The sequence below is a fragment of the Pseudomonas sp. FW300-N1A1 genome (genome assembly GCF_058789115.1).
Genome location: NZ_JBYTBK010000013.1, coordinates 55,249 through 111,007, shown reverse-complemented (window position 1 = coordinate 111,007; position 55,759 = coordinate 55,249). Strand labels below are relative to the sequence as shown.

At 61.0% G+C, this 55,759-nt stretch carries 53 protein-coding genes and 2 pseudogenes; 34 read left to right on the top strand and 21 right to left on the bottom strand.

Going from position 1 to position 55,759, the window contains the following annotated elements:
- Positions 1–63 precede the first annotated feature (63 nt).
- The 4 genes from AC3WQN_RS12080 to gap form a co-directional block, all read right to left on the bottom strand.
- Positions 64–1,035 carry a FecR family protein gene (locus AC3WQN_RS12080; RefSeq protein ID WP_492589400.1) on the bottom strand — a complete coding sequence of 324 codons (972 nt, stop codon included), beginning with the start codon at positions 1,033–1,035 and terminating at the stop codon, positions 64–66.
- 119 nt (positions 1,036–1,154) lie between these two features.
- Positions 1,155–1,673 (bottom strand): RNA polymerase sigma factor, encoded by a 519-nt coding sequence (locus tag AC3WQN_RS12075; RefSeq protein ID WP_103399555.1) that lies wholly within the window; start codon positions 1,671–1,673, stop codon positions 1,155–1,157.
- A 75-nt stretch (positions 1,674–1,748) separates the two neighbouring features.
- On the bottom strand, positions 1,749–2,213 hold the full coding sequence (locus AC3WQN_RS12070; protein WP_103399554.1) for a methylglyoxal synthase: 465 nt from the start codon (positions 2,211–2,213) through the stop codon (positions 1,749–1,751).
- A 23-nt stretch (positions 2,214–2,236) separates the two neighbouring features.
- Entirely contained in the window at positions 2,237–3,238 is a 1,002-nt protein-coding gene (gene gap / locus AC3WQN_RS12065) for a type I glyceraldehyde-3-phosphate dehydrogenase (protein WP_103399553.1), read from the bottom strand.
- Positions 3,239–3,460: 222 nt separating this feature from the next.
- Between gap and edd the strand changes: the two genes are divergently transcribed.
- The 11 genes from edd (at position 3,461) to AC3WQN_RS12010 (ending at position 17,115) form a co-directional block, all read left to right on the top strand.
- Complete coding sequence (gene edd, locus AC3WQN_RS12060; RefSeq protein ID WP_103399552.1) at positions 3,461–5,287, top strand: phosphogluconate dehydratase; 1,827 nt, start codon at positions 3,461–3,463, stop codon at positions 5,285–5,287.
- Positions 5,284–6,234 (top strand): glucokinase, encoded by a 951-nt coding sequence (locus tag AC3WQN_RS12055; RefSeq protein WP_103399551.1) that lies wholly within the window; start codon positions 5,284–5,286, stop codon positions 6,232–6,234. Before edd ends, AC3WQN_RS12055 begins: the two co-directional genes overlap by 4 nt.
- A 205-nt stretch (positions 6,235–6,439) precedes the next feature.
- Positions 6,440–7,171 carry a response regulator gene (locus AC3WQN_RS12050; RefSeq protein ID WP_095078514.1) on the top strand — a complete coding sequence of 244 codons (732 nt, stop codon included), beginning with the start codon at positions 6,440–6,442 and terminating at the stop codon, positions 7,169–7,171.
- Positions 7,172–7,202: 31 nt separating this feature from the next.
- The gene (locus AC3WQN_RS12045; protein WP_178081889.1) at positions 7,203–8,630 is read left to right on the top strand and encodes an ATP-binding protein; all 1,428 of its coding nucleotides are present in this window, start codon (positions 7,203–7,205) and stop codon (positions 8,628–8,630) included.
- 271 nt (positions 8,631–8,901) lie between these two features.
- Positions 8,902–10,161, top strand: a complete 1,260-nt coding sequence (locus tag AC3WQN_RS12040; protein WP_103399549.1) for a D-mannose isomerase — start codon at positions 8,902–8,904, stop codon at positions 10,159–10,161.
- Between the two features lie 116 nt (positions 10,162–10,277).
- Entirely contained in the window at positions 10,278–11,570 is a 1,293-nt protein-coding gene (locus AC3WQN_RS12035) for an ABC transporter substrate-binding protein (protein ID WP_103399548.1), read from the top strand.
- 155 nt (positions 11,571–11,725) lie between these two features.
- Positions 11,726–12,634 (top strand): carbohydrate ABC transporter permease, encoded by a 909-nt coding sequence (locus AC3WQN_RS12030; protein WP_103399547.1) that lies wholly within the window; start codon positions 11,726–11,728, stop codon positions 12,632–12,634.
- Complete coding sequence (locus tag AC3WQN_RS12025; RefSeq protein WP_103399546.1) at positions 12,627–13,472, top strand: carbohydrate ABC transporter permease; 846 nt, start codon at positions 12,627–12,629, stop codon at positions 13,470–13,472. The genes AC3WQN_RS12030 and AC3WQN_RS12025 overlap by 8 nt, the downstream gene beginning before the upstream one ends.
- A 6-nt stretch (positions 13,473–13,478) precedes the next feature.
- Entirely contained in the window at positions 13,479–14,639 is a 1,161-nt protein-coding gene (locus AC3WQN_RS12020) for an ABC transporter ATP-binding protein (protein WP_103399545.1), read from the top strand.
- A 156-nt stretch (positions 14,640–14,795) separates the two neighbouring features.
- Positions 14,796–16,145, top strand: a complete 1,350-nt coding sequence (locus AC3WQN_RS12015; protein ID WP_103399544.1) for a carbohydrate porin — start codon at positions 14,796–14,798, stop codon at positions 16,143–16,145.
- Between the two features lie 115 nt (positions 16,146–16,260).
- Positions 16,261–17,115 carry a D-hexose-6-phosphate mutarotase gene (locus AC3WQN_RS12010; RefSeq protein WP_103399543.1) on the top strand — a complete coding sequence of 285 codons (855 nt, stop codon included), beginning with the start codon at positions 16,261–16,263 and terminating at the stop codon, positions 17,113–17,115.
- Between the two features lie 84 nt (positions 17,116–17,199).
- On the opposite strand, the gene AC3WQN_RS12005 is transcribed toward AC3WQN_RS12010, so the two are convergent.
- Complete coding sequence (locus AC3WQN_RS12005) at positions 17,200–18,060, bottom strand: MurR/RpiR family transcriptional regulator (protein ID WP_176465316.1); 861 nt, start codon at positions 18,058–18,060, stop codon at positions 17,200–17,202.
- A 249-nt stretch (positions 18,061–18,309) separates the two neighbouring features.
- Here AC3WQN_RS12005 and zwf point away from each other — a divergent pair, with 249 nt between their 5' ends.
- The 3 genes from zwf to AC3WQN_RS11990 are packed head-to-tail and all read left to right on the top strand — an operon-like array spanning position 18,310 to position 21,162.
- A complete protein-coding gene (gene zwf, locus AC3WQN_RS12000; RefSeq protein ID WP_103399542.1) occupies positions 18,310–19,779 on the top strand; it encodes a glucose-6-phosphate dehydrogenase in 1,470 nt (489 codons plus the stop codon).
- Entirely contained in the window at positions 19,766–20,479 is a 714-nt protein-coding gene (pgl, locus tag AC3WQN_RS11995; RefSeq protein ID WP_103399541.1) for a 6-phosphogluconolactonase, read from the top strand. Before zwf ends, pgl begins: the two co-directional genes overlap by 14 nt.
- A 17-nt stretch (positions 20,480–20,496) precedes the next feature.
- Positions 20,497–21,162 (top strand): bifunctional 4-hydroxy-2-oxoglutarate aldolase/2-dehydro-3-deoxy-phosphogluconate aldolase, encoded by a 666-nt coding sequence (locus AC3WQN_RS11990; RefSeq protein WP_095078502.1) that lies wholly within the window; start codon positions 20,497–20,499, stop codon positions 21,160–21,162.
- A gap of 132 nt (positions 21,163–21,294) precedes the next feature.
- On the opposite strand, the gene AC3WQN_RS11985 is transcribed toward AC3WQN_RS11990, so the two are convergent.
- The 4 genes from AC3WQN_RS11985 to AC3WQN_RS11970 form a co-directional block, all read right to left on the bottom strand.
- Positions 21,295–22,476 carry an aminotransferase class V-fold PLP-dependent enzyme gene (locus AC3WQN_RS11985; protein WP_103399540.1) on the bottom strand — a complete coding sequence of 394 codons (1,182 nt, stop codon included), beginning with the start codon at positions 22,474–22,476 and terminating at the stop codon, positions 21,295–21,297.
- A gap of 28 nt (positions 22,477–22,504) precedes the next feature.
- On the bottom strand, positions 22,505–22,741 hold the full coding sequence (locus AC3WQN_RS11980; protein ID WP_040070258.1) for a DUF3820 family protein: 237 nt from the start codon (positions 22,739–22,741) through the stop codon (positions 22,505–22,507).
- Positions 22,742–22,999: 258 nt separating this feature from the next.
- Positions 23,000–23,470, bottom strand: a complete 471-nt coding sequence (locus AC3WQN_RS11975) for a MaoC family dehydratase (protein WP_095078500.1) — start codon at positions 23,468–23,470, stop codon at positions 23,000–23,002.
- Between the two features lie 42 nt (positions 23,471–23,512).
- Complete coding sequence (locus tag AC3WQN_RS11970; RefSeq protein ID WP_103399539.1) at positions 23,513–24,457, bottom strand: alpha/beta hydrolase; 945 nt, start codon at positions 24,455–24,457, stop codon at positions 23,513–23,515.
- 212 nt (positions 24,458–24,669) lie between these two features.
- Between AC3WQN_RS11970 and fadD2 the strand changes: the two genes are divergently transcribed.
- Together fadD2 and fadD1 are read left to right on the top strand one after the other, a co-directional pair.
- Positions 24,670–26,358: a long-chain-fatty-acid--CoA ligase FadD2 gene (gene fadD2 / locus AC3WQN_RS11965; RefSeq protein ID WP_103399538.1), complete on the top strand. Its 1,689-nt coding sequence runs from the start codon at positions 24,670–24,672 to the stop codon at positions 26,356–26,358.
- Between the two features lie 331 nt (positions 26,359–26,689).
- Positions 26,690–28,381, top strand: a complete 1,692-nt coding sequence (fadD1, locus tag AC3WQN_RS11960; protein ID WP_103399537.1) for a long-chain-fatty-acid--CoA ligase FadD1 — start codon at positions 26,690–26,692, stop codon at positions 28,379–28,381.
- A 258-nt stretch (positions 28,382–28,639) separates the two neighbouring features.
- On the opposite strand, the gene AC3WQN_RS11955 is transcribed toward fadD1, so the two are convergent.
- Positions 28,640–29,017 carry a hypothetical protein gene (locus tag AC3WQN_RS11955; RefSeq protein ID WP_103399536.1) on the bottom strand — a complete coding sequence of 126 codons (378 nt, stop codon included), beginning with the start codon at positions 29,015–29,017 and terminating at the stop codon, positions 28,640–28,642.
- 364 nt (positions 29,018–29,381) lie between these two features.
- Here AC3WQN_RS11955 and AC3WQN_RS11950 point away from each other — a divergent pair, with 364 nt between their 5' ends.
- Complete coding sequence (locus AC3WQN_RS11950) at positions 29,382–30,329, top strand: YihY/virulence factor BrkB family protein (protein WP_095078495.1); 948 nt, start codon at positions 29,382–29,384, stop codon at positions 30,327–30,329.
- Positions 30,330–30,331: 2 nt separating this feature from the next.
- Positions 30,332–30,871, top strand: a complete 540-nt coding sequence (def, locus tag AC3WQN_RS11945; RefSeq protein ID WP_095145297.1) for a peptide deformylase — start codon at positions 30,332–30,334, stop codon at positions 30,869–30,871.
- On the opposite strand, the gene AC3WQN_RS11940 is transcribed toward def, so the two are convergent.
- On the bottom strand, positions 30,868–31,293 hold the full coding sequence (locus tag AC3WQN_RS11940) for a GNAT family N-acetyltransferase (RefSeq protein ID WP_103399535.1): 426 nt from the start codon (positions 31,291–31,293) through the stop codon (positions 30,868–30,870). The genes def and AC3WQN_RS11940 overlap by 4 nt on opposite strands.
- Positions 31,294–32,171: 878 nt before the next feature.
- On the opposite strand from AC3WQN_RS11940, the pseudogene AC3WQN_RS11935 reads away from it, so the two are divergent.
- A pseudogene (locus AC3WQN_RS11935) lies at positions 32,172–32,942 on the top strand (PAS domain-containing protein); the annotation flags it as partial.
- Positions 32,919–33,491 carry a methyl-accepting chemotaxis protein gene (locus AC3WQN_RS11930; protein ID WP_371918481.1) on the top strand — a complete coding sequence of 191 codons (573 nt, stop codon included), beginning with the start codon at positions 32,919–32,921 and terminating at the stop codon, positions 33,489–33,491. The pseudogene AC3WQN_RS11935 and the gene AC3WQN_RS11930, both read left to right, overlap by 24 nt.
- A gap of 74 nt (positions 33,492–33,565) precedes the next feature.
- Here the strand turns inward: AC3WQN_RS11930 and AC3WQN_RS11925 are convergent, their stop codons facing one another.
- On the bottom strand, positions 33,566–33,997 hold the full coding sequence (locus AC3WQN_RS11925; RefSeq protein WP_103399558.1) for a PACE efflux transporter: 432 nt from the start codon (positions 33,995–33,997) through the stop codon (positions 33,566–33,568).
- Positions 33,998–34,129: 132 nt separating this feature from the next.
- Between AC3WQN_RS11925 and AC3WQN_RS11920 the strand changes: the two genes are divergently transcribed.
- Positions 34,130–35,023, top strand: a complete 894-nt coding sequence (locus AC3WQN_RS11920) for a LysR family transcriptional regulator (RefSeq protein WP_103399532.1) — start codon at positions 34,130–34,132, stop codon at positions 35,021–35,023.
- Positions 35,024–35,674: 651 nt separating this feature from the next.
- On the opposite strand, the gene gntR is transcribed toward AC3WQN_RS11920, so the two are convergent.
- The gene (gene gntR / locus AC3WQN_RS11915; protein ID WP_103399531.1) at positions 35,675–36,706 is read right to left on the bottom strand and encodes an HTH-type transcriptional regulator GntR; all 1,032 of its coding nucleotides are present in this window, start codon (positions 36,704–36,706) and stop codon (positions 35,675–35,677) included.
- A gap of 215 nt (positions 36,707–36,921) precedes the next feature.
- On the opposite strand from gntR, the gene AC3WQN_RS11910 reads away from it, so the two are divergent.
- Together AC3WQN_RS11910 and AC3WQN_RS11905 are read left to right on the top strand one after the other, a co-directional pair.
- Positions 36,922–37,455: a gluconokinase gene (locus AC3WQN_RS11910; protein ID WP_103399530.1), complete on the top strand. Its 534-nt coding sequence runs from the start codon at positions 36,922–36,924 to the stop codon at positions 37,453–37,455.
- An 82-nt stretch (positions 37,456–37,537) separates the two neighbouring features.
- Positions 37,538–38,890: a GntP family permease gene (locus tag AC3WQN_RS11905; protein WP_103399529.1), complete on the top strand. Its 1,353-nt coding sequence runs from the start codon at positions 37,538–37,540 to the stop codon at positions 38,888–38,890.
- Positions 38,891–39,135: 245 nt separating this feature from the next.
- On the opposite strand, the gene alaC is transcribed toward AC3WQN_RS11905, so the two are convergent.
- The gene (gene alaC / locus AC3WQN_RS11900; RefSeq protein WP_103399528.1) at positions 39,136–40,353 is read right to left on the bottom strand and encodes an alanine transaminase; all 1,218 of its coding nucleotides are present in this window, start codon (positions 40,351–40,353) and stop codon (positions 39,136–39,138) included.
- 230 nt (positions 40,354–40,583) lie between these two features.
- Here alaC and AC3WQN_RS11895 point away from each other — a divergent pair, with 230 nt between their 5' ends.
- The 3 genes from AC3WQN_RS11895 (at position 40,584) to AC3WQN_RS11885 (ending at position 42,637) form a co-directional block, all read left to right on the top strand.
- A complete protein-coding gene (locus tag AC3WQN_RS11895; protein WP_103399527.1) occupies positions 40,584–41,246 on the top strand; it encodes a LysE family translocator in 663 nt (220 codons plus the stop codon).
- A gap of 69 nt (positions 41,247–41,315) precedes the next feature.
- Complete coding sequence (locus AC3WQN_RS11890; RefSeq protein WP_103399526.1) at positions 41,316–41,804, top strand: GyrI-like domain-containing protein; 489 nt, start codon at positions 41,316–41,318, stop codon at positions 41,802–41,804.
- Between the two features lie 335 nt (positions 41,805–42,139).
- Complete coding sequence (locus AC3WQN_RS11885; RefSeq protein ID WP_103399525.1) at positions 42,140–42,637, top strand: GNAT family N-acetyltransferase; 498 nt, start codon at positions 42,140–42,142, stop codon at positions 42,635–42,637.
- A gap of 24 nt (positions 42,638–42,661) precedes the next feature.
- On the opposite strand, the gene AC3WQN_RS11880 is transcribed toward AC3WQN_RS11885, so the two are convergent.
- Both AC3WQN_RS11880 and AC3WQN_RS11875 read right to left on the bottom strand, forming a co-directional pair.
- Positions 42,662–43,267, bottom strand: a complete 606-nt coding sequence (locus AC3WQN_RS11880) for a pyridoxamine 5'-phosphate oxidase family protein (protein ID WP_103399524.1) — start codon at positions 43,265–43,267, stop codon at positions 42,662–42,664.
- Between the two features lie 32 nt (positions 43,268–43,299).
- Positions 43,300–43,785 carry a GNAT family N-acetyltransferase gene (locus tag AC3WQN_RS11875; RefSeq protein ID WP_103399523.1) on the bottom strand — a complete coding sequence of 162 codons (486 nt, stop codon included), beginning with the start codon at positions 43,783–43,785 and terminating at the stop codon, positions 43,300–43,302.
- Positions 43,786–43,926: 141 nt separating this feature from the next.
- On the opposite strand from AC3WQN_RS11875, the gene AC3WQN_RS11870 reads away from it, so the two are divergent.
- From AC3WQN_RS11870 to AC3WQN_RS11855, 4 genes are all read left to right on the top strand, one after another.
- On the top strand, positions 43,927–44,361 hold the full coding sequence (locus AC3WQN_RS11870) for a YybH family protein (protein WP_103399522.1): 435 nt from the start codon (positions 43,927–43,929) through the stop codon (positions 44,359–44,361).
- Between the two features lie 67 nt (positions 44,362–44,428).
- Entirely contained in the window at positions 44,429–44,773 is a 345-nt protein-coding gene (locus AC3WQN_RS11865; protein WP_095078482.1) for a YciI family protein, read from the top strand.
- Between the two features lie 39 nt (positions 44,774–44,812).
- Positions 44,813–45,304, top strand: a complete 492-nt coding sequence (locus AC3WQN_RS11860; protein ID WP_103399521.1) for an SRPBCC family protein — start codon at positions 44,813–44,815, stop codon at positions 45,302–45,304.
- Positions 45,304–46,539: an RNA polymerase sigma factor gene (locus AC3WQN_RS11855; protein ID WP_103399520.1), complete on the top strand. Its 1,236-nt coding sequence runs from the start codon at positions 45,304–45,306 to the stop codon at positions 46,537–46,539. Before AC3WQN_RS11860 ends, AC3WQN_RS11855 begins: the two co-directional genes overlap by 1 nt.
- Positions 46,540–46,569: 30 nt before the next feature.
- On the opposite strand, the gene AC3WQN_RS11850 is transcribed toward AC3WQN_RS11855, so the two are convergent.
- Positions 46,570–47,295 carry an SDR family oxidoreductase gene (locus tag AC3WQN_RS11850; protein WP_103399519.1) on the bottom strand — a complete coding sequence of 242 codons (726 nt, stop codon included), beginning with the start codon at positions 47,293–47,295 and terminating at the stop codon, positions 46,570–46,572.
- A 111-nt stretch (positions 47,296–47,406) separates the two neighbouring features.
- Between AC3WQN_RS11850 and AC3WQN_RS11845 the strand changes: the two genes are divergently transcribed.
- The gene (locus AC3WQN_RS11845) at positions 47,407–48,249 is read left to right on the top strand and encodes a LysR family transcriptional regulator (RefSeq protein ID WP_103399518.1); all 843 of its coding nucleotides are present in this window, start codon (positions 47,407–47,409) and stop codon (positions 48,247–48,249) included.
- A 5-nt stretch (positions 48,250–48,254) separates the two neighbouring features.
- Here AC3WQN_RS11845 and AC3WQN_RS11840 read toward each other — a convergent pair whose 3' ends face one another.
- Positions 48,255–49,109: a LysR family transcriptional regulator gene (locus tag AC3WQN_RS11840; protein ID WP_103399517.1), complete on the bottom strand. Its 855-nt coding sequence runs from the start codon at positions 49,107–49,109 to the stop codon at positions 48,255–48,257.
- Between the two features lie 88 nt (positions 49,110–49,197).
- Here AC3WQN_RS11840 and AC3WQN_RS11835 point away from each other — a divergent pair, with 88 nt between their 5' ends.
- Entirely contained in the window at positions 49,198–49,626 is a 429-nt protein-coding gene (locus AC3WQN_RS11835; protein ID WP_095145314.1) for a multidrug/biocide efflux PACE transporter, read from the top strand.
- Positions 49,627–49,720: 94 nt separating this feature from the next.
- Here AC3WQN_RS11835 and AC3WQN_RS11830 read toward each other — a convergent pair whose 3' ends face one another.
- Positions 49,721–51,337: an inorganic phosphate transporter gene (locus AC3WQN_RS11830; protein WP_103399516.1), complete on the bottom strand. Its 1,617-nt coding sequence runs from the start codon at positions 51,335–51,337 to the stop codon at positions 49,721–49,723.
- 999 nt (positions 51,338–52,336) lie between these two features.
- On the opposite strand from AC3WQN_RS11830, the pseudogene AC3WQN_RS11825 reads away from it, so the two are divergent.
- Positions 52,337–53,029, top strand: a pseudogene (locus AC3WQN_RS11825) (methyl-accepting chemotaxis protein); the annotation flags it as partial.
- 165 nt (positions 53,030–53,194) lie between these two features.
- A complete protein-coding gene (locus AC3WQN_RS11820; protein WP_492589506.1) occupies positions 53,195–53,962 on the top strand; it encodes a methyl-accepting chemotaxis protein in 768 nt (255 codons plus the stop codon).
- A 53-nt stretch (positions 53,963–54,015) separates the two neighbouring features.
- Here AC3WQN_RS11820 and AC3WQN_RS11815 read toward each other — a convergent pair whose 3' ends face one another.
- Both AC3WQN_RS11815 and AC3WQN_RS11810 read right to left on the bottom strand, forming a co-directional pair.
- Positions 54,016–54,333: a PepSY domain-containing protein gene (locus AC3WQN_RS11815; RefSeq protein WP_095078473.1), complete on the bottom strand. Its 318-nt coding sequence runs from the start codon at positions 54,331–54,333 to the stop codon at positions 54,016–54,018.
- Positions 54,334–54,480: 147 nt separating this feature from the next.
- Positions 54,481–55,608: a glycerophosphodiester phosphodiesterase gene (locus AC3WQN_RS11810; protein WP_103399514.1), complete on the bottom strand. Its 1,128-nt coding sequence runs from the start codon at positions 55,606–55,608 to the stop codon at positions 54,481–54,483.
- Between the last annotated feature and the right edge of the window lie 151 nt (positions 55,609–55,759).

Below are 55,759 nucleotides of genomic sequence, written 5' to 3'. Positions count from 1 at the left end.
TAAGACGAGACGTACAGGGCAACGCTATCGAGTAAAAATAATTCTCATTCAGTGCGTGGCGGGTTAATTCAGGATCACCAGCGCCGGAAACTCCTGGAGCCTGGCAGAGGTGATGTGGGCCAGCGAGCGGACCACGTCCAGCGGCTGGTCCAGCCGGTAATTGCCGGTCACCGCGACGTTGGCCAGTTGTTCGTTGGTGTTGATGATCCAGCCCGGGTAGTAGCGACGCAGTTCGGCCAGCACCTGGTTCAACGGGCAGTTTTCAAACACCAGTCGCCCCTGAACCCAGGCCAGGTCGGTCGCCGGGTCGAGCCTGGCCGGCTGGTCGAAGCCATTGGGGCCGATCCGGATGCTTTCGCCCGCGCTCAGGCGGACACGGGCGTCGCTGTGGGTACTGCGCAAGTCGACATCGCCCCGTTGCACGCGGACCTGGGCGATACCGTCCAGGTAACGCACGGCAAACGTCGTGTCGCGCACGCTGGCGGTGACAGGCCCGGCATCGATCTCCAGCGGCAGGCCGGGATTGGCGGCGACCTCGAAGTAGGCTTCGCCCTGATACAGGCGGGCAACACGTCGCTGATCGTCGATGGTGCTGGAGAACGCCGAGTTGGTGTTGAGCAGCACTTTTGAGCCGTCCTCGAGCTGCAAGCGCTGACGCTCGCCGATCACGGTCAGGTGATCGGCCTGCAGGCGCATGGGCAGGTTGCTGAAGCTGAACAAGCCGAGGATCAGCACCGCCGCCGTGGCCAGTGGTTTCCAGTGCGGGCGCAGGCGCCCGAGCACGCTGACTTTGCGCGTTGCGGTATTAAGGGTTTGGGCGCACTGCGCGACCTGCGGGCCTTCCCAGATGGCCTGGGCCCTGGCGAACGCCTCGGCGTTGCACGGGGCGGCGGCGAGCCACGCCTGGAACTCACGGGTTTGCGCTTCGCTCGGACTGTCCAGCACGATCAGCCAGTCCAGCGCCTGATCCATCGCGCGGGTACTGGCAGCGTCCCGCGTCGAGGCTGGCGGGTGGGAGGGCGGGGTGTCCGTCACGGGTGTTCCTCGACCGTGTCTGCGCACGGCTGGTTTTTAATTGGGGTGATGCAAACGTCGGCCAAGGGTAACAAAGCCTGCGTCCTGACGCAGTCGTGCAAAACCATTGTCCGACAGAATCAATGGCGGTTATGGCGATCGGCCACGCCGACACAGATTGCCATGATCAGCTTCAGGTCTTTCTGCACGGTACTCAGAGAGACGCCGAGCTTCTCGGCAATCTCCAGATAGCTGTGCCCGTGCAAGCGGCTGAGGATGAAAATCTGCTGTTGGCGCGGGGTCAATTGGTTGAGGCTGACGTTCAGGCGTTCGAGCATCTGTTCGGCGTGGGCGGCGTCCTCGGCACTGCTCAGCGGCGCGGCGACGTTTTGCACGACCTCCAGCGGAACGTCTTCAACCATGGTTCGCGACTGGATGCGCCGTGCGCGCAAATGGTCCAGCGCCAGGTTGCGGGCGGTTTGAAACACGAACGGTTCCAGGTGATCGATGGCCCGCTCACTCAGTGCCCGGGTCACGCGCAGGTAGGTTTCCTGCAAGAGGTCCTCGGCGGTGCTGTGGTTGTTGACCATCCGCTCCAGGGTGCGCAGCAGCGAGACGCGCTGAGCGAGGAAGACATGATTGAAGCGCGACTGACTCACAGTAGGACCTGATCCATTTCAAGCGAATGATAATGCTTATCATCTATGTGAAAGGTCAAGCTCTACTTGTAGGAATTATCGGCGCCCCTGCAGGTACGCTGGGTAATCGGGGATCCGGTACTCGTGGGGCTGATCCATCAAGGGGCTGCTGAGCAGGTAGTCGGCGCTGCATTCATTGCAGGCCACCGGAATGTTCCACACCGCCGCCACGCGCAACAGCGCCTTGATGTCCGGATCGTGAGGTTGTGGTTCGAATGGGTCCCAGAAAAACACCAGCATGTCCACCCGCTGCTCGGCGATTCGCGCACCGAGCTGTTGATCGCCGCCCAGTGGGCCGCTGATCATGCTTTCAACCGGTAGGTCCAGGCGTTTGCTCAACAACAAGCCGGTGGTGCCGGTGGCGACCAGCTCATGTTGCGCGAGCCTGGGCTTCTGGCGTTCGGCCCAGTCGAGCAAGAACACCTTGCAGTGGTCATGGGCGACCAGGGCGATGCGTTTGCGCGCCGCCATGGTGGTTTGGGTAAAACTGATACCAATCATTGGCGGCTCCGCGGCAACGGGGTTCATTCGGCGTTGCACAGCGCCAGGCAGTTATCGAGCATGCGGTTGGAGAAGCCCCATTCGTTGTCGTACCAGGCCAGGACCTTGAGCAGCCGGCCGCTGCACTTGGTGTGGTTGGCGTCGAAAATCGACGACAGCGGGTTGTGGTTGAAATCGCTGGAGACCAGCGGCAGGGTGTTGTAGCCGAGGACTTTGGAGTGCTGGCTGGCTTCCCTGAGCAGTTCGTTGACCTCATGGGCCGTGACGTCGTGCTTGAGCTGCACGGTCAGGTCCACCAGTGACACGTTGATCACCGGTACGCGCACGGCCATGCCGGTCAGCTTGCCCGCCAGTTCCGGCAGCACCAGGCCCACCGCTTCAGCGGCACCGGTCTTGCTCGGGATCATGTTCTGGGTGGCGGAACGGGCGCGGTACGGGTCGCTGTGATAGACGTCCGTCAGGTTCTGGTCGTTGGTGTAGGCGTGGATGGTGGTCATCAAGCCGCTCTCGATGCCCAGCTCGCGGTGCAGCACCTGGGCCACCGGGGCCAGGCAGTTGGTGGTGCACGACGCATTGGAGATGATCTGGTGTGACTGGCGCAGAATGTCGTGGTTGACCCCGTACACCACCGTGGCATCGGCGCCCTTGGCCGGTGCCGAGATAATCACTTTGCGCGCACCGGCGGTAAGATGCGCGGCGGCTTTGGCACGGTCGGTGAACAGGCCGGTGCATTCGAACACCACGTCGACTTTCTCCGCGGCCCAGGGCAAATCGGCCGGGTTGCGAATGGCGCTGACGGCGATCCGGTCGCCATTGACGGTCAGGCTTTCAAGGTCATGCTGTACATCGGCATCGAAGGTACCGTGTACGGTGTCGTACTTGAGCAGGTGGGCGTTCATTGCACTGTCGCCCAGATCGTTGATGGCAACGATCTGCAAATCCTGGCGATAACCTTGGGAATACAGGGCGCGCAGGACATTGCGGCCGATACGGCCAAAACCATTGATTGCGATTCGAAGAGTCATATTTAACAGCGCCGCCGTCGTTTTGTTGTTGGAATTACAAGATTATTCGCAAAAAAATAGAAAACAAGCCTTTTTAGTGGCAATATTTTGTCTTATCTACAACGAGTGACCTGAATCAACTGGTCCGAGTGGTCAAGAAAACCGTCTGTCATCCCAATCACAACGGCCTTTGATCAGCATAGACAATCAGGTCGCCACATCCGTTAGCCTGGAGTTCTACACATGCATCCCCGCGTCCTTGAGGTCACCGAACGGCTTATCGCCCGCAGCCGCGCCACGCGTGAGGCATACCTTGCACTGATTCGCGGTGCGGCCAGCGACGGTCCCGTGCGCGGCAAGCTGCAGTGCGCCAACTTCGCCCATGGCGTGGCCGGTTGTGGCAGTGAAGACAAGAACAGCCTGCGGATGATGAACGCCGCCAACATTGCGATTGTTTCGTCGTATAACGACATGCTCTCGGCGCATCAGCCTTACGAAGTCTTTCCCGAGCTGATCAAGAAAGCCCTGCGCGAGATCGGCTCGGTCGGCCAGTTTGCCGGCGGCACACCGGCCATGTGCGATGGCGTGACCCAGGGTGAGCCGGGTATGGAGTTGAGCCTGCCGAGCCGCGAAGTGATCGCGCTGTCCACCGCCGTGGCGCTGTCCCACAACATGTTCGATGGCGCGCTGATGCTCGGCATCTGCGACAAGATCGTGCCCGGCCTGATGATGGGCGCGTTGCGCTTCGGTCATCTGCCGACGATCTTCGTCCCGGGCGGGCCGATGGTTTCGGGGATCTCCAACAAACAGAAAGCCGACGTTCGCCAGCAATACGCCGAAGGCAAGGCCAGCCGTGAAGAGCTGCTGGAATCGGAAATGAAGTCCTACCACAGCCCTGGCACGTGCACCTTCTACGGCACCGCCAACACCAACCAGCTGTTGATGGAAGTGATGGGCCTGCACTTGCCGGGTTCCTCCTTCGTCAACCCGAACACCCCCCTGCGCGATGCCCTGACGCGTGAGGCGGCGCACCAGGTGACCCGACTGACCAAGCAGAACGGCAACTTCATGCCGATCGGCGAAATCGTCGACGAGCGCGCGCTGGTCAACTCCATCGTGGCCCTGCACGCCACCGGCGGCTCGACCAACCACACGTTGCACATGCCGGCCATCGCCATGGCCGCGGGCATTCAACTGACCTGGCAGGACATGGCCGACCTCTCCGAGGTGGTGCCGACCCTGAGCCACGTCTACCCGAACGGCAAAGCCGACATCAACCACTTCCAGGCCGCTGGCGGCATGTCGTTCCTGATCCGCGAGTTGCTGGAAGCCGGGCTGCTGCACGAAAACGTCAACACTGTGCTGGGTCACGGCCTGAGCCGTTACACCCAGGAGCCGTTCCTCGATAACGGTGAGCTGGTGTGGCGCGAAGGCGTGACCGAAAGCCTCGATGAAACCATCCTGCGCCCGGTCGCTCGTGCGTTCTCGGCCGAAGGTGGCCTGCGGGTGATGGAAGGCAACCTCGGTCGCGGTGTGATGAAGGTCTCGGCAGTGGCGCTGGAAAACCAGATCGTCGAAGCGCCGGCCATGGTGTTCCAGGATCAACAGGACCTGGCCGATGCGTTCAAGGCCGGTCTGCTGGAGAAGGATTTTGTCGCGGTGATGCGCTTCCAGGGCCCGCGCTCCAACGGTATGCCGGAGCTGCACAAGATGACGCCATTCCTCGGTGTGCTGCAGGATCGCGGTTTCAAGGTCGCGTTGGTGACGGACGGGCGCATGTCCGGCGCCTCGGGGAAAATCCCGGCAGCCATTCACGTCAGCCCCGAGGCCTATGTGGGCGGCGCTTTGGCGCGGGTGCAAGAGGGCGATATCATCCGCGTCGACGGCGTCAAAGGCACCCTGGAACTGAAGGTGGACGCCGACGAATTCGCCGCGCGCGAGCCGGCCAAGTGCCTGTTGGCGGACAACGTCGGCAGCGGTCGCGAACTGTTTGGTTTCATGCGCATGGCTTTCAGCTCGGCAGAGCAGGGCGCCAGCGCCTTTACCTCTGCTCTGGAGAGCCTTAAGTGAAGCTAGCGCTGGTCGGTGACATCGGAGGGACCAACGCGCGATTTGCGTTGTGGAAGAACCGGCAACTGGAATCGATCCAGGTGCTGGCCACCGCCGACTATGAGTGCCCGGAAGACGCCATTGGCGTTTACCTGGCCGGTCTGGGCCTGGCACCGGGCGCGATTGGCTCGGTGTGCCTGTCGGTGGCCGGCCCCGTCAGTGGTGACGAGTTTCGGTTTACCAACAACCATTGGCGACTGAGTCGCCGGGGATTTTGCCAGACCTTGCAGGTCGACCGGCTGTTGTTGGTCAATGACTTCTCGGCCATGGCCCTGGGCATGACGCGCCTGCAACCGGGCGAGTTCCGGGTGGTCTGCGAAGGCACTCCCGAGCCGTTGCGCCCGGCGGTGGTGATCGGCCCCGGCACCGGCCTGGGGGTTGGCACCTTGCTGGATCAGGGTAACGGTCGCTGGAGCGCATTGCCGGGGGAGGGCGGGCATGTCGACCTGCCACTGAGCAGCTCGCGTGAAGTCCAGTTGTGGCAGCACCTCTTCAACGAGATTGGCCATGTCAGTGCGGAAGCGGCCCTCAGCGGTGGTGGCTTGCCGCGTGTCTATCGGGCGATTTGCGCGGTAGACGGGCATGCGCCAGTGCTCGATACACCCGAGGCGATCACCGCGGCCGCTCTGGCGGGCGACCCGATTGCCCTGCAAGTGCTGGAGCAGTTCTGCTGCTGGCTGGGGCGCGTGGCCGGCAACAACGTGCTGACCAGCGGAGCGCGCGGCGGGGTGTACATCGTCGGTGGGGTGATTCCGCGGTTCGCCGAGGTCTTCCTCCAAAGCGGTTTCGCCCGTTGCTTCGCCGACAAAGGTTGCATGAGCGATTACTTCAAGGGCATTCCGGTGTGGCTGGTGACGGCACCGTATTCCGGTTTGACGGGTGCGGGCGTGGCGCTGGAACAATCTTGAAACCTGTGGCGAGCGAGCTTGCTCGCGCTGGAGTGCGAAGCACTCCTGAACCCAGCGAGCGCGGATTATCCAAGAACCGCGATTTCAGGTTTGCGACTGCTTCGCAGCCGAGCGCGAGCAAGCTCGCTCGCCACAAAGGCTCGTTCGCGATGCATTTTTGATCAGGCATAATCCGCCTCATCCATAACAACAAGGACGCCACCCCGTGAGCTCAGTCAACAAGTCGATTTTGTTGGTCGATGACGATCAAGAGATACGTGAGTTGCTGGACACCTACCTCAGCCGAGCCGGCTTTCAGGTGCGTACCACGCCCGATGGCGCGGGTTTTCGCCAGGCGCTGAACGAGGCGCCGAGCGACCTGGTGATCCTTGATGTGATGCTGCCGGACGAAGACGGCTTCAGCCTGTGTCGCTGGGTGCGTCAACACCCGCGCCAGCCCCATGTACCGATCATCATGCTCACCGCCAGTTCCGACGAAGCCGACCGAGTCATTGGCCTGGAGCTGGGGGCCGATGACTACCTGGGCAAACCCTTCAGCCCCCGTGAACTGCAGGCGCGGATCAAGGCCCTGTTGCGCCGGGCGCAGTTTGGCCAGGACCGCCCTGGCGGTGAGGTGCTGGCCTTCGATGAGTGGCGCCTGGACATGGTCAGTCACCGCCTGTTTCACACCGACGGCGAAGAGGTGATTCTCTCCGGCGCCGATTTCGCCTTGCTCAAGCTCTTCCTCGATCATCCGCAGGCAATCCTTGATCGCGACACCATCGGCAATGCCACCCGGGGTCGTGACCTGATGCCCCTGGACCGCATTGTCGACATGGCGGTCAGCCGCTTGCGCCAGCGTCTGCGCGATACCGAGAAACCGCCACGCCTGATTCGCACCGTGCGCGGCAGCGGCTATCAACTGGCCGCCAGTGTGGTCGCCAGCAATGGTCACTGAAGCCTTCACCCGGCTGATCCGCAAGGTGCCGGTGCCGCGCTCGCTGCTTGGGCGCATGCTGTTGCTGACCTTGCTGGCGGTGTTGTTTGCCCAAGCGCTGTCGAGCGTGATCTGGGTGTCGCAATTGCGCGCCACGCAGCTGGAAGGCCTGGTGACGGCCGCCCGCAGCCTGGCCCATTCGATGACCGCCAGTGTCAGCTACTTTCGTTCGTTGCCGGTGGCCTATCGGCCGTTGGTGCTCGATCAACTGCGCAGCATGGGCGGTACCCGGTTCGTGGTGACCCTCAACGACAAGCCGCTGGACATGCAATTGCTGCCGGCGACCCCGCGCAAGCAAGCGGTGCTGGCGGCGGTGGATGAGGTGCTGCGCAAGTCGTTGGGGGCCGATACCGATCTCTCGGTGCAATTCGTCAGCCCGGACGACCTGCGGATTTTCAACGGCGGCTTGAAGCTCGATGAACTGCCGCGCTCCTGGGCCCATTACGCGCTGACCCTGGAACCGGTCAACCCGCCGGTGCTGGTCACCCAGATCAAGCTGGCCGAGGGAGAGTGGCTGTACATCGCCTCCCTGTTGCCAGAGCCCTATACCAGCCTTGAAGAGCAGGGCCTGCCCTCGCAACAGGTCTGGTTCATTGTGCTCACCAGCGGCTTCTTGCTGTTGTTCATCGGCCTGTTGGTGCACTGGCAAAGCCGTCCGCTCAAGCGCCTGGCGCGGGCGGCGCGGGACATGTCGCTGGGGGCCGAGGTGGAGCCGGTGGCCGAGGGCGGCGGCAGTGAAGTGGTCGAGGTGGGGCGCGCGTTCAATGCGATGCGCGAGCGCATCAGCCGCTACCTGACCGAACGCAGCCAGTTGTTCAGTGCGATTTCCCATGACTTGCGCACGCCCATCACCCGTCTGCGCCTGCGCGTCGAATTGCTGGAGGACGAACAGCTGCAAGCCAAGTTCGGGCGAGACCTGGATGAGCTGGAGCTGTTGGTCAAAGGCGCGCTGCAATGCGTCAAGGACACCGACATCCACGAGAACATCGAGCCGGTGGATCTCAATCATGTGCTCGATTGCCTGGTGGAACCTTACCTGGCACCCAACGGCAACGGCCGCGTGACCCAGCAGGGGCGGGCGCTGGCGCCGTATCCCGGCAAACCGTTGGCGCTCAAGCGTTGCATCGGCAATCTGATCGACAACGCCCTCAAGTACGGGCAGAACGCTCACCTGCACATCGATGACGATGACAGTGCGTTTATCCTGCACGTCGATGATGAAGGGCCGGGCGTACCTGAACAGCGCCTGGAGCAGGTGTTCGAACCGCACTTTCGCCTGGCCGGGCAACAGCAGGGGTATGGCCTGGGACTGGGCATCGCCCGCAACATCGCCCATAGCCATGGCGGTGAAGTCAGCTTGCAGAACCTGCGTGAGGGCGGGTTGCGGGTGACCTTGCAGCTGCCGCGTTCTCTTGACTGACTGGCACCGATCCTGTGGCGAGGGAGCTTGCTCCCGTCGGCCGGTCCGCGTTCGGGCGCAGCCGTCGTAAAATCTGCACCTCAGTACGTCAGATAAACTCCGGTGGCAGGTTTTGGGAGCGCTTCGCGCTCCAGCGGGAGCAAGCTCCCTCGCCACAACAGTGTTGAGTCATTGTCACCATCATGTGACACACACCGCCCGCTTTGTTACCTGCGCCGCCTTTACCGTTGTTTAGACTCACCGCAGTCATAACAACAAAAACAGGTCTCCCATGAACACCTTCCAACCTGCATTCAGCAGTTGGCTGAACGCACCTGCCCATCAACAATGGCTGGCCGATGAAGGCCTGCGCCTGCTCGCGTTCGCCAAGGCCTCGAAGCTGCCCGAGGGCTTCGGCAACCTGGACGCGCACGGTCAATTGCCGGCCGGTGCCCAGGCCCACACCCTGAACACCGCCCGCATGACCCACTGTTTTTCCATGGCTCATATCCAGGGACTACCAGGGTTTGCCGAGCAAGTGGATCATGGGCTCGATGCCCTCATGGGACCCTTGCGTGACGCCAGGTTCGGTGGCTGGTTCGCTGCGCCCGGGCACCCTGATGGCCACACGGACAAGGCGGCGTACCTGCACGCATTCGTCGCGCTGGCGGCCAGCTCCGCGGTGGTCGCTCGGCGACCGGGCGCCGAGGCTTTACTCATGGAGGCGGTCAATGTCATCGACCGGCATTTCTGGAGCGAGGAGGAGGGCGCCCTGCGCGAATCCTTCAGCCGCGACTGGAGCGTCGAGGAGGCCTATCGCGGTGCCAACAGCAACATGCACGCCACCGAAGCCTTCCTCGCCCTGGCCGATGTCACCCAGGACAGCCGCTGGCTGCGCCGCGCGTTGCGGATTGTCGAGCGGGTGATCCGCGGTCACGCGGCGGCTAACGACTATCGGGTCGTCGAGCATTTTGACCGACAGTGGCAGCCGTTGCGCGAGTACAACCAGGCTTGTCCGGCCGATGGTTTCCGACCCTACGGCACCACGCCAGGCCATGGCTTTGAATGGTCACGGTTGTTGTTGCACCTTGAGGCGGCGCTGGTTCTGGCGGGCATTCCGGCCCCTGGCTGGCTGGTGGTCGACGCGCAAAGATTGTTTGCCAGCAACTGTCTTCACGCCTGGCATGTCGATGGCGCGCCAGGCCTGGTCTACACCCTCGACTGGGGCAACCAGCCGGTGGTGCGCCAGCGCTTGCATTGGGTTCACTGCGAGGCCAGCGCGGCGGCCAGTGCCTTGCTCAAGCGCACGGGCGAGGTGCAGTACGAAACCTGGTATCGGTGTTTCTGGGAATACAGCGAACGCTACCTGATCGACCGAACCCATGGCAGCTGGCACCACGAACTCGACCCCTTCAATTGCCCGAGCGCCGAGATCTGGGGAGGCAAGCCGGACCTGTATCACGCCTGGCAGGCGGTGTTGATTCCACGCCTGCCGCTGGCGCCGAGCCTGGCCAGTGCATTGGCCCGGGCGTCTATCCCGGCGGCTATGTAACCATGTGGTGACATTTTGCCGTCGCTTCGTTACCTGCCGGGCGCGCGACGCTGTTTAAACTCGTTTGCAGCGCAAGCACCAGACTTGCATGCATAACAACAAGAAAGGTACTTCAGATGAATGGGATTTCCCGCCTCGCCACGGTCATTACTCTCGCCTCGTTGTTTCCTCTGAACGCCCATGCCGCCGATTCCAAAGGTGCTGTGGAAGTCGTGCACTGGTGGACGTCCGGTGGTGAAAAAGCCGCCGTCGATGTCCTCAAGGCGCAAGTCGAAAAAGACGGCTTTACCTGGAAAGACGGTGCGGTCGCCGGTGGCGGTGGCGCTACCGCTATGACCGTCCTCAAGAGCCGCGCGGTCGCGGGTAATCCACCGGGTGTTGCCCAGATCAAAGGCCCGGATATCCAGGAGTGGGGCAGTACCGGCCTGCTCAGCACCGACGCCCTGAAGGACGTTTCCAAAGCGGAAAACTGGGACGGCCTGCTGTCGAAGAAAGTCTCCGACACCGTCAAGTATGAAGGCGACTATGTGGCCGTCCCGGTGAACATTCACCGCGTCAACTGGCTGTGGATCAACCCGCAAGTCTTCAAGCAAGCCGGTATCGACAAGGCCCCGACCACCCTCGAGGAGTTCTACGCCGCTGGCGACAAGCTCAAGGCCGCCGGCTTCATCGCCCTGGCCCACGGCGGTCAGCCATGGCAGGACAGCACCGTGTTTGAAGACGTGGTGCTGTCGGTCATGGGCACGGACGGCTACAAGAAAGCCCTGGTGGACCTAGACCAGAAAACCCTCTCCGGCCCCGAGATGGTCAAGTCTTTCGCCGAACTCAAGAAGCTCACCGGTTACATGGACCCTAACCGTGCGGGCCGTGACTGGAACATCGCCGCCGCTGAAGTGATCAATGGCAAGGCCGGCATGCAGATGATGGGGGACTGGGCCAAGAGCGAATGGACCGCCGCCAACAAGATCGCCGGCAAGGACTATCTGTGCGTACCGTTCCCGGGGACAGAAAAAGCCTTCGCCTACAACATCGACTCCCTGGCGGTGTTCAAGCTCAAGGCCGATCGCAAGGGAGACATCGCGGCTCAGCAGGACCTGGCCCGGGTTGCGCTGGGCAAGGACTTCCAGAAGGTCTTCAGCATCAACAAAGGCTCGATCCCGGTTCGCACCGACATGCTCGGCGACATGAGTGGCCTGGGCTTCGACGCCTGTGCCCAGGCCTCGGCCAAGGACTTCCTGGCGAGCGACAAGTCCGGCGGCCTGCAGCCGAGCATGGCCCACAACATGGCCACGTCCCTGGCCGTGCAAGGTGCGATCTTCGACGTCGTGACCAACTTCATGAACGACAAGGACGCTGACCCGGCCAAGGCCAGCGCCCAACTGGCATCGGCCGTCAAAGCCGCCCAGTAATCCCGAACACTGCCTGATCCTGTGGGACCGGGCTTGCTTGCGAAGACGGTGAATCCGTCGACATCTGTGTTGGATGTCAGTCCGCTTTCGCGAGCAAGCCCGCTCCCACAAGGGGTCACTGTGCGCATTCACTTCTCTTCACCTGGATAATCCCGATGAGCTCTGTGGCGGTTTTCAGCAAAGCCTCACCGTTCGACGCACTGCAGCGCTGGCTCCCCAAACTGGTTTTGGCGCCGAGCATGCTGATCGTCCTGGTTGGCTTCTACGGTTACATCCTCTGGACATTCGTCCTGTCCTTTACCAACTCCAGCTTCATGCCGAGCTACAAGTGGGTCGGCCTGCAGCAATACGTGCGCTTGCTGGACAACGACCGTTGGTGGGTCGCCAGCAAGAACCTCGCGGTCTTTGGCGGCATGTTCATTGCCATCAGCCTGGTGCTGGGGGTGTTTCTGGCGGTGCTGCTGGATCAGCGCATCCGCCGGGAAGGCTTTATCCGCACGGTCTACCTGTACCCGATGGCGCTGTCGATGATCGTCACCGGTACCGCCTGGAAGTGGCTGCTCAACCCGGGCCTGGGCCTGGACAAAATGCTCCGTGACTGGGGCTGGGAAGGCTTTCGCCTGGACTGGCTGGTGGATCAGGACCGGGTGATTTACTGCCTGGTGATCGCAGCCGTGTGGCAAGCCTCCGGGTTTGTCATGGCGATGTTCCTGGCGGGGCTGCGCGGTGTCGATCAGTCGATCATCCGTGCCGCCCAGGTCGACGGTGCCAGCCTGCCGACCATCTACCTGAAGATCGTGCTGCCGAGCCTGCGCCCGGTGTTTTTCAGTGCCTTCATGATCCTGGCGCATATCGCGATCAAGAGCTTCGACCTGGTGGCGGCGATGACGGCGGGGGGGCCGGGCTACGCCTCCGACCTGCCGGCGATGTTCATGTATTCCTTCACCTTCAGCCGTGGCCAGATGGGCATCGGTTCGGCCAGCGCGATGATGATGCTCGGTGCGATCCTGGCGATTCTGGTGCCGTACCTGTACTCCGAATTGCGGGGCAAACGCCATGAGTAATCAACTCGCCAGACCCACCCTGAGCCTCAGTCGTATTGCCATCTACGCAACGCTGCTGCTGGCGGCGGCCGTGTACCTGATCCCGCTGGTGGTGATGCTGCTGACCAGCTTCAAGTCCCCGGAAGACATTCGCACCGGCAACCTGTTGAGCTGGCCGCAGGTGATCGACGGCATTGGCTGGATCAAGGCCTGGGACACCGTGGGCGGCTACTTCTGGAACTCGGTGAAAATCACTGTGCCGGCGGTGCTGATCTCCACCTTCGTCGGTGCAATGAACGGCTATGTGCTGTCGATGTGGCGCTTCCGCGGTTCGCAGCTGTTTTTCGGCCTGCTGCTGTTTGGTTGCTTCCTGCCGTTCCAGACCGTGCTGCTGCCGGCTTCGTTCACCATCGGCAAGCTGGGCCTGGCCAACACCACGACCGGGCTGGTGCTGGTGCACATCGTCTACGGGCTGGCATTCACCACGCTGTTCTTTCGCAACTACTACGTGAGCATTCCCGATGCACTGGTCAAGGCGGCACGCCTGGATGGCGCGGGCTTCTTCACCATCTTCGGCAAGATCCTGCTGCCGATGTCGATCCCGATCGTGATGGTCTGCCTGATCTGGCAGTTCACCCAGATCTGGAATGACTTCCTGTTCGGTGTGGTCTTCGCCAGCGGCGATGCGCAGCCCATCACCGTGGCCTTGAACAACCTGGTCAACACCAGCACCGGGTCCAAGGAATACAACGTTGATATGGCGGCGGCGATGATCGCCGGGTTGCCGACACTGCTGGTCTACATATTCGCTGGCAAGTATTTCCTGCGCGGGCTGACGTCCGGCGCGGTCAAGGGGTAGAACAACATGGCAACGCTCGAATTACGCAACGTCAACAAAACCTACGGCGCCGGCTTGCCGGACACCTTGAAGAACATCGAACTGAAGATCGATGACGGTGAATTCCTGATCCTGGTCGGGCCGTCCGGTTGCGGCAAATCGACCTTGATGAACTGCATCGCCGGCCTTGAGAACATCAGCGGCGGGGCGATCCTGGTGGATGACGCCGACATCAGCGGCATGAGCCCCAAGGATCGCGACATCGCCATGGTGTTCCAGTCCTATGCGCTGTACCCGACCATGAGCGTGCGCGACAACATCGCCTTCGGTTTGAAGATTCGCAAAATGCCCGCCGCCGACATCGACGAAGAAGTGGCACGGGTGTCCAGGCTGCTGCAAATCGAACACCTGCTCAGCCGCAAGCCGGGTCAGCTCTCGGGGGGGCAGCAACAGCGCGTGGCCATGGGCCGGGCATTGGCGCGGCGACCGAAGATTTATCTGTTCGATGAACCGTTGTCCAACCTCGACGCCAAGCTGCGGGTCGAGATGCGCACCGAAATGAAACTGATGCACCAGCGCCTGAAAACCACCACGGTCTACGTGACCCACGACCAGATCGAAGCCATGACCCTGGGCGACAAGGTGGCGGTGATGAAGGACGGGATCATTCAACAGTTCGGCACCCCGAAGCAGATCTACAACGACCCGGCGAACCTGTTCGTGGCCAGTTTCATTGGCTCGCCGCCGATGAACTTCATTCCCCTGCGCCTGCAGCGCAAGGACGGCCGCCTGCTGGCGTTGCTCGACAGTGGCCAGGCACGCTGCGAGCTGCCGCTGGGCATGCAGGACGCGGGGCTTGAGGATCGAGAAGTGATCCTGGGCATGCGTCCGGAGCAAATCGTGCTGGCGAACGGCGAGGCCAATGGCCTGCCGACCATTCGGGCCGAAGTACAGGTCATCGAGCCCACCGGGCCCGACACCCTGGTGTTCGTCAACCTGAACGAAACCAAGGTCTGCTGCCGCCTGGCGCCGGACGTCGCGCCGGCCGTGGGCGAGACCCTGACGCTGCAATTCGACCCATCGAAAGTGCTGCTGTTCGATGCCAAGACGGGTGAGCGTTTGGGGGCTGCCGGTCAAGCGCTAGGCGAAAACCGGGCGGCGAACGTAGCTCAATTCAAAGGCAGATGAAGATCAAGTGTGGGAGCGGGCTTGCCTGCGAATGGGCCAGAACATCCAACGGCAATGTTGACGGTGCCGACACCTTCGCGGGCAAGCCCGCTCCCACAGGTTGTAAACCGCGTTAGATAAAAACAGCTAATAACAATAAAGAACGAGGATGTAGGGATGAAGAAGAACAACACCAGTGCCCGGTTTTTCTGCCAGTTGTCAGCGATTGCGGCGATGAGCCTGGCTGGTAGCGTGCATGCCGCCGAGGCGTTCAGTGCCGATTCCAAGTGGATGACGGGTGACTGGGGCGGCGAGCGGACCAGGCTGATCGATCAAGGCATCGACATCAAAATGGACTACGTCGGTGAAGTGGGCGGTAACCTCCACGGCGGCTACGACGACGACAAGACTGCGCGTTACGCCGACCAGTTTGGCCTGGGCGCGGCGCTGGACCTGCAAAAATTGCTCGGCTGGGATAACACCCAGGCCAAGATCCAGCTCACCAACCGTAACGGCGAGAACATCTCCAATGACCGTATCGGCGACCCGCGTGCCGGCACCTTGAGCTCCTCCCAGGAAGTCTACGGCCGTGGTCACATGGTTCGTTTGACCCAACTGTGGATCCAGCATCAGTTCCTCGACAACAAACTGGACGTCAAGGCCGGTTACTTCGGTGAAGGCGAGGACTTCAACACCTTCCCGTGCGAATTCCAGAACCTGGCGTTCTGCGGCTCCCAGGTGGGTAACTGGGCCACCAACATCTGGTACAACTGGCCGGTCAGCCAGGCGGCGATCCGCGTGAAGTACAACATCTCGCCCGAGTGGTATGCGCAGATCGGCGCGTACAACCAGAACCCGTCGCAACTGGAACACGGCAACGGCTTCAAACTCAGCGGCAGCGGTACCGAAGGCACCGTCCTGCCGGTCGAACTGGTCTGGTTGCCCAAGCCTGGCAACCTGCCGGGCGAATACCGTGTCGGTTACTACAAAAGTACGGCCAAGGCCGATGACGTCCGTGAGGATGACAACGGTAACGATGCGGCCACCAGCGGCAACGCCTATCGCAGCCACAGCAGCAAGCACGGCTACTGGTTCGTTGCACAGCAGCAACTCACCAGCCATGGCGGTGACGCCAGCCGCGGCCTGAACATCGCGGCCAACGCCACGTTCCACGACAAGGACACCAACATTGTCGACAACTACCAGTCGCTGATGTTTGTGTACAAGGGCCCGTTCGATGCACGTCCAAAAGATGACGTCGGTATCGGTTTCGCCCGTATCCATGTCAACGATGACGTGAAGAAAAACGCCGAGCTGACCAACGCCGCCAACGGTGTCGCCAACTACGAGGATCCGCTGTTCTCGCCGCTGCGTGACACCGAGTACAACTACGAACTCAACTATGGTTTCCACGTCACCAACTGGTTGACCGTGCGTCCTAACCTGCAATACGTCACTCACCCAGGTGGCGTGGATGAAGTCGACAACGCTTTGGTCGCCGGCCTGAAAATTCAGTCGGTGTTCTAACGCTGGTGCGATAAGCTCCTTCCCATGTGCGCATTTTTGCGGGCGGCCCAGGCTGTCCGCTTTTTTTTGGGGTGGCGCGCCCCTTGGTGATCGCTGATTTTCAGGACCGTGGCACATGCCAGAGCATCCGCTACAACGTTTCTTCAAGTCCTTGCGCGAGCGTCCGGTGTTCGCGTGGGAGCGCTATCAGAAGCGCGACGTGTTGGTGATCGATCATCCGCTGTGCCAGGCGGTGTTCAGTCGCCAGGGCGCGCAGTTGTTGCACTTTCAGCCTGCGGGTCAGAAACCCTGGTTGTGGTGTGCGGCGAAGTGGCCGCAGGTCGGCGCCATTCGTGGCGGAGTCCCGGTGTGCTGGCCGTGGTATGGCCGGCATCCGAGTGAAAACGCCTGGCCATCCCATGGCTGGGCACGGCTGCTGGACTGGAAGCTGATCGACAGCCGCAGCGATGACGACGGCGTGCACCTGCACTGGCAGTTACAGCTGTGCGATTGGCAAGTCGAGCTGCATGCACACTTGGGCGAGCGTATGGAGCTGCGCCTGAGCACCGAGCACCAGGACAGCCTGCCGTGCCAGTTGAGTCATGCTTTGCACGCGTATTGGCGTATTGGTGACGTCGGTGAGGTAGCGCTGTCTGGGCTGGATGGCGCGCAGGGTTATGACCAGCTCAAGCGTGAGGCGTGCGAGCAAAAAGGTGAGTTGCGGGTTGAGGGTGGCTGCCAGCGCGTGTTTCAGCACGAGGGCGAGCTACAGCTCAAGGACCGTGCCTGGCAGCGCCAGTTGTGCATCGATACCGGTGACAGTGCGGACACCGTGGTCTGGCACCCCGGATCGCGCCCGCTGCTGGGGGTGAGCTGGAATGAGGTGAGCGAGTTTGTCTGCGTGGAAGCGGCCAGCGGTGGCACCGACAGCCTGAGCCTGGCCCCGGGGGAGCGGGCGCATTTGAGTTTGCAGGCGTGGGCGGCGGCGTGATGCCTCAAGGGACGCTCCGCGTCCAGTGACGCGGAGCGTCACGGACTGCATTCCCACGCAGAGCGTGGGAACGATCATTGTGGGTTAATTAAACTCATCCCCCACCGGATACCGGCTGGCGTTGAGGCTTTCCTTGATTTTGCGCAGGTGCGGCTGGAAGTCGACGCCGCGGCGCAGGGTCATGCCGGTGGCGAGTACGTCGAGTACGGTCAACTGAATGATCCGCGAGGTCATCGGCATGTAGATGTCGGTGTCTTCCGGCAACGGGATGTTCAGGCTCAGGGTGCTGGCCTTGGCCAGCGGCGAACCCTCGGCCGTCAGGCCGAGCACCGAGGCGCCGTTCTCGCGGGCAATGCGTGCCACTTCCACCAGTTCGCGGGTGCGACCGGTGTAGGAAATGATCACGAACAGCTCACCGGTATGGGCCACGGAGGCAATCATGCGCTGCATCAGCACATCGGCGTGGGCGGTAACGGCCAGGTTGAAGCGGAAGAACTTGTGCTGGGCATCCAGCGCGACCGGTGCTGATGCACCGAGGCCGAAGAAGTGGATCTGCCGGGCCTGGATCAGCAAGTCCACTGCGCGGCTGACCAGGTTCGGGTCCAAGGCCTGGCAGGCACTGTCCAGCGAGGCGATGGCGCTGCCAAAGATCTTCTGGGTGTAGGCTTCCGGGTTGTCGTCGGCTTCCACCGCGCGGCTGACATAGGCGGCACCACTGGCCAGGCTTTGTGCCAGCTGCAGCTTGAGCTCCGGGTAACCGCTGACGCCGAACGAGCGGCAGAAACGGTTGACCGTCGGTTCGCTGACCGAGGCGGCTTGGGCGAGGGCGGCGATGCTGAAGCGAGTCGCCTGCTGCGGGTTGAGCAGGATGACTTCGGCGACTTTGCGCTCAGCCTTGTTCAGGTCGGCAAGGCGATTCTGGATCTGTTCCAGTAAATTTCGCACGCGGTCCATAAATGTTTCCTTAGAGCGGCTGCTATGCCAGCAGACTCGCTGCTTGCAAGTAAAGGCTCGGCTATGAAAATCGGGCCTTTGGTAAGGCCCTTTGCGGTGGCCTATCCTACTGGTGGCCCTGACTGACCACCACCGGGAATCTGTATTTTGGAATAATGTTGTGGTTATTACTACATTTTCCCTTGAGTGATGCCTTGAAAAAAGGTATTTGTAGCTTAACTTGATAAAAGAACAAACATCATGCCTTCGATTACGGTTGAACCGTGCACCTTTGCCTTGTTCGGCGCCTTGGGCGATCTGGCCCTGCGCAAGCTGTTTCCTGCCTTGTACCAACTCGATGGTGCAGGCCTGCTGCATGAGGACTCGCGCATTATCGCACTGGCCCGTGAGCCGGGCAGCGCGCAGGAACACCTGGCCTTCATTGCCCGGGAGCTGCGCCACTATGTGGCTGCCAAGGAACTGGACGAAGCCGTGGTCGATCGCTTCCTGGCGAGACTGACATACCTGCATGTCGATTTTCTCAAGACCGATGACTACGTGGCCCTGGCTGAGCTGGCCGGCACGACGCAGCGGATGATTGCCTATTTCGCCACGCCGGCGGCGGTCTACGGGGCAATCTGCGAGAATCTGGCGCAGGTTGGCCTGGCTGAAAACACCCGCGTGGTGCTGGAAAAACCCATCGGTTCGGACTTGGAATCGTCGCGCAAGGTCAACGACGCCGTGGCCCGGTTTTTCCCGGAAAACCGTACCTACCGTATCGACCACTACCTGGGCAAGGAAACGGTTCAGAACCTGATCGCCCTGCGTTTCGCCAACAGCCTGTTCGAAACCCAGTGGAACCAGAACTACATTTCCCACGTGGAAATTACCGTTGCCGAGAAGGTCGGGATCGAAGGCCGTTGGGGCTATTTCGACAAGGCCGGGCAGTTGCGGGACATGATCCAGAATCACCTGCTGCAGCTGCTGTGCCTGATCGCCATGGACCCTCCGGCGGACCTGTCGGCCGACAGCATCCGCGACGAGAAAGTCAAAGTGCTCAAGGCGCTGGCACCGATCAGTCCGGAAGGCCTGAGCACTCAGGTGGTGCGTGGCCAGTACATCGCCGGGCACAGCGAAGGCAAGGCGGTGCCGGGTTACCTGGAGGAAGAAAACTCCAATACCCAGAGCGACACCGAGACCTTCGTCGCCCTGCGCGCCGACATCCGCAACTGGCGTTGGGCCGGTGTGCCGTTTTACCTGCGTACCGGCAAGCGCATGCCGGAAAAGCTGTCGCAGATCGTCATCCACTTCAAGGAACCGTCGCACTACATCTTCGCCCCCGAGCAGCGCTTGCAGATCAGCAACAAGCTGATCATCCGCCTGCAGCCGGACGAAGGCATTTCCTTGCGGGTGATGACCAAGGAGCAAGGCCTGGACAAGGGCATGCAGTTGCGCAGCGGGCCGTTGCAGCTGAACTTTTCCGATACCTGGCGCAGTGCGCGGATCCCCGACGCCTACGAGCGGTTGTTGCTGGAAGTGATGCGCGGCAATCAGAACCTGTTTGTCCGCAAAGATGAAATCGAAGCCGCGTGGAAATGGTGCGACCAGTTGATCGCCGGATGGAAGAAATCCGGTGATGCGCCCAAGCCGTACGCGGCCGGGTCCTGGGGGCCAATGAGCTCCATTGCACTGATCACGCGGGACGGGAGGTCGTGGTATGGCGATATCTAAATTGAAGCTGCCCCGGGGCGTCAGCGCCCATGAGTTCAAAAGCCCGGTGCTGCTGGCCGAAGGCCTGGCACTGAAGGTGGCCAAACAACTGAGCGATGCGCTTGACGCCACGGGCACGGCAACGCTGGTGGTGTCCGGTGGGCGTAGCCCGGTGGCGTTTTTCCAGCACCTGGCCAAGCAGAAGCTGGACTGGTCGAAGGTGGTGGTCAGCCTGGCTGACGAGCGCTGGGTGCCCGTCGAACACGCCGACAGCAATGCCGGTCTGCTCAAGCGTTACCTGCTGCAAGGCCCGGCGGCCCAGGCGCAGTTTCTGAGCCTGTACAACGCCAGCGCCAACCTGGAACTGGCCGCGGAGCAGGCGGATCGTTTGCTCGCCGAGCTACCAGGGATTGACGTGCTGGTGCTGGGGATGGGCGATGACGGTCACACCGCCTCGCTGTTCCCGGACAGTCCGAATCTTGCGCAAGCGTTGCAGGCCGACGGTACACGCCGTTGCTGGCCAATGCTGGCGCCCACCGTGCCGCATCAGCGCCTGACCATGAGTCGTGCATTGCTGGCGTCGGCGACGCACACCGTTCTATCGATTTCCGGTCAGTCCAAGCTGACCACCCTGAGCGCCGCACTGGCCGGTGACGATGTCGCCGCAATGCCGATTCGCGCGTTTCTGCAACCCACGTTAGAGATTTACTGGTGCCCATGAGCCAAGGATCATCCGCTATGACAACCCCATCCCTTGCCGTTTCCATGGCGGATAAAGTTGCCCTGATCGACAGCCTCTGCGCCAAGGCGCGGATTCTGCCGGTCATCACCATCGCTCGTGAACAGGACGTACTGCCGTTGGCCGATGCCCTGGCAGCGGGTGGCCTGACGGCCCTGGAAGTGACCCTGCGCTCGCAGTTCGGCCTCAAGGCCATCCAGATTCTGCGTGAGCAGCGTCCGGAGCTGCTCACCGGTGCCGGCACCGTACTGGATCGCACCATGCTGGCCGCCGCTGAAGCGGCAGGCTCGCAGTTCATTGTCACGCCAGGCATCACCCGTGACTTGCTCGAAGCCAGCGTGGACAGCCCGATTCCGCTGTTACCCGGCATCAGCAACGCCTCCGGCATCATGGAAGGCTATGCCCTGGGATACCGCCGCTTCAAGCTGTTCCCGGCGGAGGTCAGTGGTGGCGTGGCGGCGATCAAGGCCCTTGGCGGCCCGTTCGGCGAAGTGAAATTCTGCCCCACCGGTGGCGTGAGCCCGGCCAACATCAAGAGCTACATGGCGTTGAAAAACGTGATGTGCGTGGGTGGCAGCTGGATGCTGGATCCGGAGTGGATCAAGAACGGCGACTGGGCACGCATTCAGGAGTGCACCGCCGAGGCGCTGGCGCTGCTGGACTGACGGGGTTGCCCGCAGGGTTTTACGAAGAATTGTAGTAGTTGCGTTCTACGGCTTTTCGGCGCACTTGGTCGGTGCGCCATTTTTTTGCCTGGCGAAAAGTGCCGCTCCATTGCATTCAAGGGGCGGCGGGCCTCAACTCAGTTCGATCAACGCCTTCGCCATCAGGTGCATGTCCGCTGCCGTGCTGATCAGGCCGGGGGTGATGCGAATGCACGACCCACAGGCCGAGCCGCTGCGGGCCACGGTGAACAGGTTGTAGTCGCTGAGCAGGCGGTCGACCATCGCTTGCTGGTCGGCCTGGCGAGTGAAGCGCATCGAGGTGATGCCGCAATACAGGCGCGGGTCATTCGGGGTCACGACCTCAATGCCGGGCGCGTCTTGAACGGCGTCGACCCACAGATTGCGCAGGTAGTTGAGCCGGGCACCCTTGGCGGCCGCGCCGCCGATGGCGCGATGTTCTTCGAACACCAGCGGCAAGGTCAGCAAGGCGGGAATGTTCGGCGTGCTGTACGGCGTGCGCGAGCGGATGTCGGTGGCCGGAAAATGAAACTCGTCCATGTCTGGATCGATGTCGGCCAGGCGATGCGGGGCGATGTAGAGGAAGCCCAGGGTCAGCGGTGCACCGATCCATTTGTGCAGGTTGTAGCCGGCAAAGCTGATGCCCAGTTCCTCGAGGTCGAATTCGATCTGGCCCAGGGCATGGGCGCCGTCGAGGATCACGTCGATCCCGTGCTCGCGGGCACAGGCGGCAATCGCCTTGACCGGCATCACCAGACCGGTGCGGTGGGTGACGTGGGTCAGGGCCATGAGTTTGATTCGCGGGTGCTGCTCGAATGCCGCGCGATAGCTCGCCACCAGGCTTTCGAAGCTGGCGGGGTGGGAGTGCTCGATTTCGATCACCTCGACCCCACGATAGCGTGCCAGCCAGCGCATCGCACTTTTGACCGTGTCGTATTCCAGGTCGCAGATCAGTACCTGATCACCCGGCTGCAGGCGGTTGTAGTTGCGAATCAGCGATTGCAGCGCGTCCGAGGCATTGCGGGTGAGGGCCACGGCTTGCGCGGGTACTCGCAGCAAGTCCGCCAGTTGCTTGCGAATCTCCACGCTTTCGAGTTTTTCGAAGCGCTGACGCACGTGTACCGAGTTGCTGCTGTTGATCATTTCGATGTTGCGTTGGTATTCCTCGATGACCGTGCGCGACATGCGGCCGAAGTAACCGTTTTCCAGGTTGATGGGACCAGGCTGGACATCGTAGCGATCGGCAAAGGTCCGCCAGAAGGCTTCATCATGGGCGCGGAAGGTGTTATCGGGCATGGGGAGAACTCGGTCTGGATTCGGTGGTTCAGTGGCGAGGCTTGGGTTTGCCGTGCTTGGCGCGCAGCGGGTCGAGCAGGTCGGACAAACCGTTGTGGTCGATTTCCTGCATCAGGGCCAGCAGGCCCCCCAGTTCACCGTGGGGGAAGCCCTGGCGGGCGAACCAGTTCAGGTACGGGCCGGGCAGGTCGGCAATGATGCGCCCTTTGTATTTGCCGAAGGGCATTTCTCGGGTGACCAGCAGTTCAAGCGTTTCGGGGTTCATCGGTCAGTCGTCTTGATTCATACAGTCCGGAAAATACAGGCATTGCGCAGGCACGCCAATCGACAGATCCTGCCAATAACCAGCATACAGATGCTTGCGGGTGATGTAGCGGACAGATCCATGGCGATTGTGCGCTGTTCACGGCGACGTGCGGGCGGCGCAGCCAGGAGCGCGCCGGTTCGCAAGCGTTGAACAATGGTAAAGGGGCTCGGCCTTGTGGCGAGCGAGCGTGCTCCCTCGCCACCGGTGAGCGGTCAATCAGCCGATGCTGATGGTCGGCAAAGTAGGCAGGGTCACGGTCTGTTGCTTGCGGGGCGCGAGGATCTCGGCTTCGCCATCGACCACCAGCTCATCACGCTGGTTGAACACGCGGGTGGCGATGCGCACGCGGAATTTCGGCAGTTTCTCGAGGATTTCCAGGCGCACGGTCAGGGTGTCGCCGATCTTCACCGGCTTCTGGAAACTCATCTGCTGGCCGAGGTAGATGGTCCCGGGCCCAGGCAGCTCGCAGGCGACCGCGGCACTGATCAGTGCGCCACTGAACATGCCATGGGCGATACGCTCCTTGAACATGCTCGCCGCTGCGAATTCGGCATCCAGGTGCACCGGGTTATGGTCGCCGGACATGGCGGCAAACAGCTGAATGTCGCGCTCTTCGACGGATTTGCTGTAGCTGGCGGTCTGGCCGACTTCGAGGGCTTCGTACGGCGTGTTGGTAACCTGGGTCATGTGTCTTGAATCCTGTGACGAGTTAAGTGTAATAACCAAACGTTATTCGGTTCTGGGTGGCCGGCGGTGGCTCAATGCCTGGGCCAGCCAGGTGAGCAGGTCCGCGGTCACTTCATCGCGGTTGCTTTCGTTGAACAGTTCGTGCCGTGCCTGCGGGTAGATCGTCAGTTGCAGGCACTGGTTGCCGGCCTGGCGCAGTGCATTGGCCAACGCCTTGAGACGCTTGCCTTCACTCACCGGATCACATTCTCCGCCAATGACCAGCAACGGCAGGCCCGGATCGATCTGCGCGAGATTGGACGCTTTGCTGATCTGCTGCAAGCCGCCGAGCATATCGATCCACAACTGGTTGGTGCAGCGGTAGCCGCAGAGTGGATCGTTGACGTACTTGTCGACTTCCGCCGGGTCGCGGCTGAGCCAGTCGAACGGGGTGCGGTTGGGTTTGAACGCCTTGTTGAACGAGCCGAACGACAGCCACTCGATCAGCGCACTGCGACCGGTCGGGCCCTGGCGCCAGCGTTCGAAGCGGGCAATCAGGCGCGCCATGCGATACAGCGCCACGGGCTGGAAATTCGAGCCGCTGAGTATGGCGCCATACAGGCTGGCGCTGTGGTGCAGCAGGTAAGCCTGGGCAATGTAGCTGCCCATGCTGTGGCCCAGCAACACAATCGGCGTGCCCGGATGCTGCTGGCCGATGTGCTGGTTCAGGCTGGCCAGGTCGCCGACCACTTTGCGCCAGCCATCCTTGTCCGCGTAGTGCCCGAGCACCCCGTTTTCAGCGGTCTTGCCATGGCCGCGCTGGTCCAGGGCATAGACGCCGTACCCTTGGTTACACAATACCTGCGCCAGGCGCTCGTACCTTGCGCTATGTTCCGCCATCCCGTGGGACAGCAGGATCACCGCGTTGAGCGGGCCTTCGGGTAACCACTGGTTGACGAAAAGCTGGCTGTGGTCATTCGCGGCCAACCAGAACGTGTCGTGGATCATGGCGATTCCTTTGCGCTGAGTCGTTGCATTGTATAGCTGATCAAGCGTTTGGCGTCCGATGCGGGCCTCCCAAGGCGGCAAGATTCACACTATCAATGACACTCGTGCTTATATTTGCCTGAATCGCCATAACTGCTAGTGTCCCAGAAGCCCCGCTTCTCAACATTGCAGAGAGGCGGCACGGACTCGCTCAGGTAAAGAGGACAAGAATAATGCAACCTGATTTCTGGAATGATAAACGCCCGGCCGGCGTACCCATCGATATCGATCTGGGTGGCTACAAGTCGGTGATCGAGGTGTTCGAGCGTTCCTGCAAGAAGTTCGCCGACCGTCCAGCGTTCAGTAACATGGGGGTGACCCTGACCTACGCTGACCTGGAGCGCTACAGCGCAGCTTTCGCCGGTTATCTGCAAAGCCAGACCGATCTGGTGCCGGGCGATCGTATCGCGGTACAGATGCCCAACGTCCTGCATTACCCGATTGCCGTGTTCGGTGCGCTGCGTGCCGGGCTGATTGTGGTCAACACCAACCCGTTGTACACCGCGCGGGAGATGCGTCACCAGTTCAAGGATTCCGGTGCCCGGGCGCTGGTGTACCTGAACATGTTCGGGCAGAAGGTCCAGGAAGTGCTGCCCGACACCGATATCCAGTACCTGATCGAAGCGAAGATGGGCGACCTGATGCCCACCGCCAAGGGCTGGCTGATCAATACCGTGGTCGACAAGGTCAAGAAGATGGTCCCGGCCTACGACCTGCCGCAGGCCGTTTCCTTCAAGAGCGCGTTGCGCATGGGGCGTGGCCAGGGCATCAAGCCCTTGCAGGCCGGCCTCGACGACGTCGCCGTGCTGCAATACACCGGCGGCACCACCGGCCTGGCCAAGGGGGCGATGCTGACCCACGGCAACCTGGTGGCCAACATGCAACAGGCCCGCGCCTGCCTCGGCCAGCACGGCAAGGATGGCCAGCCACTGCTGCGCGAAGGCCAGGAAGTGATGATCGCGCCGCTGCCGCTGTACCATATTTATGCATTCACGGCGAACTGCATGTGCATGATGGTGACCGGCAACCACAACGTGTTGATCACCAACCCACGGGACATTGCCGGCTTCATCAAGGAGCTGAAGAACTGGCGGTTCTCGGCATTGCTGGGGCTCAACACGCTGTTTGTCGCGCTGATGGATCACCCGGACTTCAAGACCCTGGACTTCTCCAGCCTCAAGCTGACCAACTCCGGCGGTACCGCCCTGGTGAAGGCCACGGCCGAGCGCTGGGAAGCAATGACCGGTTGCCGGATCACCGAAGGCTACGGCCTGACCGAAACCTCGCCGGTGGCCTGCACCAACCCCTATGGCGATCAGTCGCGCATTGGCACCGTGGGCTTGCCGGTACCCGGTACCACGTTGAAGGTGATCAACGACGACGGTGTCGAACAGCCGCTGGGCGAGCGCGGCGAGCTCTGCATCAAGGGGCCGCAGATCATGAAGGGCTACTGGAACAAACCCGAAGCCACGGCCGAAGTGCTGGATGCCGAGGGCTGGTTCAAGTCCGGCGACATCGCGGTGATTGACCCGGACGGTTTTGTGCGCATCGTTGACCGCAAGAAAGACATGATTATCGTCTCGGGCTTCAACGTGTACCCCAACGAGATCGAAGATGTGGTCATGGCGCACCCGAAAGTGGCCAACTGCGCGGTCATCGGCGTGCCCGACGACCGCTCCGGAGAGGCGGTGAAACTGTTCGTGGTGGCGCGCGAAGCGGGGATCAGCCTCGAAGAACTGAAGGCGTACTGCAAGGAGAACTTCACCGCCTACAAAGTACCCAAGCACATCGTGCTGCGTGAGTCGCTGCCGATGACGCCGGTGGGCAAGATCCTGCGCAGGGAGTTGCGCGACATCGCGTAATGTTTTGTTAGCAGCGCGGAACCAAAAAGGGGCGCCCGAAACCGTGCGCCTCTTTTTTTGTCCCTTGAATCTGGCGCGGTGGCCCGAATTAGAGGGTTCAAAGGCCGTATAGAATCTTTGCTCTAAAATTGACTATTAAATTGTCTTGAGTCAGCAATGTGACTGTAGGGGCTTTCTTTGGCCCTAGTAGGGCTTTTGCAAAGCTGCTACTCTCGGCGCGCTTTGTGACTTCTCGGCCTTAAAGTTGTAAGCCAGATTCACCAAAAACACACACCAATAATAATCGCATCAAATGCGGTGAAGAATTCGCGTTGCTGAGGAGTGGGCTTCCATGATCGAAGACTTTTGGAAGGATAAGTACCCAGCTGGGATTGCTGCCGACATCAATCCAGACGAGTATCCGAATATTCAGGCAGTGTTGAAGCAGTCCTGCCAACGCTTCGCCAACAAGCCGGCCTTTAGTAACCTCGGCAAGACACTCACCTACGGTGAGCTGTACGAACTGTCAGGTGCATTTGCCGCTTATCTGCAACAGCATACCGATTTGCAACCCGGTGATCGAATCGCCGTGCAACTGCCGAACCTGTTGCAATACCCGGTCGCCGTGTTTGGCGCCATCCGCGCCGGCCTGATCGTGGTCAACACCAACCCGCTGTACACCGCGCGGGAAATGGAACATCAATTCAACGATTCCGGTGCCAAGGCGCTGGTGTGCCTGGCGAACATGGCGCACCTGGCCGAGGCCGTGGTGCCCAAGACGGGCGTCAAGCATGTCATCGTCACGGAAGTGGCCGACCTGCTGCCGCCGCTCAAGCGCCTGCTGATCAACAGCGTCATCAAGTACGTGAAGAAGATGGTGCCGGCGTTCAACCTGCCCAAGGCCATCAAATTCAACGACGTGCTGAGCAAAGGACACGGCCAGCCCGTGACCGAAGCCAGCCCGGCCAGCAGTGACGTGGCCGTGTTGCAGTACACCGGCGGCACCACTGGCGTGGCCAAGGGCGCGATGCTCACCCACCGCAACCTGATAGCGAACATGTTGCAGTGCAAGGCGCTGATGGGGTCCAACCTCAATGAGGGTTGCGAGATCCTGATCACGCCGCTGCCGCTGTACCACATCTATGCCTTTACCTTCCATTGCATGGCCATGATGCTGATCGGCAACCACAACATCCTGATCAGTAACCCGCGCGATTTGCCGGCGATGGTCAAGGAACTGTCGAAGTGGAAGTTCAGCGGTTTTGTCGGGTTGAACACGCTGTTCGTGGCGCTGTGCAACAACGAAGGCTTCCGCAAGCTGGACTTCTCGGCCATGAAAGTGACCCTGTCCGGTGGCATGGCCTTGCAACTGGCGGCGGCCGAGCGCTGGAAAGAAGTGACCGGCTGCCCGATCTGCGAAGGTTACGGTATGACCGAAACCAGCCCGGTGGCGACCGTCAATCCGATCCAGAACATCCAGATCGGCACCATCGGCATTCCGGTGCCTTCCACCCTGTGCAAGGTCATCGATGACGCCGGCGTTGAACAACCGCTGGGCGCAATCGGCGAACTGTGCGTGAAGGGGCCACAGGTGATGAAGGGCTACTGGCAGCGTCAGGAAGCCACCGATGAAATGCTCGACAGCGAAGGCTGGCTGAAGACCGGTGACATCGCGTTGATCCAGGAGGACGGCTACCTGCGAATCGTCGATCGCAAGAAGGACATGATTCTGGTCTCCGGTTTCAACGTGTACCCGAACGAACTCGAGGACGTGCTGGCAGCAGTACCGGGTGTGCTGCAGTGCGCGGCCATTGGCGTGCCGGACGATAAGTCGGGCGAAGCGATCAAGATGTTCATCGTTGCCAAGCCTGGTGTAACACTGACCAAGGAGCAGGTGATGACGCACATGCGCGCCAATGTCACCGGCTACAAGGTGCCCAAGGCCGTCGAGTTCCGCGAGGCGCTGCCGACTACCAACGTGGGCAAGATCCTGCGTCGTGAACTGCGCGACGAAGAGTTGAAGAAGCTGGGCGTGAAGAAGTAAGGCGCCGATCACCAAAAAGCCCCGCGGATGCGGGGCTTTTTGCTACCTGCGATACCCGCAGCGCTTCTGTGGCGAGGGAGCTTGCTCGCGCTGGGGTGCGAAGCGCCCCCAACACAGCTCGTGCAGTCCTTCAGAATGAGCCCGGCGATAGTTTTTGGGGCTGCTGTGCAGCCCAGCGCGAGCAAGCTCGCTCGCCACGGGGGGATGTACCCCTATTCTTGACTGAACAGCGCAAGCTTGCCGCAATCGTCCTCAGCGTTATTGCTGGAACTGCGTGAAGTTCACGTTGGTGCCTGCCGGGCGCATGTCCTGCAGGTAGGAGTCCTTGTCGGCGCTCAGCTCCAGGCTCAGGGCCGCCTTGCGCTTGCCTTCGTTGCGCACCACCAGGCCTTCCAGCTTCTCGCGTAGAAACACGGTCGGCACTTTCAGGTGCAGCAGTTCGTCGGTATCGGGTGTGTGCATCAGCAGGTGGATCCACTCGTACTGACCAATGGCCAGACGCGACACCGGGATATCAAACCACCAGATGTTGCGGTTGCGGTTCAATTCGGTGAAGTGACAGTTGTTCACACCCAGCACTGCACCGCCCAGTTCCTGGTTCCTGCGGGCAATGGCCTGCTTTTTATCGAGTTTCATAACGTTCCTACGGGATTGGTTCTTCAGTGCCATGGCCTGAATACGTGATGCATTCTCCCGGCAAAGCCTGCAAACATAAAGCCCAACCTGCATGGACGGATGAAATGACCCGGCGCAAACAAATGAAACTCACCCCGGGGTTCGACGGTCAATCGCTGCGCACGGGGTTGACCCTGGATGTTCATCGCACACCACGGTGAGCCGTCCGGGTCATGGACGGATGGCGGTTTTGACGTCGGCTATTGTCTGGTGGTTGCTAGCCTCGAAACTGTTTCAAGGTCGCCAAGTAGGTTACTTTGATGCAACGAACGGCCCTTGAGTCGCCCCCCCTGACTTCAACCCTGTTGCGGCGAAAGGAGACGCTATGTTTTTCCCGGATTTGAAAGGCTTGCCGTTGCACCGTGTGATGATCCGCACCGTCACGGAGTTCATCGCTGACGAGATGTCGACCTATGCCTCGGCGCTGGCCTATCAGATGCTGTTCTCGCTGTTCCCGTTCATCCTGTTCCTGATCGCCCTGATCGGTTTCCTGCACTTGCCGGACTTCTTTTCCTGGCTGCGCCTGCAGTCGGAGCTGGTATTGCCGCCCCAGGCACTGGAGCAGGTCAACCCGGTCATTGATCAGCTCCAGCAATCGAAGGGTGGATTGCTCTCGGTCGGTATCGTCATCGCCTTGTGGACGGCTTCGGCGGGTGTGCGGCTGATGATGAGTGCCATGAATGCGGCGTATGACGTGGTTGAGCGCCGCCCGATCTGGAAGCGTTTCCCGCTGTCGATCATCTACACCGTTGGCATCGCCGGCATGTTGCTGGTGGCGGCGGCCCTGATGGTGCTCGGTCCGCAGGTGATGGAGTGGATCGCCTCGCAGATCGGCATGCAGGAGGTCATTGTCACGATCTGGACGATTTTGCGCTGGCCGGTGATCGTGATCCTGTTGATGGTGGCCGTGGCGCTGACGTACTACGTGATGCCGGATGTGAAGCAGGAATTTCGCTTCATTACCCCCGGTTCCGTGCTGGCGGTGGTGGTGTGGATCATTGCGTCGCTGGGCTTTGGTTTCTACGTGAAAACCTTCGCCAACTACAACGCCATGTATGGCAGTATCGGTGCGATCATCGTGCTGTTGCTGTACTTCTACATTTCCGCGGCGGTCCTGTTGCTGGGCGCGGAGATGAACGCGGTGATCGATCACATGTCGACCGAGGGCAAGGGGCCTGGCCAAACGCCCTTCGGTGAACACGACATCCCCAAACAACACGTATCGGGATTGGGTCGGGATCACTCGCTCAAACCGACCTCTGACGAAGCCTGACGATGATCCGTGAAATTCTCAAAATGGGCGATGAGCGCCTGCTGCGTATTGCCCCGCCAGTACCGGACGAGATGTTCGACAGCCCCGAGCTGTGGCAGTTGATCGACGACATGTTCCAGACGATGGAAAGCGTCGGCGGTGTCGGCCTGGCCGCCCCGCAGATTGGCGTCGATCTGCAACTGGTGATCTTCGGCTTCGAGCGCAGCGAACGTTACCCGGATGCTGAAGCCGTACCGCAGACGATCCTGATCAATCCGCTGATCACGCCCCTGCAGCCCACGCTGGAGGAAGGCTTCGAAGGTTGCCTGTCGGTGCCCGGATTGCGCGGTGCGGTGGAGCGTTACCAGCACATTCGCTATGAAGGTGTCGATCCCAAGGGGCAACCGATCGTGCGTTTCGCATCCGGTTTCCATGCCCGTGTCGTGCAGCACGAGTGCGATCACCTTATCGGCCGGTTGTACCCGTCGCGAATCAGCGACTTTCGCAAGTTCGGCTTTACCGAGGTGATGTTCCCCGACCTGGACCCCGCGGCAGACGGCTAAGCCGCGTCAGCGGCCAGGCCCCGGCCCATTGCAATCATCGGCTTGCTGCGGCTGTAGCGCAGCAGGCGCTCGGCCAGCGCATAAGGCAGCTGCGGGCCGGCGGTGAAGCCGTTGTGTTCATAGAAATCGCGCAAGTCCGGGTGGCAGAACAGCCACACCGGGGCGCTGATCGGCTGCAGCGCCTCGGCCATCAAGGCGCCCGCAATGCCTTGCCTACGACAGCCCGGGTCGACAAACAAGCCGGTCAGCCAGAACCCGTCCGCAATCGGCCGTAGACAGAGTCCGGCGATGATCTCGTCGCGTTTGCCAACCCACAATTGCGCATCGCGCACGGCCTTCATCGAAGACTGGTGCGTGCGGTAGAACTTGTTCATCAAGGGCCACAGCGGCTCGTCGAGCCGGGTGTATCGGGTGTCGGGCATAAAAGGGATCGCCAGTGCGCAAAGCCGGCGATTATAAAAGAACGCGCGCACCAGGATAGGTGTATACCTTATTTCACATCCCGTATGAGTGGAGTACGTATCATGGCCAAAGGCATGGATTCAAAGAAAGCTGCGAAAAAAAAACCGGCGAAAAGCGCCGATGAAAAACGCGCTGACAAGAAGGCTAAAAAGGTCGGGGTGTTCGGTCATTGAGCCTGCTTTGACGGAGCCCGGCAATCGGGCTCCGTTATCACATCCAAGCCAATAAGCATTCGATCTGCAAGATTTCCCTGCGCCGTTGCCCGGAAGGAGACAGGGCCAACTTTGTCTGTTGGCCTGCCCTTGTTCCGAGCCGAGCCATGTCCCGTTACCGTGCTCCACACCGGCGTGAATCAATCGAAACCCTTCCCGCACCGGCACCTCTGTGTTGGCAATCTATTCCCGGCTGAACCGTTTCTTGTCCGGAAGGCCCTCGGTACTGGCTGGGTAATGGCCTTGCGCCATCCAGTATGCTGGCTATGCTCACATATAACTGACTATGTTGGTCGTCATGTCAGTGCATGCCAACCGTACAGGGATGGCCTGTCGAGACAGGCTGCCAGAGTGCGCAACTGAAGGCACCGATACGGAACCCGCAAGGAGCGATTGTTAAATGGACGTTCTTCGACGCGTTAGGGCTGGCCCGATCGCGGGCTATCAAGAGAAGGATGTCTGGATAAGAGCGTCGCAACAGGGACCCTCCGATTGAACATCATTTATCACCTGACTAGACCTTCCTTTTTGGAGGGGGCGTGTACCTGTTCTGTGGAACGTAGTGGTGGATTTGAAAGACCAGCGACTTTCAACAATCAAAACAACGCGCTAACGGTGATACGACCATGTTCAACCTACATCACAAGGCTGACCTGCTGGAAATCGAACGATGCAGCGGTGCCCTGACCGAAGCCAATGCCAAGTTGGCCGCGATCAGCCGTTCGATGGCGATGATTGAGTTCACCCCGGATGGCATCGTGATCGATGCCAACGAGCATTTTTGCAGTGCCATGGGCTACAGCATTGAAGAGGTGCGCGGTAAACATCACCGGGTTTTCTGTGAAGAAGCGTTCTATCGCAGTGAGGACTATGCCAGGTTGTGGCGTGACCTGGCACGCGGCGAGCCGATCAGCGGGACCTTCTTGCGCTTGAACAAGAGTGGCAAGGAGATCTGGCTCGAGGCCAGCTACATGCCGGTATTCGGCCCCGATCGTCAGGTCAGGAGTGTGATCAAGGTCGCCGCGGACATTTCCGCGCGCATCTACAAAGAGCACGAAAGTGACAGCCTGCTCGCGGCCATCGGTCGCTCCATGGCCGTGATTGAATTTAGCCCTGACGGCCGGGTGATCAGCGCCAACGAAAACTTTCTGAAAACCATGCACTACTCGCTCAACGAAGTCGTGGGACAACACCACAGCCTGTTCTGTCACCGCGCCGAAGCCGAATCGCCGTCCTATAAGGCGTTCTGGGCCTCGCTCAATCGCGGCGAGTTTCATTCCCGTCGTTTCGAGCGTAGGAACAAGCAAGGCCAGACGGTATTTCTCGAAGCGTCCTACAACCCGCTGTTCGACGCCAAGGGGCGGCTGTACAAGGTGGTCAAGTTCGCCAGCGATATCACTCATCAGGTCAGTACCCTGCAAACCGCCGCGGAATCGGCCCACAGCACCTCGGTGCAAAACGACGCCTGTGCCCAGAAAGGTTCCCAGGTGGTGCAGCAAACGGTGCAGATCATCCAGGACATTTCCAGGGACCTGAACGAAGCGGCACTGAGCATCGATGCGGTCAGCAAACAGTCCGACATCATCGGCACCATTGTTCAGACCATTCGCGGTATTGCCGATCAAACCAACCTGTTGGCGCTCAATGCCGCCATCGAGGCTGCGCGGGCAGGGGAGCATGGGCGAGGCTTCGCGGTGGTGGCCGACGAGGTTCGCAGTCTGGCGGCCCGCACCAGCCAGGCAACTGTGGAAATTGTCGAGGTGGTGCGCAAGAACCACGATCTGTCCTTGAGTGCCGTGTCGAGCATGCAGTCGAGTTTGAGTCGCACCGGGCTAGGCGTGGAGTTGGCCAATGAGGCGGGGGAAGTGATCCTGGAAATCCAGCTGGGCTCACGGCATGTGGTGGATGCCATCAGCCAGTTCAATTCGACGTTGCAACTCAATTAACCCGGCCTGTCGCTGGAAGGCTTCTCGATACGGCGCTGGCGTCGGGTCGAGAAGCCTTTTTTTGTGCCTGGCCCTCAGGCCGGGTCAGGCAGTGCCGACGCGGGCAAGCCGAAGGTGCGATCGAACAGCCAGTTGAAGGCAAAGGTATAGCAGGGGATGAAGATGATCAGAGCCAGGTCCAGCAGGAAGGCTTGCACCAGGCTGATGTCCATCCACCAGGCGATCAGGGGAATCAGAAACACGATCAACGTCAGCTGAAAACCCACGGCGTGGGCGATGCGTCGCTGGACGGTGCGGGTTCGAGACGGCTGGCGGCTTTCCCAGTGCTCGAACAGCGAGGTGTAGATGAAGTTCCAGCTCACCGCGATGCTGGTGATGATCACGGCCAGCGGCCCGGTGCTGCTGGGGGCGGTGCCGGACAGCAGCGCCAGGCCCAGTGCGGAAAACGTCATGCCGATGACTTCGTACAGCGATACATAAACCAGTTTGCGTTTCACGCCTTGCATGGTCATTGCCCCTTCGTGCAGTGGGTGGTGCCAGCCTTTTGTGGAGCAGGGCTGGCGAAGGCGGCGAAAGATAGCTTCAATAGACCTGACAGAAAAAGTTGGTAGCTTTCAGGTTTGTTGATAGGTGGTGCGATGAGTTTTTCCAGCGACAGTATCGAGTTGTTCCTGGCCGTGATCGAACGCGGCTCCTTTTCGGCGGCCGCCCGCGCGCTTGGCAAGGTGCCATCGGCGGTCAGCATGGGCATCGCCAATCTGGAGGCAGACCTCGGTTATCCGCTGTTTGACCGCAGCCATCGCGAACCGGTGCCTACGGCCATGGCCATGGCGCTGGTGCCCCATGCGCGGCTGGCGGCCGAGCAGCTCAAACAGCTTCGCGTGCATGCCATCGAATTGTCCCTGGGGCTGGAAAGCAAGCTGTCGATCGGGGTGGTGGCGGACATCGACAAGACCCGTTTACTGGCGGCGATCAAGCACATCGCCGAGCGTTATCCGCTACTCGATATCGAGCTGCTCAGCGCCCCGCAGGATGATGTGTTGCAGCTGCTGCACAGCGGCCGGGTCAACGTCTGCCTGGCGTTCGCCGGGCTGAGTGTGAATGTGCTGGAGCGGTTCCAGTTCGTCGGAACCGAGCAGATGATCGCCACCATTTCTCCGGTCAATACGGCCTTCCAGACCTTGGGGGAGGCCCCCTATCTGGAAGACCTGGTGCAGGTGCGGCAGATTATCGTCGCCAGCCGCGACTTGCCGATCAGCGAAACCCGACCACTGCTCGGCGAATCCCATTGGCGCACCGATACCCTGGAAATGGCCCTGGAAATGGTCGAGGCGGGGATTGGCTGGGGCAACTTTCCGTTGTCGGTGGTCGAGCCGCTGCTGGCGTCCGGGAGGCTCAAGCGTTTGAGCTTCAGGAACATCGAAAATGGACTGGTGCTGCCGGTGCATGCGGTGTGGCTCAAAAGCCAGCCGCTGCAAAAGGGCGCGCTGGCGTTTGTCGAGTTGCTGGCTCGTAAGGAGACTGGTCTCTGAATTCCGTCGGAGGATCTTCATTCGGCCAATAGCTCGCTCCACTTTGGGCTGGAGCAAGGACTAGGGATATCGAGGGCAAGCACTGGTTGCCTGAGAATCCAGCCTTGCAACTGGTGATTGAGCACGACAGGGGTCGATTCAATGCATACGCCTTTGGGGGCAACCGCGGTATGTGCGACAGACACGAATAGCGGGCCGGGAAGGTCAAACAGTGTCTCTGAACGGGTTACTACGCCGCTGTCCTTACTGGCAGTGCAGGAGTTTCGGCGGCCGCTGAGGTCAGTGGTCGTGACCCACAACTCATTGAGGTTGGCGTGCCCTGCATCCATCACAAGGGCGGGCCCTTCACCCGTGGGGTGGGCTGCGAGACAACTGATGACGGCCGGCATTAATTCGGGGTCGTTCAGGAGTTGGGTCCAGCTTGCCGGCTCGGATGCGAGCGTCGGCATTGAAACGCAGGCGCTTAGAACAGCAGCCAAGGCCATTGCTGATTTCAGGGCGTCCATAGCGTTGTCCGATGTTGAAAATTACGGATTCTGCTACAGCAATGGCTGGGGCGCCCGGTTAGTCTGTTTCAGCTTATGGCCTGTTCACCCTTGATTCAGCAAGGGTGAAGGCAGCGCCCACGACTGCCGTGTAAAACAGCTGGACTCAGGTACTTTCGCGAACCTTGAGTTCGAAGCCCAGGTCGACGATTGGCCGGGCGATCGTGTTGCCGGCCATCAAGGTGAGCATATGCTCGGCCGCGCGGCGGCCAATGGCCTCGCGCGGGGTGCTGATGCTGCTAAGGCGCGGCACCATGTGCGCCGAGGCCGGCAGGTCGTTGAAGCCCAGTACGGCCACTTGTTCGGGGACCTTGATCCCGTGGCGCATGGCTTCGAGCAGGGCGCCGTGGGCCAGGTCGTCGTTGCCGAAGAAGATGGCGTCGACCTGCGGGTGGGTCGCCATCATTTGCAGGAACAACTCGCCGCCCAGGCCTACCGAGGACGGACGCGGAGTCAACAACTCGAGGGCTGGGTCGTAGAGGTTGGCTTGTTGCAGGGCACGGCGGAAACCCTCGCCGCGCAGCAAGGTTCGCTGGTCGAGTTGTGCGCCGATGTAGGCCAGGCGCTTGCGGCCTCGCGAAATCAGGTGCCGGGCAGCCGTTTCACCGGCACTGAGCTGCGAGAAACCGACGCAGTTCAGACCGGCGCCGGGGTCCAGGTCCATCATGTAGACGCAAGGGATGTTGCTGGTCTCGACCATGCGTCGAGCACTTTCCGTGCGATCAAAACCGGTCAACAACAGGCCGCGCGGCTGATAGGCCATGTAGTTGCGCAGCAGGTTTTCTTCTTCGTCGCGCGAGTAGTGGTAGTTGCCGATCAACACTTCGAAGCCTTTGGGGCGAAGTACTTGATGAATGGCTTCCAGGGTTTCGATGAACAGCAGGTTCGACAACGACGGCACCAGCACCACGACCGATTGGCTCTGGGCCGAGGCCAGGGCGCGGGCGGCGGGGTTGACCACGTAGTTCAGTTCCTGCGCGGCCTGCTGGACCTTTTCCACCAGTTCGGTGGCAACCGTACTGATGCCGCGCAAGGCCCTGGACGCGGTAATCGGACTGACCCCGGCCAGGCGGGCGACTTCGTTCAGGGTAGGGCGGCCAGTGGTGCGGGTATTTTTATCGTTTTTAGAGGAGGTCATCGGACGGCTTGCCAAACAAAATACAAGGCACTAAGGTAGCGCTGTCTCGATGCGGCTGCAAATGCTTGAGCAGGGGTTGCCTGATCCCTGCTTTTTGGCGTTGGGAAAGAACCTGCTGCAACCCATAAAAATGACAAGAAGGCGTCGGCAATGCCTGCTTTTGCACGAGAGTTTTCATTGGCAAAGGTAGCGCTGTCTGCGCGCTGAGGTGTTAGATGAGTCAACCAATCACCGCCCTGGTCATCATGGGCGTGGCCGGCTGCGGCAAGTCCAGCGTCAGCGAGGCCCTGTGCCAGCTCAGCGATGCGACCGGCATTGAAGGCGATAGCTTTCATCCTGCGGCCAATATCGAAAAGATGAGCGCTGGCATTCCCCTGAACGACGACGACCGTGCCGGCTGGCTCGACAGCCTGTGCGAAGAGTTGCGTCGTGTCGATGCCACGGGCGGGCACCCGGTGCTGACCTGTTCGGCGCTCAAGCATATTTACCGCGAACGCCTGCGCAGCGCCTTGCCCGGGCTGGGGTTCGTGTTCCTGGAACTGACCCCGGAAGTCGCCGCCGACCGAGTGTCCCATCGTCCCGGCCACTTCATGCCGTCGACCTTGATCGCCAGCCAGTTCGCAACCCTTGAATCGCCCGTCGGGGAGCCGTTGACCCTGGCGCTGGATGCATCGACCCACAGTGTCGATGAATTGGCCGTGCAAGCGCACCACTGGTGGCTGGGTCATGGCTTGAAGCTCGCCGTATGAATTTTGCTTTGAAAGGTAGCGCTGTCCTGATGGCTTACGAATTCCCTGCTTTCATAACAACAACAACCAGGAGACACCCCTAATGTTTGGCATGTCCCACGAGACGTTTCTGCTGCTCGATGCAGTGGTCACGGTGATCGGCTTGATTGTCCTGATCACCAAGTTCAAGCTTCACCCCTTTATTGCCCTGATCATCGCCGCCGCTTTCCTTGGGCTGACCTCGGGCATGCCGATCGGCACCATCATCAAGGCATTCCAGGACGGCTTCGGTGGCGTGCTGGGTTTTGTCGGCATCATCCTCGCGCTGGGCACCATGCTCGGCAAAATGATGGCCGAGTCGGGCGGGGCGGATCAGATTGCCCAGACCCTGATCCGCGCTTTCGGCAAGGACAAGGTGCAATGGGCGATGATGTTCGCCGCGTTCCTGGTGGGCATTCCGCTGTTCTTCGAAATCGGCTTCGTGCTGCTGATTCCGCTGGTGTTCATCGTTGCCCGCCGTACCGGCGTGTCGATCATCAAGATCGGTATCCCGCTGCTCGCCGGTCTGTCCGCGGTCCACGGCCTGGTCCCGCCACACCCGGGCCCGCTGCTGGCCATCGGCGTGTTCGGTGCCGACATCGGTAAAACCATTCTCTACGGCCTGATCGTGGCGTTGCCGACGGCCATCATTGCCGGCCCGATCTTCGGTACGTTCATCGCCAAGCACATTCCCGGTCATCCGAACCAGGAACTGGTGGATCAACTGGTCCGTGAGTCGGATTCAAGCGAACTGCCGAGCTTCGGTATCACCCTGGTCACCGTGCTGATGCCGGTGTTCCTGATGCTGCTCAAGACCTTTGCTGATGTGGCGCTGCCGGACGGCAACTTCTTCCGCACCTGGATGGACATGATCGGCCACCCGATCTCGGCGCTGCTGCTGGCATTGCTGTTGTCGCTGTACACCTTCGGCTACAAGCAGGGCATCGGTTCGAGCCAGATGCTCAAATGGCTGGACGCGAGCCTCGCCCCGACCGCTGCGATCATTCTGATCATCGGTGCCGGTGGTGGCTTCAAGCAGATGCTGGTGACCAGCGGTGTGGGTGATGTGATCGGTCACATGGCCGTGAACGCACAGATCTCGCCGATCCTGCTGGCCTGGCTGGTGGCCGCGGTGATTCGTATCGCCACCGGTTCGGCGACCGTGGCGACCATTACTGGCGCGGGCATCGTGGTGCCGGTGGTGGGGATGATTCCCGGGGTCAACCGTGAGTTGCTGGTGCTGGCTACCGGTGCCGGCTCGTTGATTCTGTCCCACGTGAACGACGCGGGCTTCTGGCTGGTCAAGCAGTACTTCAACATGACCGTGGCGGAAACCTTCAAGACCTGGACCGCGATGGAAACCATCCTGTCCGTGGTGGCGCTAGGCTTTATCCTGCTGCTGTCGATGTTCGTTTAAGCAGTTTGGAGCAGACACAAAAAAACCGCAGCGATGCGGTTTTTTTGTGGGTGAGATTTAACCCAATGTCGAGCAAGCTTTTTGTGGCGAGGGAGCTTGCTCCCGCTCGGCTGCGCAGCAGTCGTAAATCCGTCCACCGTGTTCTATCTGAAAAAACACGGTGATTGGTTTTGGGGCCGCTTCGCGACCCAGCGGGAGCAAGCTCCCTCGCCACAGATGTTTGTTCTCCACAGGTTTTTTGTATGTCAGGCGTTGGTTTTGGTAACCAACCCATCAGCCCGGAACATCCCGCGAATCCCGCGGACAGCCTGGCGAATCCGGTCCTGGTTCTCGATCAGCGCGAAGCGCACGTGATCATCCCCATACTCGCCAAAACCAACCCCCGGCGAGACGCAGACCTTGGCTTCGGCCAGCAATTTCTTGGCGAACTCCAGCGAGCCCAGGTCGGCATAGGCCTCGGGAATCTTGGCCCAGACGTACATCGAGGCTTTCGGGTTTTCGACCATCCAGCCCAGTTCATGCAAGCCCTTGACCAGCACGTTGCGACGTTGCCGATACTGCTCGGCGATATCCTTGACGCACTGCTGATCACCTTCCAGTGCCGCGATGGCGGCCACTTGCAGCGGGGTGAATGTGCCGTAGTCGTGGTAGCTCTTGATCCGTGCCAGTGCGTTGACCAGCTCCGGGTTGCCGACCATGAAACCGATGCGCCAGCCCGCCATGTTGTAACTCTTGGACAGGGTGAAGAACTCCACGGCAATGTCCTTGGCGCCCGGTACCTGCATGATCGACGGGGCTTTCCAGCCGTCATAGACGATGTCGGCGTAGGCCAGGTCGTGGACCACCAGCACGTCGTACTGCTTGGCCAGGGCGATGACGCGTTCGAAGAAGTCCAGTTCCACGCACTGCGCGGTCGGGTTCGACGGGAAGCCGAGGATCATCATTTTCGGCTTGGGGATCGAGCCGCGAATGGCGCGCTCCAGTTCGGCGAAAAAGTCCACGCCAGGAATCAGTGGCACCGACCGCACCTGGGCGCCGGCAATCACGGCACCGTAGATGTGGATCGGGTAGCTGGGGTTAGGCACCAGCACGGTGTCGCCCTGGTCCAGGGTGGCGAGCATCAAGTGCGCCAGGCCTTCCTTGGAACCGATGGTGACGATGGCTTCGTTTTCCGGGTCGATGTCGACCTCGTAGCGATCCTTGTACCAGCGCGAAATGGCTCGGCGCAGGCGGGGAATGCCTTTGGACGTGGAGTAGCCGTGGGTGTCTTCGCGCTGGGCGACGGTGACCAGTTTTTCAACGATGTGCGGCGGGGTCGCGCCATCGGGGTTGCCCATGCTCAAGTCGATGATGTCTTCGCCACGACGACGGGCGGCCATCTTCAGCTCGGCAGTGATATTGAATACGTAAGGGGGGAGTCGATCTATGCGCGCAAAGCGGCGCGGCGAACCTTGGTCTGCCATTGTTGCCTCTGGAGTACGTAAGCGCCCGGAACCGTCCGAGCGACGTTGGCCACTGCGGTGGCCTGGACGCAAGATAAGGGCGCCGATGACGGCTTGTCCAGTAGCGAAGATCAACTTTTTTCGACGACACTGGCCCGCTCGCACCGGATTGTCGCGGACAAAACGCGTTCTTGCCTGCTTCTTGCATAGCTACGCGCCACTGACTCAACCACCTTCGAACGGGATAAAACATGGAGTTTTCCAGCGGCTTTTTGCTGAGCCTTTCACTGTGCCTGGACATCGGCGTGGCCAACATCGCGATGATCACCCTGGCCATGCAACGTGGGTATTTTCAGGGCTTCGCACTGGGGCTCGGGACCTGTGTCGGTGACCTGGTCTACGCGGTACTGGCGCTGGTCGGCATGACCGTGCTGCTGCAGTACTCGGCGGTGCGCTGGGTGTTGTGGGTCGGTGGCTCGGCGTTGTTGCTCTATTTCGCCGCCAGGATGATTTACTCGGCGATCCATCACAGTGCCGTGCTGGCGGAGGCGGGCGAGGTGAGTAGCGGTTCCCATCGTCGTGAGTTCTTTCGCGGGATCTTTCTGGCCATGTCGTCACCCAGTGCCATTCTCTGGTTCGCGGCCGTGGGCGGTACGCTGATCGCCCGTTCCGGGGGCGGCAGCCTGGCCAGCGCCGGGTTGTTCCTGGCGGGGTTCTTTTGTGCCGGGCTACTCTGGTGCGTTGCCTTGTGTCTGGCGGCGACCCAGGGAGGCAAGCTGTTGGGCGATAAGCTGCTGCGGTATTCCTATCTGGCATCTGCGGCGATCTTCTGCTATTTCGCGGTCTACGTGATCGTTTCCGGCTATCAGGAGTTCATTGGCTCGACGGGGGTCGCAGAACTTCCCGGGCTCTGATGGGGGAGAATCCGGTTTGCCTTCTATACTCCTTGGCTGAACCCACCTTTGAGCGGCAGGAGTTGATTCATGGATGATCCAAAAAAGGGCGTCGTTGCCGAACCGCGTCTCGAAAAAGGGCATTTCTTACTGATCGCCGGGCTAGGCGAACGGTTTACCCAGGAGACCACCGAAGGCATTCCCGCACTCTGGGATAAATTCATCCCCCATATCGGCAAGGTGCCTGGGCAAATGGGCGATGTGACCTACGGCATCTGCTGCAATCCAGATGGCAAAGGCAGTTTTGAGTACATCGCCGGTGTCGAGATCAGCAGGCTCGATGACCTGCCTGAACAGTACCGCTGGATCGAAGTGCAGCCCCAGCACTATGCGGTGTTCGAACACAAAGGTTCGCTGGGCGACTTGCCCCGGACCTTTCAGTACATCTGGAAAACCTGGCTGCCGGCGTCGGGCCGTGAAGCGGCGGACGCTCCGGAGTTCGAACGCTACAGCGCCGACTTCAATCCGCAGACGGGGGAAGGTGTGCTGGAAATCTGGTTGCCGCTCAAGGCTGAATGAATGGCGCGGGAGGCGGCGCAGTCAGCTGTGACTCGCCTCTTTATCCTTACCGTTTGCCCTTGCTGATACGGCGCGCCCTGATCACATCGATCATCAGGGAAATGAAGCCAAAAGCACTGATGGTGAACAGCATCAGCAGGCCAGCCTGAACGCTCGTCATGGTGAGAATTCCTGTGTGTGGTGAGAGACAGGGATTACCAATAGTCCGAAGCCAGGGCGATATAAAGCCGCGATGCAAAGGCTATACGAAGGCTTTACGGCCGCGCGTATGATCGATATGCGGTGCTTATTCATTTATGATTCGCCCCCTCTTTTCTCGCTGATCGGGTCACGCCATGAACGCCTCCACGACTGTCATTCGCCAGGTCACGCCGGATGACCTTGATCGCTGTTTCACCATTGAAACCGAGGCGTATGAAGGCGATGAGGCGGCCACTCGCGAGAAAATCGCCACGCGCATCGACACCTGGCCAGAGGGGTTTATCGTGGCCGAGGTCGACGATGTCGTGGCCGGGTTCATCAATTCGGGCGCGGCGTATCAGGTGGAAATGGCCGATGAGGCCTTCAAGGAAATGATCGGTCACGACCCGGACGGCCCACAGGTGGTGATCATGTCCGTGGTGGTGCACCCGGACTATCAGGGGCAAGGCCTGGCCAAACAGCTGATGACCGAGTTCATCGAGCGCATGCGGGAGATCGGCAAGATCCGCATCAACCTGATGTGCCGGGAACAGCACGTTGCCTGGTACGCCAGCTTTGGTTTTGCCTACCTCAAGGCCTCCGAGTCAGACCATGGCGGCTTGGCCTGGCACGAAATGGCCCTGGATCTGTAAGCCTCCCCGCCGGCAATACGGGGCTCAATACAGGCTGTCGCGCAACCTCGCAGGCGCCTCCTGATCATAACGTTCGGCATCGAACCGGCCATCGTTCAGGCGCTTGTGAAAGGCGCCCGCGGTGGGCAGTGCCGAGCGGTCCAGGTACTTCTGCGGGTTCCATAAGTCCGAGCGCACGATAGCCTTCGAACAGTGAAAAAACGCCGCTTCCACCTTCACCACCATGACCGTTCGCGCCGGTTTGCCATTCACGGCAAAGCTTTGCAGCAGCTGTGGCTCGGCGCTGATGGTGGCCGTGCCATTGACCCGCAAGGTCTCGCCGATGCCCGGAATGATGAACAGCAACGAGATCCGCGAGTCCAGGACGATGTTGCGCAGGGTGTCGATCCGGTTGTTGCCCGGGCGGTCGGGGATCGCCAGGGTCCGCTCGTCAATGATCCGCACGAATCCCGGTGCATCGCCACGGGGTGAACAGTCCATGCCGTGCGGCCCGACCGAGCCGATGATCACCAATGGCGAGGCTTGCACCATCGCTTGATAGTCGAGGTTCAGGCAGGGAATCTGCTTGTTGACGGCGCGGTCGTGGGGCAGGCCGTACAGGGCTTCCAGTTGTTCGATGGTCGTGAGCATCGCTTGTATCATCCGTGACAGTGGGCGGGGAGTCAGAAGTCCAGGGTCATGCGCCGCTCATGGCCGATCCGGCCTTTATAGGCATGGCCGCTGTCGACCCAGCCTTGCTTGAGGTAGAGCCCCAGCGCCGCTTCGTTGTGCGCATCCACCGACAATTCCAGGCCCTTGATGTCCGGCCAGGCCTGGCGCGCAACCTCCGGCAAGGCTTGCAGGCAGGCGGTGCCGTAACCCTGGCCCTGGCAGCGGTGGTCAACTTGCAGGGCGTGCAGGGTGGCGGTGTCTTCATGGGCCCAGTCCGGCAGGTACGGTGGGCGCTTGAGCAGCAGGAAGGCGACAGGCCTCTCGTCCGCGATCAGGGCAAAGCCCCTGATGGCGTCGCCCGCGGTCGCGCTGAGCGAGTGCAGGGCACCGTGAATATCCCCGGAAAATGACTTCTGCGCCGGGTGGATCTCGATGTCTTGCACACGTTCGCGCTGACGGGGCGAAAGCTGTTCATAAGGAACGAGTTGAGTGGTCACCGACGGTGTCCGTATTCCGACAAATGTGAGGTTCGGATTCTAGCCAGTTTGCCGCTTCGAGATTTTTTTATTTCGGCTGTCGATTTGCTTTTTGGTCAGTCGACTAAGGGTGTCCTCACACAAAACACTCGGAGTTGCGTCATGAATGCAGACACAGAAAACACCGATATCCAGAACCTGATCGAGACGTACCGGCAGTTGGTGATCGCCAAGGACATTGACCGGCTCATGGGGCTCTACGCCGACAACATTGTCTCGTTCGATGCCGTCAAGGCGCTGCAATTCAAGGGCAAGGCGGCCTACCGCGCGCACTGGGAAGAGTGCATGACGATGTGCCCTGGCCCGGACCTCTTCGAGTTTCATCAGGTCAACGTCCTGCGTGCCCAAGACATAGCGTTTGCCCACTGGCTGGCTCACTGCGGCGGTACCGACGACAAGGGTGAGACCAAGGGCTGCTGGATGCGCGTGACCGCCGGCTATCAACGGGTCGGTGAGCAATGGCGAATCGTTCACGAGCACTGGTCGGCCCCCTTCGACATGACCAGTGGCGCCGCGTTGTTCGAGTTGCAGCCCTGATCGTCGGGTTTTTCGCCAAACCCTCGATCTGCAGCCATAGTTGATCAGCCTGATGTTGGAGAGCCTTATGAAATACCTATGTCTGGTCTACAGCGACGAGCGTGTGCTGCACAGCTCGCCCGACAGCCCTGAAGACGCCGAATGCATGGCCTATGCCGAGTCAGTCCAGGGCAGCGGCCGGATGCTCGCCGCCGAGGCGTTGCAGTCCGTGCAGACCGCGACCACGGTGCGCATGCGCGCCGGCAAGCTGTCGATTACCGATGGTCCGTTCGCTGAGACCAAGGAGCAGTTGGCAGGCTTTTATCTGATTCAGGCGAAGGACCTGAACGAAGCCATCCAGGTCGCCGGCAAGATCCCGGCGGCCCGGGTCGGCAGTGTGGAAGTGCGTCCGATACGTGAGTTGAATCCCTGATAACCACGACAAATAACAACGATAAACAGGAGGTTGTTCATGAGTACTCATCACGCTGACCGCCAGCCGGCCGAGTTCGAGTTATCCATCAGCCGCTTGATTGATGCGCCGCGCAATAAGGTGTTCCGCGCCTGGACCGAGCCGCAATGGCTCACCCAGTGGTGGGGGCCGCACGGCATGACCACGCCGGAGTGCGAAATGGACCTGTGGGTCGGCGGTCAATTCCGCACACTGATGCGTGCGCCGGACGGCAGCGAGTACCCGACCAGTGGGGTGTTCCTGGAGATTCATGCGCCCCGGCGACTGGTCTTCACCGATGCGTTCACCCCGGGCTGGACGCCCTCGGGTAAACCCTTCATGACCGCGGAAGTGACCTTCGACGACGTCGATGGCAAGACCCTCTACACCGCTCGGGCCATGCACTGGAGTGCAGAGGATCGCAAGGCGCATGAGGCCATGGGCTTTCATGACGGTTGGGGGCAGAGCCTGGACCGGCTGGTCACCCTGGTCACCACGGGCATGCCGGACTGATGCCGGGCGAGGCGGTCAAGGCGCTGCTCGAGACGGTGTATCGCAACGACTCGCGGCGCATCCTCGCCACCCTGATTCGCTTGCTGGGGGATTTCGACCTGGCCGAAGAGGCGCTGCATGAAGCCTTCTTTGTCGCGGTCGAGCGCTGGCAGCGCGATGGCGTGCCCGACAATCCTCGCGCCTGGCTGGTGTCGACCGGGCGCTTCAAGGCGATTGACGGTTTGCGCCGCCGGGCACGATTCGTCGCCTCGCAGGCGTTGTTGGTGGCGCAGCTCGAAGCGCTGGAAGAGGTCGAGTGGAGTGTCGAAGACTTGGAAGATGATCGCCTGCGACTGATCTTCACCTGTTGTCACCCGGCCCTGGCTGCCGATGCGCAAGTGCCGTTGACCTTGCGCGAAGTCTGCGACCTGACCACTGAAGAAATCGCGCGGGCGTTTCTCGCCACACCGGCGACCATTGCCCAGCGAATCGTGCGCGCCAAGGCAAAAATTCGCGACGCCGCCATCCCGTATCAAGTGCCGTCCATGGCCGAGTTGCCCGAGCGCCTCGACAGTGTGCTGCGGGTGATCTATCTGGTGTTCAACGAAGGCTATTCGGCGTCGGTAGGCAGTGAGTTGACCCGTGAAGACCTGACCCGCGAGGCGATTCGTCTCGGCCGTTTGCTGATGGAGCTATTACCGGAGCCCGAGGTGATGGGGTTGCTGGCACTGATGCTGCTCAATGAGTCGCGACGTCCGGCCAGGACCTCGGCTGCGGGTGAGTTGATTGTGCTCGATGAGCAGGACCGTTCGCTGTGGGATGCCGACATGATTGCCGAAGGCAGTGCCCTGGTCGAGCGGGCACTGGGTACCCGGGGGTTCGGGCCTTACTGCCTGCAAGCGGCAATCTCGGCCGTGCATGCCGAGGCGAAGGCGGCCGAGGACACCGACTGGCCACAGATTGTCGGCCTGTACGACGTCTTGTTGCAGGCCATGCCCTCGCCGGTGATCGAGCTCAATCGCGCGGCGGCACTGTCCCGGCGCGACGGGCCGTTGGCGGCGCTGAACCTGGTCGAGGGGATATTGAACCGGGGAGAGCTGCTCGACTATCACCTGGCCCATTCGGCGCGAGCCGAATTCTGTCGGCAATTGGGCCGTGTGGAGGAAGCCAAGGCGGCCTATCGGCGTGCGCTGGAGCTGACGCGGCAAGCGCCGGAGCGACGGTTTATCGAGCGGCGATTGGCGGAGTTGAGTTAGTGGCGAGGGCGCGCACGCCCTCACCGCGACTCAGGCTTGTTGGCGTGTCGCGGCCAGTACGATTTCGCGGATGCACACGTTCTGCGGTTGCGCATAGGCGTATTGAATCGCCGATGCGACGTCTTGCGCGCTCAGCACGGTGCCGCCCATATCCTGCTTCCAGGCGTGGTAGCCGCTCTTGATCGCTTCATCCGTGGTATGGCTCAGCAACTCGGTTTCCACGGCACCCGGTGCGATGGTGATGACCCGCACGTTATGTGGCGAAAGTTCTTCGCGCAGGTTTTCAGAGATCCCGTGTACCGCGAACTTGGTGCCCACGTAGGCCACGTGGTTGGGGAAGGTCTTGCGCCCGGCCACGGAGCTGACATTGATGATCGTGCCATGCTTGCGCTCGACCATGCCGGCTACTACGGCATGAACGCCGTTGAGCAGGCCTTTTACATTGACGTCGAGCATCTGCTCCCACTGTGCCGGGTCCTGGGTCGTGATGTCCCCCAGCAGCATGACGCCAGCGTTATTGATCAGGGCGTCGGCCGGGCCGAACTGTGCCTCGGCTTCTTTGACTGCTTGAATCAGGGCCGTACGGTCGGTGATGTCGACGCCACGGCTCAACGTGTCGGGTAGGGCCAGGGCTTCCAGGCGCTCAATGCGTCGGGCCAGTAGCAGCAAAGGGTGGCCGGCTGCCGAAAACAGACGGGCACAGGCTTCGCCAATGCCGGAACTGGCACCGGTGATGATGATCAATGGCTTGCTCATGGAATGGCTCCTGAAATAATAAAAACGGATGGCTGATCTTGGGTCGCAGTATATTTGCGTGTTTCAAGGCTGAAAAATGCCTTGTTTCTCTGTCTGCTATCGGAATGCTCTATGGATATTCGTCACCTCAAGGCGTTTCTCGCGGTCTTCGAGGAGCGCAACATCACCAGCGCGGCGCAGCGGCTGTTCATCAGCCAGCCAACCCTGTCGGTCACCATCAAGCAGCTTGAAGAGGACCTGGGGGCGGCGCTGTTTACTCGTCAGCCGCGCGGTGTGGAGGTCACGGATCAGGCGCGAGTGCTCTATCCGCAGGCACGCCGGATGGTGCTTGAGGCCGACGCTCTGCGGCGCTTGTTTCGTGGTGGTGAAGACCGTGCATCGTTGGAACTGGGCGTGGAGGGTGATATTGCCGACAGCCAGGTCGAGGGGGTTGTCCGCATGATCCACCAGGCGTTGCCCAATCTGTTGCTGACATTGCAGGAAGGTTGTCAGGGCGATGCGCGACTGGCAGTGGAGGAGCTGTGCTGCGAGGACGAGTTGTTTCTGCCGCTCTGGGAAGAACCCTACGTCATGGCACTGCCCCTTGGGCATCCCATGGCCCGGATCGACTCAGGAGCAGATTCCGCCCCCATCGAGGACTGGATCACCTGCCCGCAACACGTTTCCCATCAGCGCCTGATGGCGCTCTACGGGCGCTCGCCGGAAGCGGTGGCCGGGCATGCGGGGTCACTGATGCAGGCGCTGCGCATGGTGGCTGCAGGCGTTGGCGTGGCCATGTTGCCGCAGTCGTTGGTGGATGGGCATCCGCGGGTTGTCACTCGGGCCTTGCACGGGCCGGCGCCGACGCGTCGGGTTGGGCTGTGCTACGCCGCCCAGGCACTTGAATTGCCCACGGTGCGCGTCCTGCATGAATACTGCCAGACCAACCGGCCGCCCGCCGTCGGGGCAGCTTGAAGGCCTCACTCCAGTATCTTGGCCAGCAACCAGCTCCCTGCCGGCCCCGGTGGATGCAGCCGTGACCAGAGCGCGTGAACCGATACGGATTTTGGCCAGCCGCGCACCTTGAGCTCCTGCACTGTCCCGGCGCCATAGCGTGCAACCACCCAGCGCGGCAAGGGCGCCCAACCGTAACCCCCCTGGGCCATTTCCAGCAGCATCAGATAGCTGGGGGTTGACCACACCCGTCCTTTGGCACGGGTTTCGTAGGGGTTGATGATGGTCGCCAGGCGCAGTTCGCGATGCTGCGCCAGGGTTTGCTTGTCGACCGTGTGCAGCGCCGCCAGCGGGTGCCGTGGCGATACGAACAAGGCGATCTCCGTGCGTTCGTCGAGGGTCGCGCAGTCCAGGTCGGCGGGGTAGCTGTCCTTCATCTCGGCCAGGGCGATATGCGCGCGGCCGCTTTGCACCAGGGCGACCAAGTCATCGCACTCGGCAATCAGGCATTCGAGCTCAAGGTCCGGGTAGCGCTGTTCGAAGCTGCTCAGTGCCGCATCGAACCGGTCGGAATGATAGGTATCGGAAAGCGCCACCGTCAGCTTGGCCTCTACACCCAGTGACAGTTGGGCGGCGGTCATTTTCAGGCGGCTGGTGGCTGCCAGGATCTCTTCGGCCCGTTGCAACATGACATGCCCGGCCGACGTCAGGCCGGGTTTGCGGCTGCTGCGGTCGAACAGTGTCACGTTCAGGTCGATTTCCAGGCTGGCCACGGCGGCACTGATGGTGGACTGGCTCTTGCCCAGTTTGCGCGCCGCAGCGGAGAACGAGCCCTGGGTCGCCGCCTGGACGAACGCCAGCAGCACTTCATGGGAGGGCATAAACTATCGCCTTTATCGATGGTTAATGATTATGAAGTATCGCCTTGGTGAGGGATGATGGCAACCACACTTACCAAGGAGCTTGATCATGAGCACCCATAAATCCTTCACTGAACGTGTTTTTCAAGCCATTGGTTTCGAAGTGCTCGCGATCATGCTGTGTACTCCGCTGCTGGCCTGGCTGATGGACAAACCGATGGTCGACATGGGCGTGGTCACCCTTGGCATCGGCCTGATCGCCCTGGGCTGGAACGTGGTGTTCAACGGCTTGTTCGATCGTTTGCTCAAGCGTCTGGCGCTGGTTCCCAGTGCCGGGACCCGGGTCTTGCATGCGCTGATGTTTGAAGGTGGCCTGGTGGCGATCAGCATCCCGCTGATTGCCTGGTGGCTGAAGGTCAGCCTGATGGAGGCGCTGATTCTGGACATCGGGGTACTGCTGTTCTTCCTGCCGTACACCTACATCTACCACTGGGCCTACGACGTGCTGCGTGAGCGGATGGTATTGGCCAGGGCGTAGTTGTCACCTGATGAAAGAACAGTTGCGGTTGACCAATTGCCGGCCGAGCCGATGGGTGTTCCCATCGGCTCGGTCGGCTGCAGCCGGTGGTTGTTCAGAACAACCGGGTGAACAACCAGTACAGACTGCCCGATAACACAATCGCCGCGGGCAGGGTCAGTACCCAGGCCATCAACAGGTTGCGGATGGTCTTCATCTGCAGCCCGCCCCCATTGGCCACCATGGTCCCGGCCACCCCCGACGACAGCACATGGGTGGTCGAGACCGGCAGGCCGAACATATCGGCAGCGCCGATGGTCAGCATGGCCACGGTTTCGGCGGAGGCGCCCTGGGCATAGGTCAGGTGCGTCTTGCCGATCTTCTCGCCGACGGTCACCACGATGCGTTTCCAGCCGACCATGGTGCCCAGTCCCAGTGCAATCGCCACGGCGATTTTCACCCACAGCGGAATGAAGCGCGTGGCGCTGTCGATCTGTTGCTTGAACAGTTGCAGCTTGCCGGTAGTGTCGGCATCGAAATGGCCGACGTTGTTCTTGTCCATCAGGCGGATGGTTTCGCTGGCCAGGTACATGTCATTGCGCACGTTGCCCATGGCTTCGGCCGGCACCTTGGCCAGCGAGCCGTAGCCCTTCACTTCGTTGCCGATGTGACCGGCCAGTGCGGCAAGGGCCGGGACCAGCTCGGGCGTGGCCTGCTTGCTGCGCACGTAATCGGTGAGCGTCGAGCGAGGATCGGCGGGGGCGAGTCGTGGTGCACCCTTGACCAGCGCCTGCTGGGTCACCTCGGCCACGGCGGCGAACTGCAACGCTTGATCGGCGGGCATGGTGCGGTTCAGTGCATAGGCCATCGGCAGGGTGCCGACCAGAATCAGCATGATCAGGCCCATGCCTTTCTGGCCGTCGTTGGAGCCGTGGGCGAAGGACACGCCGGTGCAGGTCAGGATCAGCATCCCGCGGATCCACCATGGCGGCGGGGTGTTGCCGGTCGGGGCCTGGTACAGGGCGCGGTTCTTGACGAAGGCGCGCAGGGCCAGGAGCAACAGCGCGGCGAACCCGAAGCCGACCAGCGGTGACAGCAGCAACGCATAGCCGATTTTGGTGGCCTGGGCCCAATCGACGCCACTGGTGCCATCGCGCCCGTGCATCAGGGCATTGGCAACGCCGACGCCGATGATCGAGCCGATCAGGGTGTGCGAGGAGGACGCCGGCAGGCCCAGCCACCAGGTGCCCAGGTTCCACAGAATCGCCGCAATCAGCAGGGCGAAGATCATCGCAAACCCGGCCGAGGAGCCCGCTTGCAGAATCAGCTCCACCGGTAGCAGGGCGATGATGCCGAAGGCCACGGCGCCGCTGGACAGCAGCACCCCGAGGAAGTTGAAGAAGCCCGACCAGACCACCGCGAATTGCGGCGGCAGCGAGTGGGTGTAGATCACTGTCGCCACGGCGTTGGCGGTGTCGTGGAAACCGTTGACGAACTCAAAGCCCAGGGCAATCAACAACGCCACGCCCAGCAGCAAGAACGGGGTCCAGGTGGTCATCGTGGTGCCGACCCGATTGATGTCATGCATCAGGCTGTAGGCCGTGAACAGCAGCCCCATGGCCAGTACGGAAAAGAACACCACGACGGTCAGTACGCTGGGTTTTTTGTCGACGTTGGGGCTGACGCCGCGTGTAGAGGTGGGGGTGGCGGCAGTCGAGAGGGGAGTAGCCATTGCCGGACAATCCTGTGGAGAGGAGGGGTGTTCGTCATGATCGGCGCTAAACATTGCGCAAACGCTGCGGTGGGTCAGTGTTTTGGATGTTTGCAGATCCGTTGATCCGACCTCCTCTCAACCCCGTGGCGAGCGTGTGCATTGCCGACCAGTGCGGGAGCAATTGTCTTGAACAGATGCCTGGTCTTGTCAGGCGTGGGGATGCCGAACACATGCCCTGTGGCGAGCGAGCTTGCTCGCGCTGGGCTGCGAAGCAGCCCAAAAACCGGTCACCGGGTTTTATCTGAACGCCTGCAATCGTCGTGTTGAGGGCGCTATGCGCCCTGGCGCGAGCAAGCTCGCTCGCCACGGGACGGTGTGTGCATTGCCGACCAGTGCGGGAGCAATTGTCTTGAACAGATGCCTGGTCTCGTCAGGCGCGGGGATGTCAAACACATGCCCCGTGGCGAGCGAGCTTGCTCGCGCTGGGCTGCGCGGCAGCCCCAAAACCGGTCACCGGGGTTTTACCTGGACGCCTGCAATAGGCGTGTTGAGGGTGCTATGCGCCCTAGCGCGAGCAAGCTCGCTCGCCACGGGACGGTGTGTGCATTGCCGATCAGTGCGGGAGCAATTGTCTTGAACATATGCCTGGTCTCGTCAGGCGTGGGGATGCCGAACACATGCCCTGTGGCGAGCGAGCTTGCTCGCGCTGGGCTGCGCAGCAGCCCCAAAACCGGTCACCGGGTTTTATCTGAACGCCTGCAATCGTCGTGTTGAGGGCGCTATGCGCCCTGGCGCGAGCTTGCTCGCTCGCCACGGGGCGGCATTCACGCTGGATTGAGCGGTATGAGTGCATACGCGCACAGTGTGGGAGTGGGGCCCGGTGGCGCTTCGCTTGCCCGCGAAAAGCCCAGGACCACTGGTCGGAGCCGCTCAAGAAATCCACGGCGGCGCCGATGATGCCTAGGCTGGTTTGCGCACCCCGGTGCCCGCCTTATTCCTGCCGTGAGATATCCCTCGATGTTTTTGCACAAGTCCCTGAGAGCTCAAATCCTTGCACTGCTGAGTGGCAGCCTGTTTGCGATGTTGCTGATCGCGCTGGCCAGCTTTCACTTCCTCTCCAACGGGGTGCAGAACTATCGCAACCTGATCGAAGGCCCGTTGCACACCTCGCAACTGATCGATGAGGCCAACCTGCAGTTCAAGGCGCAGGTACAGGAGTGGAAAAACGTCCTGCTGCGCGGCAAGCAGCCGGCCGACCTGAACAAATACTGGAAGCAATTCGAGGACCGTCAGGGCGATGTGCAGAACATCCTCGGCGAGTTGACCCGTCAACCGGGAATCGATACGGCGCTCAAGGCCCGAATCGAACGCTTGCGTGAAGAGCATCGGATGCTGGGCATGGCCTATCAAAAAGGGCGTGACGCGTACCTGGCCGCCGGGGGTGATCCGGCAGTGGGTGACAACGCGGTCAAAGGGGTGGACCGTGCGACCAGCGAGCAGATGAGCGAACTGGTCAATGCATTGCGCAAACAGGGTGATGAGCAGTCAAGGCTGATCAGTGCCAGCGCCGATAGCACCGTGCTGGTGGGCATCGTGGTGATGCTGTTCTCGGGTCTGTTGATTGGCCTGCTGAGCTTATGGCTGGTCAACCGTCATCTGGTGGAGCCGATTCGCCGGCTGATCCAGTACGTTGCCGAATTGAGCCAAGGACGCTTCGCCGAGCGCGTGGCCAGCGATCGTCAGGACGAGTTGGGCCGGTTGGCGGTGGCGGCCAATACCTTGCGCGACTTCCTGGCCGAAACTTTCGGCCGCCTGCAACGCAGCGCATCGGATCTGGACAGCGCCAGTGGCGAGCTCAACTCCATTGCCACCTTGATGTCCCACGGCACCAGCGAACAGTTCAGCCGCACGGATCAAGTGGCGACGGCGATGAACGAAATGTCGGCCACGGCCCAGGAAGTCGCGCGGCATGCCGCCGATGCGGCGCGGGCGGCCGACGATGCCGACCAGTCGGCCCGACAGGGTGAGAAGGTGATGCACAATACGATTCACGCTATCACGCAAATGCGCGGGGAAATCGCCAATACGGCGACTGTGATCCGTCGCCTGGAAACCGACAGCGGCCGGATTGGCAAGGTGCTGGAGGTGATTCGCGGTATTGCCGAGCAAACCAATCTGCTGGCGCTCAATGCCGCCATCGAAGCGGCGCGGGCCGGGGAAGCCGGACGCGGGTTTGCGGTGGTGGCCGATGAAGTGCGCAGCCTGGCCCAGCGCACGGCGGCGTCGATCATCGAGATCAATCAGATCATCCAGAGCGTACAAATGGGCGCCGTGGATGCGGCGCAGGCGATTGAAAGCGGTCAGACGCGCAGCGAGGAGAGTGTCGAGCAGGTGACTGAGGCCGGTGCCATGCTTGAGCGCATCACCGAATCGGTGGAAGCGATTCGCGACATGAACCGCCAGATCGCCACTGCGGCGGAAGAACAGACCTCGGTGGCCGAAGACATTTCGCGCAACCTGACCGAGATCACCAGCATCGCCAGTACCAACCTGGATAACGTGCAGCGCACGGAAGCGGCAAGCAACAACCTGCACGACCTGTCGGGCCAGCTCAATGCTGTGACCGCGCGCCTGAGTGCCTAAGACGTAAAAAAGCCGCACGGCCCTGAGGCGGTGCGGCTGTTGACGTCTGTGGATCAAGTGTCCTGTTTGTTGCTCAGTACTGCGCCTGTCTTGGCGTCCAGTTTCACGTCCCACTTCACATTCTTGGCGTCACGAATTTCGACTTCGTAGACATAGGCACCCGCGGCGGTGTGGTCCAGTTCGGTGTCGACGATGTTCGCCGCGGTGCTGCCCGGGTGCTGAGCCAATGCAGCCTGATTGAGTTTTTCCATGTCCATGATGGTACCGGCCTTGAGCAGACCCGGGATCAGGTCCGGGCGCACGTCGGCCATGGCGAAACCGGCGGTCAGGGTCAGGGCGGCGGCAGTGAACAGGGTGGTCAACTTCTTCATGGGGGCATTCCTTGGTGAGCTGTTTAAGTGGGGGCAGGTTAACCGGCGCAACTTAATTGATCCTTAATTCCCCCGAGTGGATGTCCAGCAGCCGGATCGTTTCCGCGCGGTACGCGGCAACGATCTTGCACACTAGCAGATGACGACTCAGTAGCCGTTGACCTCAAGCAACTGCGCAACGCTGCCCGTCATCGGGCGCTTGTAGTACTTGAGCAGCTCGCTGGCGCGGTTAGTGAAGATGCCGTCCACACCGGCGTCCATCACCTTCTTGTAATCCACGTCATCGTCGATGGTGTAGACATGCACCAACAGCCCCTTGTCGTGGGTGTACTGGTTCATCCACGGCTTCACCAGGTCCGAATAGCTTTGATCGCCGAGCCGGGTCAGGGTTGCCGAAGGGCCAGTGCCAATCGCGCCCTGGGCCTTGGCGTAGTCGACCCATTGCTCGAAGGCGGCGTTGTCCTTGGGTTCCTGCCTGGCGTAGTAGGTGGCTTTGTCCTTGTCGCCAGACTCGGCATAGGTCAGGTTGGATTTGGCATCGATACCGCCGGCGCCGACCCACAGCAGCAGGATCTTCGGCACTTGCGGCATTTCTTTGTGGAGCATTTCCAGGCTGCCCTTGTCGAAGGTCTGCAGGACGACTTTGCCTTTGCCCTGGCCAACGCTCAGTTCACTTTTGGCCAGCTTGGAGCCAATCGGACTCAGCCAGCCACGGTCTTGCAGCTTGTCCTTGAGGTCGCGCTCGATCCCCGGAAACTGTTTCGGCTCTTTGGTCTCGATGTACAGGCCGGGCTTGTGCAATGGGTTGCCCTGGGCAATGTCGATGACTTCGTCCAGGGTCAGGATTTTCAGGCCCGCATAGTGGGCGCGTGCACGATCCGGGTAGGCGGTGTTGAACCAGCTGCCGGCGTCCAGGGTCTTGAGTTCGGCGAGGGTGAACGCGTTGGCCGGGCTGTCCTTGCGTTCTGGAAACTTGATGGCGACGTCGGTGGTACGTTGCAGGTTGTCGTCGTGCAGGGCAAACAGCACGCCGTCCTTGCTGCGTTGCAGGTCCAGTTCCAGGTAGTCGGCCCCCAGGTCGCGTGCCAGCTTGTAGGCAGCGGCGGTGGATTCCGGTGCATCGAAGGATGCACCACGGTGGGCGATCACGGCCGGATGCGGGATTCCGTTGGCCGTGGCCAGTGCGGTCGGGCTCTGTTGGCCGGTAGCCTGTGCCTGGCCGAAGCCGAGCATCAGGCTCAGCAGCAGGGCGCTTTGAGTGAAGGTAACAGGCATGGTCGAGGTCCTTTCGTAAGATGCAATTGCAAAAGAGTACCTTTTAACAATTGAACGCAGGATGTGCTATCGCCAGACCGACATAAACATTCATGAGGGCGATTTTTCCCGCGCATTTGTGCGGTCCTTTGCAGTACGATCCGCTCCAGCC

Bases quoted from the DNA above. Each gene is read 5' to 3' on its own strand.
- AC3WQN_RS12025 (WP_103399546.1), top strand. From the start codon at position 12,627: ATGAGTAATCAACTCGCCAGACCCACCCTGAGCCTCAGTCGTATTGCC.
- edd (WP_103399552.1), top strand. From the start codon at position 3,461: ATGCATCCCCGCGTCCTTGAGGTCACCGAACGGCTTATCGCCCGCAGC.
- gap (WP_103399553.1), bottom strand. From the start codon at position 3,238: ATGACTCTTCGAATCGCAATCAATGGTTTTGGCCGTATCGGCCGCAAT.
- AC3WQN_RS11855 (WP_103399520.1), top strand. From the start codon at position 45,304: ATGCCGGGCGAGGCGGTCAAGGCGCTGCTCGAGACGGTGTATCGCAAC.
- AC3WQN_RS11835 (WP_095145314.1), top strand. From the start codon at position 49,198: ATGAGCACCCATAAATCCTTCACTGAACGTGTTTTTCAAGCCATTGGT.
- AC3WQN_RS11890 (WP_103399526.1), top strand. From the start codon at position 41,316: ATGGATGATCCAAAAAAGGGCGTCGTTGCCGAACCGCGTCTCGAAAAA.
- AC3WQN_RS11840 (WP_103399517.1), bottom strand. From the start codon at position 49,109: ATGCCCTCCCATGAAGTGCTGCTGGCGTTCGTCCAGGCGGCGACCCAG.
- AC3WQN_RS11990 (WP_095078502.1), top strand. From the start codon at position 20,497: ATGACAACCCCATCCCTTGCCGTTTCCATGGCGGATAAAGTTGCCCTG.
- AC3WQN_RS11850 (WP_103399519.1), bottom strand. From the start codon at position 47,295: ATGAGCAAGCCATTGATCATCATCACCGGTGCCAGTTCCGGCATTGGC.
- AC3WQN_RS11970 (WP_103399539.1), bottom strand. From the start codon at position 24,457: ATGATCCACGACACGTTCTGGTTGGCCGCGAATGACCACAGCCAGCTT.
- fadD1 (WP_103399537.1), top strand. From the start codon at position 26,690: ATGATCGAAGACTTTTGGAAGGATAAGTACCCAGCTGGGATTGCTGCC.
- AC3WQN_RS11985 (WP_103399540.1), bottom strand. From the start codon at position 22,476: ATGCCCGATAACACCTTCCGCGCCCATGATGAAGCCTTCTGGCGGACC.
- AC3WQN_RS11830 (WP_103399516.1), bottom strand. From the start codon at position 51,337: ATGGCTACTCCCCTCTCGACTGCCGCCACCCCCACCTCTACACGCGGC.
- pgl (WP_103399541.1), top strand. From the start codon at position 19,766: ATGGCGATATCTAAATTGAAGCTGCCCCGGGGCGTCAGCGCCCATGAG.
- AC3WQN_RS11815 (WP_095078473.1), bottom strand. From the start codon at position 54,333: ATGAAGAAGTTGACCACCCTGTTCACTGCCGCCGCCCTGACCCTGACC.
- AC3WQN_RS11905 (WP_103399529.1), top strand. From the start codon at position 37,538: ATGTTTGGCATGTCCCACGAGACGTTTCTGCTGCTCGATGCAGTGGTC.
- AC3WQN_RS12030 (WP_103399547.1), top strand. From the start codon at position 11,726: ATGAGCTCTGTGGCGGTTTTCAGCAAAGCCTCACCGTTCGACGCACTG.
- AC3WQN_RS11940 (WP_103399535.1), bottom strand. From the start codon at position 31,293: ATGCCCGACACCCGATACACCCGGCTCGACGAGCCGCTGTGGCCCTTG.
- AC3WQN_RS11865 (WP_095078482.1), top strand. From the start codon at position 44,429: ATGAAATACCTATGTCTGGTCTACAGCGACGAGCGTGTGCTGCACAGC.
- AC3WQN_RS11870 (WP_103399522.1), top strand. From the start codon at position 43,927: ATGAATGCAGACACAGAAAACACCGATATCCAGAACCTGATCGAGACG.
- AC3WQN_RS11955 (WP_103399536.1), bottom strand. From the start codon at position 29,017: ATGAAACTCGATAAAAAGCAGGCCATTGCCCGCAGGAACCAGGAACTG.
- AC3WQN_RS12035 (WP_103399548.1), top strand. From the start codon at position 10,278: ATGAATGGGATTTCCCGCCTCGCCACGGTCATTACTCTCGCCTCGTTG.
- AC3WQN_RS12020 (WP_103399545.1), top strand. From the start codon at position 13,479: ATGGCAACGCTCGAATTACGCAACGTCAACAAAACCTACGGCGCCGGC.
- AC3WQN_RS11980 (WP_040070258.1), bottom strand. From the start codon at position 22,741: ATGAACCCCGAAACGCTTGAACTGCTGGTCACCCGAGAAATGCCCTTC.
- AC3WQN_RS11845 (WP_103399518.1), top strand. From the start codon at position 47,407: ATGGATATTCGTCACCTCAAGGCGTTTCTCGCGGTCTTCGAGGAGCGC.
- gntR (WP_103399531.1), bottom strand. From the start codon at position 36,706: ATGACCTCCTCTAAAAACGATAAAAATACCCGCACCACTGGCCGCCCT.
- AC3WQN_RS12015 (WP_103399544.1), top strand. From the start codon at position 14,796: ATGAAGAAGAACAACACCAGTGCCCGGTTTTTCTGCCAGTTGTCAGCG.
- AC3WQN_RS11860 (WP_103399521.1), top strand. From the start codon at position 44,813: ATGAGTACTCATCACGCTGACCGCCAGCCGGCCGAGTTCGAGTTATCC.
- fadD2 (WP_103399538.1), top strand. From the start codon at position 24,670: ATGCAACCTGATTTCTGGAATGATAAACGCCCGGCCGGCGTACCCATC.
- zwf (WP_103399542.1), top strand. From the start codon at position 18,310: ATGCCTTCGATTACGGTTGAACCGTGCACCTTTGCCTTGTTCGGCGCC.
- def (WP_095145297.1), top strand. From the start codon at position 30,332: ATGATCCGTGAAATTCTCAAAATGGGCGATGAGCGCCTGCTGCGTATT.
- AC3WQN_RS11880 (WP_103399524.1), bottom strand. From the start codon at position 43,267: ATGCTCACGACCATCGAACAACTGGAAGCCCTGTACGGCCTGCCCCAC.
- AC3WQN_RS12040 (WP_103399549.1), top strand. From the start codon at position 8,902: ATGAACACCTTCCAACCTGCATTCAGCAGTTGGCTGAACGCACCTGCC.
- alaC (WP_103399528.1), bottom strand. From the start codon at position 40,353: ATGGCAGACCAAGGTTCGCCGCGCCGCTTTGCGCGCATAGATCGACTC.
- AC3WQN_RS11975 (WP_095078500.1), bottom strand. From the start codon at position 23,470: ATGACCCAGGTTACCAACACGCCGTACGAAGCCCTCGAAGTCGGCCAG.
- AC3WQN_RS11925 (WP_103399558.1), bottom strand. From the start codon at position 33,997: ATGCAAGGCGTGAAACGCAAACTGGTTTATGTATCGCTGTACGAAGTC.
- AC3WQN_RS11895 (WP_103399527.1), top strand. From the start codon at position 40,584: ATGGAGTTTTCCAGCGGCTTTTTGCTGAGCCTTTCACTGTGCCTGGAC.
- AC3WQN_RS11920 (WP_103399532.1), top strand. From the start codon at position 34,130: ATGAGTTTTTCCAGCGACAGTATCGAGTTGTTCCTGGCCGTGATCGAA.
- AC3WQN_RS11810 (WP_103399514.1), bottom strand. From the start codon at position 55,608: ATGCCTGTTACCTTCACTCAAAGCGCCCTGCTGCTGAGCCTGATGCTC.
- AC3WQN_RS12070 (WP_103399554.1), bottom strand. From the start codon at position 2,213: ATGATTGGTATCAGTTTTACCCAAACCACCATGGCGGCGCGCAAACGC.
- AC3WQN_RS11820 (WP_492589506.1), top strand. From the start codon at position 53,195: ATGTCCCACGGCACCAGCGAACAGTTCAGCCGCACGGATCAAGTGGCG.
- AC3WQN_RS11910 (WP_103399530.1), top strand. From the start codon at position 36,922: ATGAGTCAACCAATCACCGCCCTGGTCATCATGGGCGTGGCCGGCTGC.
- AC3WQN_RS12010 (WP_103399543.1), top strand. From the start codon at position 16,261: ATGCCAGAGCATCCGCTACAACGTTTCTTCAAGTCCTTGCGCGAGCGT.
- AC3WQN_RS11885 (WP_103399525.1), top strand. From the start codon at position 42,140: ATGAACGCCTCCACGACTGTCATTCGCCAGGTCACGCCGGATGACCTT.
- AC3WQN_RS11950 (WP_095078495.1), top strand. From the start codon at position 29,382: ATGTTTTTCCCGGATTTGAAAGGCTTGCCGTTGCACCGTGTGATGATC.